This window comes from Streptacidiphilus fuscans, assembly GCF_015690355.1.
GTDB classification, from domain to species: domain Bacteria; phylum Actinomycetota; class Actinomycetes; order Streptomycetales; family Streptomycetaceae; genus Streptacidiphilus; species Streptacidiphilus fuscans.
Map to the genome: position 1 here is coordinate 57672 of NZ_JADPRT010000010.1, position 57671 is coordinate 115342.

The following is a 57671-nucleotide window of genomic DNA, read 5'->3' on the forward strand; positions in this document are numbered from 1 at the left end:
GACGCTGGTCTCGCCGGACAGCATCACCGCGTCGGCGCCGTCGAGCACGGCGTTGGCGACGTCGGACGCCTCGGCGCGGGTGGGCCGGGAGGCGCTGATCATCGACTCGAGCATCTGGGTCGCCACGATGACCGGCTTGGCGTTGCGGCGGCAGAGCTTGATGGCGCGCTTCTGCACCAGCGGGACCTGCTCCAGCGGCATCTCGACGCCGAGGTCGCCGCGGGCGACCATGACGCCGTCGAAGGCGTCGACGATCTCGGCGAGGTTGTCGACCGCCTGCGGCTTCTCGACCTTGGCGATGACCGGGACGAAACGTCCCTCCTCGCTCATGATGCGGTGGACGTCCTTGATGTCGTCCGCGCTGCGGACGAAGGAGAGGGCGACCAGGTCGGCGCCCTGACGGAGACCCCAGCGCAGGTCGGCGACGTCTTTGTCGCTCAGCGCGGGGACGGAGACGGCCACACCGGGAAGGTTGAGGCCCTTGTGGTCGGAGACCATGCCGCCCTCGACGACCGTGCAGTGCACGTTCTGGCCGTCGACGGAGGTGACTTCGAGGGTGACCCGGCCGTCGTCGACGAGGATCCGCTCGCCGGGGGTGACGTCGCCGCAGAGGCCCTTGTAGGTGGTGCCGCAGCGGTTGCGGTCGCCCTCGACGTCGGCGGTGGTGATGGTGAACGCGTCGCCGCGTTCGAGGAGTACCGGTCCTTCGGCGAAGGTTTCGAGGCGGATCTTGGGGCCCTGCAGGTCGACGAGGATGCCGACGCTGCGGCCGGTCTCGTCCGCGGCCTTGCGGACTCGGCGGTAGCGGTCCTCGTGCTCGGCGTGGCTGCCGTGGCTGAGGTTGAAGCGGGCCACATCCATTCCGGCCTGGACCAGGGACTTGATCTGGTCGTAGCTGTCGGTGGCGGGGCCTAGCGTACAAACGATTTTTGCTCGGCGCATGGCACGAGCCTAGGCGCTACCCCGGGGTAGCTTGGTGGCGCCGACGGGGCGTCAGATGGCTTTTCTCCGACCGTGGGTTGAACTTTCCGAAACGTACGCACGCGTGAACTGCAGGGGAACACTTCCTTTCCGGTTCCGGTCCCCCCTTTCGAACGCGCGTCGAGCATCCCTAGCATCGGCCGGGTGGAGCGCGATCGTGGAGAAAGCTGACCGGCGAGGTACGAGGCCAGGTCGTCGGGGCCGGTACCGGACCGGCGTCGCGGTGGTGGCCGCGGCGTTGGCGCTGGCCGGACTGGCGGCGTGGGAGCTGTCCGGGGGCGCGCAGGGTTCGACGCGCGCCGGGGCGGCGAGCGGTACGCCGGTGGACTACCCGACGCTGCCGCACACCGCCGTGCAGATCTCGCCGAGCGCCTGCGGCGCGGGCTGGACGCATCCGGCGGCCGGTCTGCAGGTGTTCGACGTGACGGACACCGGCGTCTCCCCCGCCGACGTGGATCTGGTGGAGCCCGCCACGGGCGCGGTCGTGGCGGAGGTGGAGGGCCTGGCGCCGAACCGCTCGCGGCCGTTGCTGGTCCACCTCGCGCCCGGCACGTACGCGTTCCGCTGCCTGCAGCAGGACGTGGACGCGGTGACCGGCCCGACGGTCACCGTCAAGGGCCCGAAGGGCGCAGGCACGTCAGGCGCAGCGGGCACGTCGTCGGAGGCGGGCAGCGGCACACCCGCGGTGGTCCCGGTGACGGAGCAGGACCTGATCCCGGCCACGCTCGCCTACCAGCACTGGGTCGCCGGTCAACTCCCCACTCTCGTCAGCGATGTGACGGCACTGCAGGCGGCCGTCAGCTCGGGCGACGTGGCGGGCGCGCGGCAGCACTGGCTGACGGCGCACCTCGACTACGAGCGCCTCGGCGCGGCCTACGGCGCGTTCGGCGACGTGGACGAGGAGATCAACGGCCCACGTCAGGACAGCACCGGGTTCCACGCGCTGGAGTACGGCCTGTGGCACGGCGCGTCGGCGTCGAGCCTGGCGCCCGTGGCGGCCAAGCTCCTCACCGACGTGCAGGGGCTGCAGACCTCCTGGGCGACGGTGCAGTTGGACCCGCTGGTACTGGGTGTGCGGGCGCACGAGATCGTCGAGAACGCGATCGAGTTCGAGCTGAGCGGGCGCACCGACTACGGCAGCGACTCCAATCTGGCGACCGTGCAGGCGAATCTGGACGGCACGGCCGAAGTCCTCTCGCTGCTGCGCCCGTTGCTGACCAGCAGGGTCGACGTCCCGGCCGTCGACGCGGCGATGGCTGCCGCCCGTTCGGAGTTGGCCACGCTGAACGGCGCACCGCTCGCGTCGCTCGCGCAGGTGCCACGCGAGCAGCTGAACGCGGTGTTCGGGAACCTGGTGGAGCAACTCGCGCCGGTCGCTGCGGTGCTGGACGTGCGGAGGACGACATGAGCGCGATGTCGGGCGTGGGCCGGCGGTCCGTGCTGGCGGGAGCGCTGGCGGCCGGAGCGGTCGCGGGCACGGTCGCCGCAGTCCGCAACGACGGCACCGCGAGCGCGGCTGCGAGTATCGCTCAAAGCGCCACCGCAACAGACGCGGCGGCTCAGGGCTTCCACGGTGTCCACCAGGCCGGGGTTGTCACGCCCAAGCGTCGCTGCGCCGCCTTCGTCGCCTTCGACGTGATGGCCGCCGACCGGCCCGGCCTGCTCGACCTGTTCGGCACCCTGACCGACCGGCTGCGGTTCCTGACGACCGGCGGCGTCCCGGAGCCGCTCGGCATCTCCGCGCCGCCCTCGGACTCGGGCGTGCTGGGCCCGACCGTCCCGGGCGGGTCGCTGACGGCGCTGCTGGGCGTGGGCGCGTCGCTCTTCGACGACCGTTTCGGGCTGGCCTCGGCCAAGCCGTTGCGGTTGTCGACCATGACCGCCTTCCCCGACGACGACCTCGACCCGGCCCAGTGCGGCGGCGACCTGCTGCTGCAGCTGGAGACGGACGACACCGACGTGCTGGCCAACGCGCTGCGCGACGTGGCCCGGCACACCCGGGGTGCGATGCAGGTGCGCTGGCGGATCGACGGGTTCGCCTCGCCGCCGCGCCCGGTCGGCACGCCGCGCAATCTGATGGGGTTCCGCGACGGCACCGCCAACCCCGACGTCACCGACGGCCGGCTGATGGACCAGCTGATCTGGGTCGGCGCGGGCCAGGGCGAGCCCGCGTGGGCCACCGGCGGTTCCTACCTCGCGGTCCGGCTGATCCGGATGCTGGTCGAGTTCTGGGACCGGGTGGGCCTGAACGAGCAGGAGCGGATGTTCGGGCGCCAGAAGGACTCCGGCGCGCCGCTGGACGGCCGCACCGAGACCGACGTGCCGAACTTCGCCGCCGACCCGACCGGCGACGTGATCCCGATGGACAGCCACATCCGCCTGGCCAACCCGCGCACCGCGCCGACCGCCGACCAGCGGCTGCTGCGCCGCGGCTTCAACTACGACCGCGGCACGGACCCGAACGGCAACCTGGACATGGGCCTGGTGTTCTGCGCGTTCCAGCAGGATCTGGAGCGTCAGTTCGTGACTGTGCAGCGGAGGTTGGCGGGTGAGCCGCTGGTGGACTACATCAGCCCGTTCGGCGGCGGCTACTTCTTCGCGCTGCCGGGTGTGCGGGACGCGAACGACCGGTACGGGCGCGGGCTGCTGTGAGACTCCGCCCTGATCTACGCGCGCAGAAACGAGGCTTTGCCCGGTGTTTACGAGACAGTCACCTCAGCGCCCAAGGCCCGTCCTCCGCAGCGCGAATGATGCGGTCCGCAGCTTGACGAGTGTGACAGACGTTCAGGTCCTCTGGAGGGGAACGGCATGAGCGGTACGGCAGAGAAGACGAGCACCCGGCACCGAGGCAGGCGCTGGGCCGCGCTGGTGGGGGCCGCGGCGCTGACCGTCGCCGCCGGTACCGCTCCCGCCTGGGCGGCTGCGGACCACCACGGCGGCCCGGGCAGCGGGGGCCACGGCACGGTGCACACCACCACGCCGATCAAGCACCTGGTGGTGATCTTCGGAGAGAACGTCTCCTTCGACCACTACTTCGGCACCTACCCCAAGGCCGCGAACACGGACGGCACCCCGTTCACCGCCGCGCCGCACACCCCCAAGGCGAACACGCTGGTCACCTCGGGTCTGCTGAACAGCAACCCGAACCTGTACGCGCCGCAGCGCCTCAGCGGCAAGCAGGCGCTGACCTGCGACCAGAACCACAACTACACGCCGGAGCAGTACGCCGAAGACAGCGGCAAGATGGACAAGTTCGTCCAGTACACCTCCAAGGACACCTGCTCCGGCGGCCTTTACGGCGCGCCCGGACTGGCCATGGACTACTACGACGGCAACACGGTCTCGGCGCTCTGGAACTACGCGCAGCACTACACGCTGAACGACAACTCGTTCGACGACGAGTACGGGCCGTCCACGGTCGGCGCGCTGAACCTGATCTCGGGCCAGACCCACGGCGTCGTCTCGGTCACCGGCAACGGCAGCACCACCGACCCGACGCAGACCACGACGCCGGACCCGTACACGGTCCACTCGCCCAACGCCCAGGGCGTCGGCACGGTCAACGCCGACCCGGACCCGGCGTACGACGACTGCGCCGACAACAACCACACCTCGAACTCCGCGCTGGCGGAGATGCAGGGCACCAACGTGGGTGACCTGCTCAACTCCAGGCACGTGACCTGGGGTTGGTTCCAGGGCGGCTTCGCGCCGACCACGCCGTACAACGGGACCAGCGGCTACGCGGTCTGCGGCGCGACCCACACCAACCTGGGCGGCGCGACGGTGGCGGACTACAGCGCGCACCACGACCCGTTCGAGTACTACAAGTCGACCTCGAACCCGCACCACGTGGCTCCGGCCAGCGAGGCCGAGATCGGCAACAACGGCCAGGCCAACCACCAGTACGACCTGAGCTACTTCGACGAGGCGGTGACGGCGGGCAACCTGCCGGCGGTCAGCTTCCTCAAGGCCGGTGAGTACCAGGACGGGCACGCGGGCTACTCCGACCCGATCGACGAGCAGAACTTCCTCGTCAAGGAGATCAACGCGCTGCAGTCCTCGCCGGAGTGGTCCTCCACCGCGGTGGTCCTGGCCTACGACGACTCCGACGGCTGGTACGACCACGTCTACCACGCGCCCACCAACGGCTCCACGGACACCACGGCGGCCTCGTCCACCACGACGACCGACGACGCGGCCTGCCAGGCCGGTCCGGCGGCCAAGAAGGGCTACGAGGACCGCTGCGGCGTCGGCGCGCGCCAGCCGCTGATGGTGATCTCGCCCTACGCGCGGACCAACCACATCAGCAACACCTTCACCGACCAGTCCTCGATCACCAAGTTCATCGAGGACAACTGGCGGCTCGGCCGGATCGGCGACGGCTCCTTCGACGCCTCCGCCGGTTCGCTCGACTCCGCGTTCAACTTCGGGTGCCCGAACAACGTGCGGGTGCTGCTCAACAGCAACGGCTCGGTGGCCTCGGTGACGCCGATCCGCCACGGTGACGACAGCGACACCCCGATGGCGATCAACGCCTCCCCGACGGCGGCCAGCAGCTCGTCGGACAACGGCGCGACGATGCTGTCGATCAGCCTGGGCGCGGGGGCCGTCGTGGCCCTCGGCACGGGCACGGTGGTCTCCCGCCGCTCGCGCCGCAAGGCGCTGGGCCGCGCGTAAGCGCTGACACACCGACAGAGCCTGAGGGCCGGATCCGCTGCGGCGGGTCCGGCCCTCGGGCGTTCGGTGCGGGAACCGGGGACGGACGCGGCGCGTCCCACCGGCATGCGTTCCTCCCGGGCCCTCGCCCTCGCCGCCGTTCTGCTGTCCGCCGTTGCGGGCTGCGCGACGACCACCACCGTGCAGACCTCCTCGACGGCCGCGCCCACGCGCAGCGCGGCGACCGATCCCGACCCGTTCACCGTGCGCGCCGACAAGCTGGCTGCCGCCTGGGACGGTTCGCCGCTCCAGCAGACGTGGCAGAACGGCTACGTCACCCAGGACGACGGCGTCCGCGTCCCGTCCGGCGCGTTCCGCTCCCAGGCGGACAAGGCGGCCTTCGAGACGGGCAAGGTCCGCTTCGCCGTGCGCGTGCCGACCGGTCCGGCGCAGCAGACGGTCCGCTTCGACCGTGGCACGACGCGTACGCTCCCGGGTCTGCAGCCGCAGGACGCGCTGCGCGTCGCGGGCGGCGGCGGGCCGTGTCCGGCGTCGAGCTGCACGACCACGCTCACCGTGACTGCTGTCCAGCCGACCACACTGCGTCTGCCGACCAGCCAGGGCATGGCGACCGTTCCGGCCTGGGCGTTCCGCATCGCGGGCTACCAGGGGGAGTTCGTCGTGGCGGCGGTGCGGCCGGAGCCGGGGCCGAGCGCGTCGAATCCGCCGCAGCTCAACGGCTACGAGGGCGCCGGCCTGATCGCGGTCTCCTCCGACGGCCGGACGCTGACCCTCGGCGTGGGTGGCGGCTGCGGCCAGGGGAAGCCGACCGGGCTGGTCTACGAGACCAAGGACGTCGTGGTGGTCGGCGCGACCGGCGCTCCCACGCCGATTCCCTCCGGCACCGCCTGCGCCGCGAGCGCGACCGAGCTCCCGGTCCAGGTGCACCTCAGTGATGTGCTGGACGGCCGCACGGTGCTCGACGTTGCCGACGGGATGCCCGAACTGCCCGTTCACTGAACCTGGCTGGGCCCGGCTGAGCCCCGGGAACGAACAACGGCACCGGCCCCCCGAACTGGTCGGGGACAGGGGGCTGGTGCCGCTCAGCGCGATCAGCGCTGTTCGCCGCGTGCGATCCGGCGCCGTTGCAGGCCACGCTGGCTGACCCGGCGGATCGTCGTTACGTCAGTGCGTCATTACACGGTCAACGGACGGTCCGTCGGGCGGATCGGGGCGGGCAGCGTGGAGGCGCGGCCCGAGAGGTAGGCGTCGACCGCCTTGGCCGCGGAGCGGCCCTCGGCGATGGCCCAGACGATGAGCGACTGACCGCGGCCGGCGTCCCCGGCGACGAACACGCCATCGACGTTGGTGGCGAAACGGTCGTCGCGGGCGACGTTACCACGCGCGTCCAGGTCGACGCCGAGCTGCTCCACCAGGCCGTTCTTGACGTCCGTGCCGGTGAATCCCATGGCCAGGGTGACCAGCTGCGCCGGGATGGTCCGCTCGCTGCCGGCGACCGGCTCGAACCGGCCCTCGGTGAAGACGACCTCGACCAGGTGCAGCTGCTGGACGTTGCCGTCCTCGTCGCCGCTGAAGTGGGTGGTGTTGACGGAGTAGATCCGCTCGCCGCCCTCCTGGTGCGCCGAGGTGACCTTGAAGACCATCGGCATGGTCGGCCACGGCTGCCCGGCCGGGCGGTCCTCGCCCGGTCGCGGCATGATCTCCAGCTGGGTCACCGAGGCCGCGCCCTGGCGGTGGGCGGTGCCGACGCAGTCCGCGCCGGTGTCGCCGCCCCCGATGACGACGACGTGCTTGCCCGCGGCGCTGAGCGGCGAGTCGACGTAGTCGCCCTCCTGCACCTTGTTGGCCAGCGGCAGGAACTCCATCGCCTGGTGGATGCCGCGCAGTTCGCGACCGGGCACGTTCAGGTCGCGCGCCGTGGTGGCGCCGGCCGCGACGACGACCGCGTCGAAGCGCTCCCGCAGCTGGCGTCCGGTGATGTCGACACCCACCTCGACGCCGGTGCGGAACCGGGTGCCCTCCGCGCGCATCTGCTCGACGCGGCGGTTGACGTGGCGCTTCTCCATCTTGAACTCGGGGATGCCGTAGCGCAGCAGGCCGCCGATGCGGTCGGCGCGCTCGTACACCACCACGGTGTGCCCGGCCCGGGTCAGCTGCTGGGCGGTGGCCAGGCCCGCAGGGCCGGAGCCGACGACCGCGACGGTCTTGCCGGAGAGCCGGTCAGGGACCTGCGCCGTGACGCCGCCACGGTCCCAGGCCTTGTCGATGATGGTGACCTCGACGTTCTTGATGGTCACCGGGTCCTGGTTGATGCCGAGCACGCAGGCCGACTCGCACGGGGCCGGGCAGAGGCGACCGGTGAACTCCGGGAAGTTGTTGGTCGCGTGCAGGCGCTCGATCGCGCCGTTCCAGTCGTCACGGTAGGCCAGGTCGTTCCACTCGGGGATCAGGTTCCCGAGCGGGCAGCCGTTGTGGCAGAACGGGATGCCGCAGTCCATGCAGCGTCCGGCCTGCTTGCTGATGATGGGCAGCAGCGAACGCTCGACGTAGACCTCGTTCCAGTCCCGGACGCGCTCGGCGACCGGGCGGCTCTCGGCCAGCTGCTTGGGCGTGGTGAGGAAGCCCTTCGGGTCAGCCATTAGCCGCCTCCATCATCTTGCGGGTGGTCTCGGACTCGGAGAGTCCGTCTCGCTCGGCGGCGTCCTTGGCGGCGAGCACGGCCTTGTAGTCGGTGGGCATGATCTTGGAGAAGCGGGAGACGCCGCTGCCCCAGTCGGCGAGGAGCTCGGCCGCCACCGTGGACCCGGTCTCCTCGTAGTGCTGCTGCACGGTCTCGCGCAGCCACTCGCGGTCATCGGCGTCGGGGGCCTCGATGCCCACCATGCCGCCGTTGACGTTGGCCGGACGCAGGTCCAGCACGTAGCCGATGCCGCCGGACATACCGGCCGCCAGGTTGCGTCCGGTCTCGCCGAGCACGATCACGCGACCGCCGGTCATGTACTCCAGGCCGTGGTCGCCCACGCCCTCGACGACCAGCGTGGCGCCGGAGTTGCGGACCGCGAACCGCTCACCGGCCTTGCCGCGCAGGTGGATCCGGCCTCCGGTCGCGCCGTAGCCGATGGTGTTGCCCGCGATGACGTGGTTCTGCGCGTCGGCGCCGATCGCGGAGGCGTCCTTGGCAGGTCGGACCACGACCACGCCGCCGGAGAGGCCCTTGCCGACGTAGTCGTTGGCGTCGCCCTCCAGCCGCAGCGTGACGCCGCGCGGCAGGAACGCGCCGAAGGACTGGCCGGCCGAACCGTTGAGGGTGACGTCGATGGTGCCCTCGGGCAGACCCGCGCCGCGGTAACGCTTGGTCACCTCGTGGCCGAGCATGGTGCCGACGGTGCGGTTGACGTTGCGGACCGGCAGCTCGATCTTCACCGACTCGCCGTGCTCCAGCGCCTCCTGGGCCAGCGCGATCAGCTGGTTGTCCAGGGCCTTGTCCAGCCCGTGGTCCTGCTCGGTGGTGCGGTAGAGCGAGGAGCCGGTGTCCGGGACGTGGAGCAGCGGGGCGATGTCCAGCCCGCTGGCCTTCCAGTGGTCGACGGCGTCGGTCGCGTCGATGAACTCGGCGTGGCCGACGGCCTCCTCGATGGAGCGGAAGCCCAGCTCGGCCAGGATCTCGCGGACCTCCTCGGCGATGAACTCGAAGAAGTTGACCACGAACTCCGGCTTGCCGTTGAAGCGTTCGCGCAGCACCGGGTTCTGCGTGGCGACGCCGACCGGGCAGGTGTCCAGGTGGCAGACGCGCATCATGATGCAGCCGGAGACCACCAGCGGGGCGGTGGCGAAGCCGAACTCCTCCGCGCCGAGCAGCGCGGCGATGACCACGTCGCGGCCGGTCTTGAGCTGACCGTCCGTCTGCACCACGATCCGGTCGCGCAGTCCGTTGAGCAGCAGCGTCTGCTGGGTCTCGGCCAGGCCGAGCTCCCAGGGCCCACCGGCGTGCTTGAGCGAGGTCAGCGGCGAGGCGCCGGTGCCGCCGTCGTGGCCGGAGACCAGCACGACGTCCGCGTGGGCCTTGCTGACGCCCGCCGCGACCGTGCCGACGCCGACCTCGGAGACCAGCTTCACGTGGATGCGGGCGGCCGGGTTGGCGTTCTTGAGGTCGTGGATCAGCTGCGCCAGATCCTCGATGGAGTAGATGTCGTGGTGCGGCGGCGGGGAGATCAGACCGACGCCGGGCGTGCTGTGCCGGGTCTGGGCCACCCACGGGTAGACCTTGTGGCCGGGCAGCTGGCCGCCCTCGCCGGGCTTGGCGCCCTGGGCCATCTTGATCTGGATGTCGTCCGCGTTGACCAGGTACTCGCTGGTGACGCCGAAGCGGCCGGAGGCGACCTGCTTGATCGCGGAGCGGCGGGCCGGGTCGTAGAGACGGTCCGGGTCCTCGCCGCCCTCACCGGTGTTGGACTTGCCGCCCAGCTGGTTCATGGCGATGGCGAGCGTCTCGTGCGCCTCGCGGGAGATGGAGCCGTAGGACATCGCGCCGGTGGAGAACCGCTTGACGATCTCGCTGACCGGCTCGACCTCCTCCAGCGGGATCGGGCCCCGCCCGTCGTTGAACTTGAAGAGGCCGCGCAGCGTCATCAGCCGCTCGGACTGCTCGTTCACCCGCGAGGTGTACTGCTTGAAGATGTCGTACCGCTTGGTGCGCGTGGCGTGCTGCAGCCGGAAGACCGTGTCCGGGTCGAACAGGTGCGGCTCGCCCTCGCGGCGCCACTGGTACTCGCCGCCGATCTCCAGGCGGCGGTGGGCCGGCGCGATGCCCGAGGCCGGGTAGGCCTGGGCGTGGCGGGCGGCGTTCTCCTTGGCGATCTCGTCCAGGCCGATGCCGCCGAGCTTGGTGGTGGTGCCCGCGAAGTAGGCGTCCACCAGGTCCTGGCTGAGGCCGATGGCCTCGAAGACCTGCGCGCCGCGGTAGGAGGCGACGGTGGAGATGCCCATCTTGGACATCACCTTGAGCACGCCCTTGCCGAGCGCCTTGATCAGGTTGCGGATCGCCTTCTCCGACTCGACGCCGGTGATGAAGGTGCCCTGCGCGACCAGGTCCTCGACGGACTCCATGGCCAGGTAGGGGTTGACCGCGCCCGCGCCGTAGCCAATCAGCAGCGCCACGTGGTGCACCTCGCGCACGTCGCCGGCCTCGACGATCAGGCCGACCTTGGTGCGCTGCTTGGTGCGGATCAGGTGGTGGTGCACGGCGGCGGTGAGCAGCAGCGACGGGATCGGCGCGTGCTCGGCGTCGGAGTGGCGGTCGGAGAGCACGATCAGGCGGGCGCCGTCGGCGATCGCCGCGTCGGCCTCGGCCGCTATCTCCGCGAGCCGGGCGGCCAGCGCCTCGCCGCCGCCGGAGACCCGGTAGAGGCCGGAGAGGGTGACGGCCTTGAGGCCGGGCAGGTCGCCGTCCGCGTTGATGTGGACCAGCTTGGCCAGCTCGTCGTTGTCGATGACCGGGAACGGCACCACGACGGAGCGGCAGGAGGCGGCCTCGGCGTGCAGCAGGTTGCCCTCGGGCCCCAGGTTGGAGCCGAGCGAGGTGACCAGCTCCTCGCGGATCGCGTCCAGCGGCGGGTTGGTGACCTGCGCGAACAGCTGGGTGAAGTAGTCGAAGAGCAGGCGCGGCTTGGAGCTGAGCGCGGCGATCGGCGAGTCGGTGCCCATCGAGCCGAGCGCCTCACCGGCCGTCCGCGCCATCGGCGCGACCAGGACCCGCAGCTCCTCCTCGGTGTAGCCGAAGGTCTGCTGACGACGCGTCACCGACGCGTGGGTGTGCACGACGTGCTCGCGCTCGGGCAGCGCGTCCAGCGTGATCGAGCCCGCGTGCAGCCACTCCGCGTACGGGTGCTCCGCGGCAAGCTGGGACTTGATCTCCTCGTCGTCGACGATCCGCCCCTCGGCGGTGTCGACCAGGAACATCTTGCCGGGCTGCAGCCGGCCCTTGCGGACCACCTGGTCCTGCGGGATGTCCAGCACGCCGACCTCGGAGGCCAGCACGACCAGGCCGTCGGTGGTGACCCAGTACCGCGCCGGACGCAGGCCGTTGCGGTCGAGCACGGCGCCCACCTGGGTGCCGTCGGAGAAGGTGACGCAGGCCGGTCCGTCCCAGGGCTCGATCAGGTTCGAGTGGAACTGGTAGAAGGCGCGGCGGGCCGGGTCCATGGTGGCGTGGTTCTGCCACGCCTCCGGGATCATCATCAGCACCGCGTGCGGCAGGGTGCGTCCGCCCAGGTGGAGCAGCTCCAGCACCTCGTCGAAGGAGGCGGTGTCGGAGTGGTCCGGCGTGCAGATCGGGAAGATCCGGTCCAGGCCCTGCCCGTTCCTGTTGGCCGGGATCAGGTCCGTGGCCAGCTGCGACTCGCGGGCGGTCATCCAGTTGCGGTTGCCCTTGACGGTGTTGATCTCACCGTTGTGGGCGACGAACCGGTACGGGTGCGCCAGCGGCCAGCTCGGGAAGGTGTTGGTGGAGAAGCGGCTGTGCACCAGGCAGAGCGCGGAGGCGTAGCTGCGGTCCGAGAGGTCCGGGAAGAACGGCTCCAGCTGCCCGGTGGTCAGCATGCCCTTGTAGACCAGGGTGCGCGCGGAGAGGGAGGGGAAGTAGACCCCGGCCTCGCGCTCGGCGCGCTTGCGCACCACGAACGCCACCCGGTCCAGCTCAAGGCCCGCCTTGGCGCCTTCGGCGTCGGTGACGAAGAGCTGGCGGAAGCGGGGCATGACCGAACGCGCGGTGGCGCCCAGCAGGTCCGGGCTGACCGGGACGTCGCGCCAGCCGAGGACGGTCAGGCCCTCCTCGGACGCGATCGTCTCGATGGCCGAGACGGCGGCCGCGTCGGCGGCGTCGTCGTCCGGCAGGAACGCGATGCCCACGGCGTACTGGCCCTGAGCGGGAAGTTCGAACCCGAGCTCGGCGGCCTTCTCGCGAAGGAACGCGTCCGGAACCTGGGTCAGGATGCCGGCGCCGTCGCCGGAATCCGGTTCGGCGCCGGTGGCGCCGCGGTGTTCGAGGTTGCGCAGGACGGTCAACGCCTGCTCGATGATGCGGTGCTCGGCGACTCCGCTCAATGAGGCGACGAACCCGACGCCACAGGCGTCGTGCTCGTTGCTCGGGTCGTACAGGCCCTGCTTGGCGGGGCGCGCATCCGCCAAGGCCGCGTAGGGGCGTGGGGCGGGGCGCGAAGACGCAGGCAGCATCGGCTCTCCCGTCGTCGTGATCGGCATGATCGGCTCGGCATGGAGTCAATTCACATGCGCATCCGGGACGACGCTGGCCCTTAGCGTGTGCGGGTGGTGCAGGTTACATTGTGCCGGAGATTCCACTCAGTGGATTTTCAAGTCCACGATATGGACTCGCCGGCGGATCAGGCCATGGGTGGGGCCTAAGGGGGAAGGAGTTCCTGACACGTCGCACACCCAGGGTCACGGGGTATTCGGACGTCCTCGCAAGTGTGCCCGATCGCCGTGCTCGCGAAACAGACCCTTCACGTGTTTGTCGCGTGTGAGTAAAACCACGCAGGGTGAGACCAGAAGGGGCGCGGGGCCATAAAGCCGCACCGCGCCCCTGAAGTGTTCCAACTAGCCGACGTGGCCGCCGATGAGCTGTCCCAGCAGGAACGTCACTCCTGCCGCCGCGCCGCCGAGCGCCAGCTGGCGCAGCCCGCTGAACCACCACGTCCGCGCAGTGACCTTGCTGACCACGGCGCCGCAGAGGAACAAGCCGGCGACCGACAGCACCACCGCGGGCAGCAACGAGGTCGCGCCCAGCAAGTAGGGAAGCAGCGGCAGCAGCGCGCCGAGCCCGAAGGAGATGAAGGACGAGACCGCCGCGACCAACGGCGACGGAAGGTCGTCGGGGTCTATGCCCAGCTCCTCGCGGGCATGGACGTCGAGCGCACGCTCGGGATCGGCGGACAGCTGCTGGGCGACCTCGAAGGCGAGGCGCGGTTCGACGCCGCGGTCGACGTACAGCTGTGCCAGCTCGGCGAGCTCCGCCTCCGGGTTGCGCAGCAGTTCCCTGCGCTCGATCTCCAGCTCCGCCTGCACCAGCTCGCGCTGCGAGGCGACGGAGGTGTACTCGCCGGCCGCCATCGAGAAAGCACCGGCGGCGAGACCGGCCAGGCCGGTCAGCACGACCACGTTGTTGCTCGCGTGACCGCCGACGACGCCGGACATGAGCGCGAAGTTCGACACCAGGCCGTCCATCGCACCGAACACCGCCGGGCGCAGCCAGCCACCGTTCACGTCGCGGTGGTCGTGCTTGTAAGCCTCTGCGGTCTCGGCTATGTCCTGGGCGCTCATGGGCATCATCGTTGTCACGTCGATGAACGTAACCTGCTCGCGCGCTCATTTCCAGCAAGGCAGGACTGCCTTACCACCGCTCTGACCTGGGAAGTTAGGCCTTCCTTGCCTTAGTCGACCGCCGCGGGGACGCAGCCTGCGGTGCTCTCGGCCGCCACCTGGGGAGCGCTGACGCGAGCGGGAGGACCGACGGGACGCGACGTCGGACCGAGCCTCTTGATCAGCCGTCGTCCGACGCCGATCATCGGGGTCTCCACCCTCGCGTACAGCAGGTCGGCGATGGCCAGGGAGGCCAGCGCGACCACGGCGGCGAAGAGAGGTGTAGCCCGGGCCACGAGCGCGGCCGGGACGAGGGCGGCCACGACGGTCGTGGCCAGGGCCTGGACCAGGAGAGACCGTAGGAGCGCTCGCCGACCACGACGAAGGGCCGCCGGGACAGCAGCCACCGGCCCGGTCCCGGTGCCAGCAGGCCCGGCAGCAGCAGCGCGACGCCGACCCCGTAGATGAGGATGGGCGTCTGCTCCCCGTGGAACCGGGTGACCAGGGCGGGGATGCTCGCGTGCAGGGCCAGGAAGCCGACGGCGACCGCACCGGCGACCAACGGGTGCGTCAACGGGCTGACCAGCGCGAATCCTCGCGGACTGTGCAGGACCAGTGCGAGCAGCGCGCCGATCAGCAGGACCCCGTAGTGGACGCCCATCCCGGACCAGGTCTGGTTGTAGGGAACGAGGACCAGCACGAAGGCCAGCAGCGCGAGGGGGATCCGCAGCCGGGCGGCCACCGCGCCGACCGCGACCAGCAGCAGCGGCCAGACCAGGTAGAACTTCCACTCGATCCCGATGGTCCAGGTCTGGAGATAGGGGACGCCCGGCGGGATGTGGTACTCGTTCATGAACAGCAGGAAGTGCGGCAGGTGCTGTTTCAGTGCCGCCCACTGCCCGGCCTGGTGGTAGGCGGCGATCGCGGTGAACAGCAGCACCAGGTAGTACAGCGGCATGATCCGGAAGACGCGCCGCAGGTAGAAGTCGCGCAGCGAGATCCGCCCGTTCCGGTCGTGCTCGCGCAGCATCAGCGTGGTGATCAGGAACCCGGACACCACGAAGAAGATGTGCACGCCGATCCAGCCGGACAGGAAGCTGCTCTGCGGTCCGCCGGTGTGGAAGAAGACGACGATCACCGCCGCGACGGCCCGCAGACCGTCGAGCGCGTCGAACCGTCGGAGGGCCAGGAACTCGGCGTGGGTGAGCCTGCGCATCGCGGATCATCGTAGCGAGCCGCCCGGCCTGCACGGGGTCAGGCCTCCCCAGAACAACTCCACACCCGGGTGACGGGGCGGGCCGTTCCCGCTACGCCGCCGCCGGCTGGGCGAGCCGCCCGTCGACCATCTCCAGCACCCGGTCGGCCGCGCCGAGTTGGGCCTTGTCGTGGGTGACCATGACCGTCGCCGTGCCGTGCTCGCGGGTGATCCCGGACAGCAGGGAGACGATCTGCTCGCCGCGCTCGTGGTCCAGCGCGGACGTCGGCTCGTCGACCAGCAGCACCGACGGCTCCGCGAAGAGCGCGCGGGCGATGTTGACGCGCTGGCGCTCGCCGCCGGAGAGCTGGTGCGGGCGGCGGTGCTGCTTGCCGTCGGTGAGGCCGACCGAGGCCAGCAGCTCCTCGGCGCGCGCCGCGACCGCACGCGGCCGCCCGCCGCGCAGGTGGGCCACGGCCTGCAACTGCTCGACGGCAGTGAGCGAGGCGATCAGGTTGGACTGCTGGAACACGATGCCGATCCGGTCCCGGCGCAGCGCGGTGCGCTGCCGCCCGTCCATCGCGGTCGCGTCCTGACCCGCGATCAGAACCCGTCCGCTGTCCGGGGTCTGCAGCGTCGCGGCGACGGCCAGCAGGCTGGACTTGCCGGAGCCGGACGGGCCGACGACGGCGACGAACTCGCCCGCGCCGACCTCCAGCGAGACGCGGTCCAGCGCGGTCAACCGGCGGTCGCCGTCGGGGTAGGTGAGGACGATGTCATGAAGAGCGAGGTTCATCGGTTGGCTCCCAGGGCGGTCAGCGGGTCGACGGAGGTGATGCGGCGCACGGCGAGGGCCGCGCCGGCGAGGCCCAGCAGGACCATGACGACGACGGGCACCGCGACCGTCGCCGCGCCGAGGGTGAACGGCATCCCGGTGCCGCCCAGCAGCGCTCCCCCGCCGAAGCCGATCAGCGCTCCGGTGAGCGCGCCGCCCAGCAGCATCGCCAGCGCCTGCGCCAGGGCGTCGCGGACCAGGTAGGCGCTGGACGCGCCGACGGCCTTGAGCACCGCGATGTCGGCCCGGCGCTGCACCGTCCAGACGGTGAAGAACGCGCCGACCACCAGTGCGCTGACCGCGAAGAGGAAACCCTGGATCAGCTGCAGGCTGCCCTGCTCGGCGGAGAAGCCGTCGATACCGGCGAGCGCGGCGCCGCGGCTGACCATGTCGGTGTTCTGCGCCTTGTCCAGCGCGTTCAGCGTGGCGGCGTCGGCGGTGCCGGGATCGACGGCGAGCGCGTTGGGCTGCTGCGCGCCCGTCACCTGCTGCCAGGTGGCCTGCGGCGTCCAGACGCTGGGCGCGTGGCCGTAGGAGCGGTCGTCGGTGATGCCGGAGACGGTGAGGGTCCGGCCGCCCACGGCGACCTGGTCACCGGTCTTGATCCCGTCCGTCGACGCGACCTTCTGGCTCACGGCGACCTGCCCGTCCTGCGGGGCCGTGCCGGAGGCCAGCGGCGGCAGCAACCCGGCGGGCGCGCCGAGCACGCTCACCGAGGTCGCGCCGAACGAGCCGGTCAGCCGGGACATGGCCACGCCGAGCGGCTGCACCGAGCCGATGCCCGGCGCCGACTCCCAGGCACGCTGCTGCGCGGCGCTGATGGAGCTGTTGCTGAACGACACCTGCGGAGTCGCGCCGCCGGGCGCGCCGAAGACGACGTCGGCGGCGGGCAGTTGCGCGATCGCGGAGGAGGAGTCGGAGGCGAGGCCGCCGGTGAGTCCGTAGAGGAAGACCACCAACGTGGTGATGAGCGTGACGACCGCGCCCATCAGGGCGAAGCGCCCCTTGGCGAAGCGGATGTCACGCAGGGCGACGAACACGGTGAGGACTCCTCGATGGTGCCGACTCGGTTTCCCGGGTGTGGGCTGACGTACTCCACGCTCGCGTTTTCGCCGCCGCTTTCCATCAGGGAGACGGTCGGTTCCGAATCAACCGAAAGGTTGATAGCCGGGCCCGTCGTCCTGTCGGTGCCGGGACGTAGGGTCGACGGCATGAGCAGCACCGACGCGCGTCCCGCGCACCCCGACCAGCACGACCCGGCGCAGATGCCCGCGCTCCGGTTCATGCGGGTGGCGCTGCACGCGATGTTCTACGCACTGCTCGTGGTCGGCTGTGTGGGCGGCGGGGTCGCCGCCTGGTCGTTGGGGGTCGCGCTCGGTGTCGCCTATGCGGTGGGCGGCCGGTTCGCGCGCCAGGGCGGCGGTGGCCCGGACGCGTCGCGGACGCCGATGCTGGCCTGGCTCGGCCTGATCACCCTGCTCTGGCTCGCACTGGCCGCGGTCTCGCCGTCGGCGGGCTACGTCGCCTTCCCGCTGTACTTCCTCTATCTGCACCTGCTGCCGCCCAGGTGGTCACTGCCCGCCGTGGTGCTGGTGACGGGCGTGGTCATCGCCGCCCAGTCCGGTACGTCGGGCGGGCTGACCGCGGCCAAGGTGATAGGCCCCTGCGCCGGCGCGGCCGTCGCGGTGCTGACCGCCTACGGCTATGCGGGGCTGTACCGGGAGAGCCGCAGACGCCAGGCACTGATCGACGATCTCGTCCGCACCCGCGACGAGTTGGCCGCGACCCAGCGCGAGGCCGGGCGGCTGGCCGAACGGCAGCGGCTGGCGCGCGAGATCCACGACACCCTCGCCCAGGGCCTCTCCAGCATCGTGCTGCTGGCCCGCTCGGCGGAGTCCGCGCTGCCGTCCACCGTGGCCGGCGGCCCTGCGGGCGAGCGGGTCCGCGAGATCGGTGCGACGGCGAGCGCCAACCTGGCCGAGGCGCGCCGCTTCGTCGCCGCGCTGACCCCGCCGCCGCTCCAGGACGCGACGTTGGCCGAGGCGCTGCGCCGGGTCACCGCCGGGTTCGGTCCGACGCCCGAGGTCGCGTTCCACCTGGACGGCGAGCCGTACCCGCTGCCGGTCGAGGCGGAGGTCGCCCTGCTGCGGCTGACCCAGGAGGCGCTGGCCAACGTCCGCCGCCACGCGCAGGCGCGACGTGCGGCGGTCACCCTGGCCTATCTGGACGACCAGGTCACGCTCGACGTCTTCGACGACGGCGTCGGGTTCGCCGCCGACGCCGTGCCCGACCCGGGCAGCGTCCCCGACGCGGTGGACGGGCGTCCGCGCTTCGGCCTGCACGGGATGCGGGAGCGGATCGCGGAGTTGGGCGGCAGCCTCACCATCGAGTCCAGCCCGGGCGAGGGCACGGCCGTCGCCGTCGCGCTCCCGCTCACCGCGCTCGACGCGCCCCAGAGCCCCGCTCCTCCCCTACCTGCACCCGCGCCCTGACCGACCGCCCTGCCTCTCCCCTCTCCTCCCCTTCCCGGAGCCCCGCTGTGATCACCGTCCTGCTCGTCGACGACCACCCGGTCGTCCGCCGTGGTCTGCGGGCCCTGCTGGACGAGCTGCCGGAGCTGGAGCCGGTGGGCGAGGCGGCCGACGGAGCCGAGGCGCTGCGGCTGCTGGAGCAGTTCGAGGCCGAGGGCAGGCCGCGCCCCGACGTGGTGCTGATGGACCTTCAGATGGGTTCCGGCATGCACGGCGTGGATGCCACCCGCCGGATCACGGCCCTGCCCGACCCGCCCGCCGTGCTGATCCTCACCACCTACAGCACCGACGCCGACATCCTCTCCGCCGTCGAGGCCGGGGCCACCGGCTATCTGCTCAAGGACGCCCCGCCGGAGGAGCTCGCCGCAGCGCTGCGCGCGGCGGCCAAGGGCGACACGGTGCTCGCCCCGCCCGTCGCGGCCCGGTTGCTCGGCCGCGTCCGGTCCAAACGGCCGACGCTCTCGCCGCGCGAGTCGGAGATCCTGGAGCTGCTCGCCGAGGGGCTGGCCAACCGTCAGATCTCCAAGCGGCTCTTCATCAGCGAGGCCACCGTGAAGACGCACCTGGTCCACATCTACGACAAGCTCGGCGTGGACAGCCGCACCGCCGCGATCGCCGCCGGAATGCAGTCGGGGCTGATCCGGCCCAGATAGGCAGCCGGATCAGCCCCGTCGGCTGACACTACTGATGGTTCGTCAGGAGCCGCTCGGGCTCGGCGCGGCCGCGTTGTTGTGCGCGGTCGGCGAGGCCAGCGCCGCGGCGCTCGGGCCCGAGAGGGTGCCCAGCGGCTTGCCCTTGTTCGCCTCGTCCACCCAGGCGGTGAAGGCGGCGGGCGAGATCTGCTGGTTCTTGTAGCTCGGGTAGGCCGGGGTCCCGTTCAGCAGCACGGTCGGCGTCGAGGTGTAGCCGGACTTGCCGAAGTCGGTCTCCACGGCGGTGACCCAACTGCCGTAGGCGTTGCCGTTGACACACGATTCAAAGCTCGGTGTGTCGAGTCCGGGGACCTGTTTGGCCAGGCTGATCAGGACGGTCTTGTTCGCCCAGGCGTCGACGGTCTCGTCGGGCTGGTTGGCGTAGAGGACGTCGTGGTAGTCGTGGAACCTGCCCACGTTCTGCGCGCAGCCCAGCGCGTTGGCCGCGTTCTTCGACCCGGACCCGTTGTCGTGCGTGTCGATGAACGACACCACGTGGTACTGGATCTGGATCTTGCCCTCGGCCAGCAGCTTGTTCATGGTCTGCTTCATGCCGGACTCGAACTGCTCGCAGGCCGGGCAGCGCGGGTCCTCGTAGACGGTGACCGTCGAGGGCGCGTCGGTCGCGCCGACGGGGATCACCAGCTTGGTGTTGCCGATGGTGCCGCCGGGCGCCTGGGTCGCGGCGTTGTAGCTGCTGGAACGGCCGTTCTGGATCAGGATCCCGATCGCGACCAGCACCACGATGACGGCCAGCACGGCGCCGATGATGCCGTACTGACGCTTCTTCCGGGCCTTGGCCTCCTGTTTGGCGCGTTCTTCCTGCATCTTGGCACGGGCGCTGCGCTTGCCCTCGTCGTTCTTCTGACTCATCAGTTCGTCTGTCATCTGTCTGCTCGGTTCTGCGTCGTGCGCGGGGGACGAGGCTGCCGGCTAGCGCCTCACTGGTCGACCAACCAGGCGTCGAGGGAGAGGCGGCTCTTCGGACGCCAGACCAACCAGGCCACCAGCAGCAGGAATCCGCAGTCGCGGAGGATCTCCTGCCAGTACTCGGTCTGCGAGGCCGCGACCGCACCGCCCCCGCCGAAGCACCCGCAGTCGATCGCGATCCCGCGCGCCCAGACGGACGCGATGGCGGCGATGTAGACCAGCAGCAGTACCCCGGAGATGACCGCGACGATCCGGGTGCCGAGACCGACCACCAGCAGCAACGCCAGGGCCAGCTCCAGGAAGGGCATGCCGTAGCCGATCGGGTTGACGAGCGACTCCGGCAGGATCCGGTAGACCCGGACCGCCTGGGCGGCGGCCTCCGGGTCGGAGACCTTGGCCAGTCCGGCCCAGGCCCAGACCACTGCCAGCCCGAGCCGTACCGCCGTGCTGATCCACGGCACCGCCCCGGCCCACCGCCCGTCCGGACCGGTGGTCCGGCCCGGCGTGTGCGCCGGCTGCTCTGTGATCACCGGTGCTCGCCTCCCTCTGACGCCTCTTAGGCAATACGGACTAATCCTGCCGTATCATCCGTAATCGGCTCGGATCATTGGCCGCGATTCGCTGCGTTCTCGACAAATCGCTGCAGCGCACCCGGATCGTTCAGCAGCTCCGGGTGCGCCCACAGGTCGACCTCGGTGCCGTCGAGCAGCATCGACGGCGTGCCATGGTGCACACCTGACGTGTCGTAGACGTGCTGTGCGGCGTCGACCCAGGGCTTCCAGTAGAGCGTGCGAACCTCGGCGTCGAACGCCGCGCCGCGCAGCCCCGGCACGTGCGAGGCGATGTCGAGCAGCCGCGCAGGGGTGAACCCGTCCACCTCCTCGGCGGGTTGGTTGGCGAAGAGCAACGCGTGGAACAGCGGAAACCCGCCGTGAGCGAGAGCGGCGCGGGCCGCGTCCGAGGCGAGGACCGCGCCGGGACCGGGCAGACGTTCGTCGAGTGACGACTCGATCACGTAGTGGACGAGCAGCTGGTGACGTGCCATCAGCATCCGCAGCGTCGGCCCCTGACGGTTCTCGAACGGGCCCGTGCTGTCGCAGCGGTAGTCCTCGAAGAGGGTGAGCTGGACGGGCGCGTCCGCGTAGCCGACGTCGACGGTTGCGCCGTCGTCGTCGAGGCGCGCCGGCAGCCCGAGCGCGACCGCCCGGTCCGCGAGGTCGTCAACGGCCTGCCCCGGCTGCGGCTTCACCCCCGGCTTGGGGTTGGGCTTGGACTGGGGGTTGGGCTTGGGCTTCGCAGCCGGCCTGCCGTGGGGCGCGGTCGCATGGTGGTGGCCGCGATGGCCGCCGTGATGGGCGCGGTGGTGTGCACGGGCCTGGGCGAGTGCCGAGTCGAGGTCCGCCTCGGCGGCGAGGGCCGCGACCAGCACGACCGCGGCGACAGCGGCACGGACCACCATGGCGCGTTGCGAACCTGCCACAGCGGAACCTCCTTCTGATCACGTCCTGATCGCAGCTGAGTGCTTCTGCACGTCACCTGCCGGATCATGAACGAGAAGAAAGGCGCACCCCGTGCGCGCCACGCTCCACGTCACCGGAACGAGTGAGGGCGCGGCAGCCCGTCACCGAGCTGCCGCGCCCTGCGCGCGTGGTATCGCGTCGTTACCGCTTGCGGACCCCCTGGGCCAGCTCGGCGGCGAGCTCGCGGACCGCCTCGTAGCCTGCGTCCTCCGACGGAGCGTCAAGAATCCGCTGCACGAAGGCCGACCCGACGATCACACCGTCGGCGAAGGCGGCCACCTCGGCGGCCTGCTCCGCGTTGGAGACGCCCAGGCCGACGCAGACCGGCAGGTCCGTCGTCCGGCGGGTGCGCTCGACCAGGTCCTCGGCCATGGCGCCGACCTGGGTACGCGTCCCGGTCACGCCCATGACCGCCGCGGCGTAGACGAAGCCGGTGCCCTTGGCGGTGATCAGCGCCAGGCGCTGGTCCTGGCTGGACGGAGCGACGACGAAGACCGTCGCCAGCCCGTGCTCGGCCGCCGCAGCGAGCCACTCGTCGGCCTCCTCGACCGGCAGGTCCGGCAGGATGCAGCCGACCCCGCCCGCCGCCGCCAGGTCCGCCGCGAAGCGGGCCTGACCGTAGCGGTCCACCGGGTTCCAGTAGGTCATCACCAGGATCGGCACGGTCGGGTTGGCCTCGGTGACCGCGCGGACCGTGGCCAGCACGTCCTTGATCCGGATGCCGTTGCGCAGCGCGATGTCGTCCGCGGTCTGGATGGTCGCGCCGTCCAGGACCGGGTCGCTGTGCGGCAGACCGATCTCGACCACGTCCGCACCGCCGTCGATCACCGCCTGCACGGCCTTGGCCGCGCCGGGGATGGTCGGGAAGCCGGCCGGGAGGTAGCTGATCAGCGCGGCCCGGTTCTCCGCCTTGGCGTTCGCCAGCGTCGTGGTGAGCAGGGCGTTGGTCACTGGGCACCACCGGAGGTCGCGTCAGAGGTCGAGTCGTCGAGCAGGCCGAAGTACTGCGCTGCGGTGTGCATGTCCTTGTCGCCACGACCGGACAGGTTGACCAGGATCACCGCGTCCGGGCCCAGCTCGCGGCCCAACTCCAGGGCCCCGGCGAGGGCGTGGGCGCTCTCGATGGCCGGGATGATGCCCTCCGTGCGCGAGAGCAGCCGCAGCGCGTTCATCGCGTCCGCGTCGGTGCACGGCCGGTACTCGGCGCGGCCGGAGTCCTTGAGGAAGGCGTGCTCCGGGCCGACACCCGGGTAGTCCAGACCGGCGGAGATCGAGTGCGACTCGATGGTCTGGCCGTCCTCGTCCTGCAGCACGTACGTGCGCGAGCCGTGCAGCACGCCCGGGTCGCCCTTGGTCAGGGTGGCCGCGTGCTTGGGCGTCTCCACGCCCTCACCGGCCGCCTCGATCCCGATCAGCCGGACCCCGGCGTCGGGGATGAAGTCGTAGAACGCGCCCATCGCGTTGGACCCGCCGCCCACGCAGGCGACGACGGCGTCGGGCAGCCGCCCGGTCCGCTCCTGCACCTGCTCGCGCGCCTCCTGGCCGATGACCCGGTGGAAGTCCCGGACCATCATCGGGAACGGGTGCGGCCCGGCCACGGTGCCGAAGAGGTAGTGCGTGTTGTCGACGTTGGCGACCCAATCGCGGAACGCCTCGTTGATCGCGTCCTTGAGCGTCCGGCTGCCGGACTTCACCGGCACGACCTCGGCGCCGAGCATCCGCATCCGGGCGACGTTCAGCGCCTGGCGCTGGGTGTCGACCTCGCCCATGTAGATGGTGCAGTCCATGCCGAAGAGCGCGGCGGCGGTGGCGGTGGCCACCCCGTGCTGACCTGCGCCGGTCTCGGCGATCAGGCGGGTCTTGCCCATCCGCCTGGTCAGCAGGGCCTGGCCGAGCACGTTGTTGATCTTGTGCGAGCCGGTGTGGTTCAGGTCCTCGCGCTTGAGCAGGATGCGGGCGCCGCCCGCCTCCGCGGAGAAGCGGTGCACGTCGGTGAGCGGGCTCGGGCGGCCGGTGTAGTCCTTGAGCAGGGTCGACAGCTCGGCGGCGAAGGCGGGATCGGCCTTGGCCTTCTCGTACTCGTCGGCCACCTGCTCCACGGCGGCGACGAGCGCCTCCGGGATGAAACGTCCGCCGTACGCGCCGAAGTAGCCGCGCGCGTCGGGGACGGATGTCACGTCGGACATGGGTGTTCCCTTGTGAAGGTATGCGTGAAGAGAAGATGGGGGTCAACTGGGACGGCTGGCGTGGCGCGTACGCTGCCATCGCCGCCCAGGAACCTGACCGGGCTCCGCACCGATCACATACCGAACCCGTCGCCCCAACACACGCCTTGCCGGCGCACGACACCCACGCGGCTTGCAGCCACGCTGCAGGCCGGCGTACCCGGGCTGGTGGGGGGAACGGGGGGTCACGGGACGATCATATCCGGTTGCTGCCGCAGATCGTTGCACTATCCAGGGGCGCGGGGACTCTGCACGTGGCCTGCCGGGCAACGCCCAGGGGCGCGGGGAACTGCGCGACAAGCCACCCACGAATGTGGAACCCCGAACGTTCAGGGCCATCCGCTCATCAGTGGTTCGTCGCGCAGTTCCCCGCGCCCCCAGAGGTAGTGCAACGTCCCCAGAGCCGAGACTTACCGCCCGTGCCGCAGCGCGGGGTGCGCGCCTGCCGCGACGAGGTCCGCGACCGCGGACTTGGGGTCCTTGCCCGTGACGAGGGACTCGCCGACGAGGACCGCGTCCGCGCCCTCGTTCGCGTAGGCGATCAGGTCGTGGGGGCCGCGGACGCCGGACTCGGCGACCTTGAGGACGTTCGACGGGATCGCGTGCGCCACCTGCGCAAAGGTGTTGCGGTCGACCTCGAGGGTCTTCAGGTTCCGCGCGTTGACGCCGATGATCCGCGCGCCGGCGTCGACCGCGCGAGCGATCTCCTCCTCGTCGTGGACCTCGACCAGCGGGGTCAGGCCGATCGACTCGGCGCGCTCGATCAGCGAGACGAGGGCCGGCTGCTCCAGCGCGGCGACGATCAGCAGGGCCAGGTCGGCCCCGTACGCACGGGCCTCCCACAGCTGGTAGGCGGTGACGATGAAGTCCTTGCGCAGGACCGCCGTGTCCACCGCTGCGCGGACCGCCTTGAGGTCGGCGAGGGAGCCGCCGAAGCGCCGCTGCTCGGTCAGCACGGAGATCGCGGCGGCGCCGCCCGCCGCGTAGTCCGCGGCCAGCGCGGCCGGGTCGGCAATCGCGGCCAGCGCGCCCTTGGAGGGGCTGGAGCGCTTGACCTCGCAGATGACGGCGACGCCCTCGCCGCCCAGCGCGGCCACGCCGTCCTTCGCCTCGGGGGCCTTGGCGGCCAGCTCCTTGAGCTCGTCCAGCGACACCTGCGACTGACGCTCGGCGAGGTCCTCACGGACACCGGCGATGATCTCGTCGAGCACGCTCACTCGGGCGCCCCCTTCAGTGGGAAATTCCTCGGATCGGACGTCACCGGTTCAGCTCGGCTTCCGACAACTGTCGGATTCCGGTGTTCGATGAACTGGCTCGATGGTATCCGTCCTGCCTGTTCAACCCCGCATCGAGCACATCCGGGTCTCGCCAGCCGGACACGATCGACAGGCCCGTGACCTGCTCAGACCCGCTCAGGGAGCAAGAAACGCGCCGGTGGGAAGGTTGCGCAGGACGGTGAACGCGAGGACGACGGCGAGCAGCGCGAGCGTCCCCGTACGGCCCAACCGGGGCTGCGGGCGCGGCAGTCCGCGCACCTCATGGGAGGCCCAGAGGACCAGGCCGCCGAGCAGCGCGGCGCAGAAGGCGACGCCGAGCGCGTTGTCGTGGAGCGCGCCCGCCAGATCGCCGCGGGTCAGCGCGTGCACGGCGCGCAGGCCGCCGCAGCCGGGGCACCACCAGCCGGTGATCCGCAGGAAGGGGCAGACCGGGTAGTGGCCGGGCTGGTTGGGGTCCACCACGGCCACATAGCCGGTGGCCGCGGCCGTGCCGCCGATCATCGCCAGGGGCACGGCAAGCCTCCGGCCCAGTGACGGCAGTGGCGGTGCTGACTGCGACACGGGCACGGAGGCCGAAGAAGTCATACGGCGATTCTCACGCGGCGCGGGCGCCGGTCCCGGTAGGGACCCGCCGCGCCCGTGGAATCGAGGAGCTGCTCAGACGGAAGCTCTCAGACGGAAGCTCTCGGACGGAACGGGTCAGACGGAGACGCCGTTGTTGACCGGCTCCCGCTTCACCATCGGGTCGACGATGCTCGCGTGCGTGCTCGGCTTCTTGCCGAAGCCCGCGGCGGACATCATCTTGCCGACCACCGCGCCCGCGGCGGCGACGACCAGGCCGACGGCGACCAGGATCGGCGACGGCATGACCATCCCGACAGCCGCGACGAAGAAACCCACAAATGAGACGCCGACTGCGGTCCAGGCGGCCGTGGTGGATCCGTGGGAGTTTGCCGACATTACTGCTCCTCGTTCATAGGACTCTCCCGCCCGGGAGAGTTCTCCAGGTCCATTGTCCCGTATCGCCCGGGTCAGCCTGCAGTGGGGTCCTCACCCCGGTCCAGAGCCTTCCAGAGATCGGCCGGGGAGCCGGACGGTTCCGCCGCGGCCGAGCGCTTCGGGCGGGCCTGCTTGGCGCCCGCCGGGGCGTCGTAGCGTGCGGACATGCCCGGCCAGGCGGCGCCCTTGGCGATCGTCAGCACACCGGCCAGCACCAGCAGCACCCCGCCGAGCACGGCGACCCACGGCCAGGCCGAGTCGGAGATCCCGGTGGCGCTGACGTTCGCCAGCCCTATCGCGCGGGCGGCCTTGGCGTCCAGCGCCGAGCTGCCCGAGTTCGCCATCGCCGCGACCGCCGTGTACGCCGCGCCCGCGCCCGCCAGCGCGACGAGCCCGCCGAGCAAAGCCCGCGCCTTGCCGCGCACCGCGAAGACCGCGACCACCGAGGCCAGCCCGACCAGCGCCATCGCACCGGGCAGGCCGCTGACCTCGCCGCCGTCGGCGGTCACCGTCCGCGTCACGCCCTGGGCCTGGACCTGGCCGGAGACCCAGCCCTGCCCGGCCGCGACCAGCAGCAGCGCCGCCCCGAGGACCGAGAGCAGCAGCGTCACCGCGAGAGTGCGACGGCTGCCGGACCGGGACGGGGCGGGAGTTGCGGGGTCGGCGGCTGCGGAGTCCGGTGGGGTGGGCGCTTCGGGGTTCACCGCTCCAGTGTGCCCTGCGCCTCCGACGCGACCGGACGCAGGGTGGCCGCCGAGGCGACCGCACGCAGGACCGCCGCCGCCTTGTTGCGGCACTCCGCGTCCTCGTTCTCGGGCACCGAGTCGGCCACGACCCCGGCCCCCGCCTGGACGTAGGCCTTGCCGTCGCGGATCAGGGCGGTCCGGATGGCGATGGCGGTGTCCGCGTCCCCGGCGAAGTCGAAGTAGCCGACGCAGCCGCCGTACAGGCCGCGACGGGTCGGCTCCAGCTCCTCGATGATCTGCATGGCGCGCGGCTTGGGCGCCCCCGAGAGCGTCCCGGCCGGGAAGCACGCGGTCAGCACGTCGAAGGCGCTCTTCTCCGGGGCGACCTTGCCGGTGACGGTCGAGACGATGTGCATGACGTGGCTGTAGCGCTCGATCGTCATGAAGTCGACGACCTCGACGCTTCCGGGCGCACAGACCCGGCCGAGGTCGTTGCGGCCGAGGTCGACCAGCATCAGGTGCTCGGCCCGCTCCTTCGGGTCGGCCATCAGCTCGGCGGCGAGTTCCGCGTCGTGCTCGGGCGAGGTGCCGCGCGGGCGGGTCCCGGCGATCGGGTGCACCATCGCCTCTCCGGCCTCGACCTTCACCAGCGCCTCCGGGCTGGAGCCGACCACGTCGAACGGCAGGCCACCCGGCTCGGCCGCGGCGAAGCGGAAGAGGTACATGTACGGGCTGGGGTTGGTGGTCCGCAGCACCCGGTAGACGTCGAGCGCGCTGGCCGGGCAGTCCACCTCGAACCGCTGCGAGGGCACCACCTGGAACGCCTCGCCCGCGCGGATCCGCTCCTTCACCGTCTCCACCGCCGCCCGGTACGGCGCGCCGCCGAACGGCGAGACCGCCTCGACGGAGGTGACCGGCGTCAGCGTCGCGGCCCCGATGTCGGCGGGGCGGCCGAAGTCGGCGGTCATCGCGTCGAGTCGGGCGACCGCGTCGGCGTAGGCCGCGTCGACGCCGGTCGGCTGGTCGTCGCGGTTGACCGCGTTGGCGATCAGCAGGACGGAGCCGTCCTTGTGGTCCAGCACGGCGAGGTCGTCCGCGAAGAGCATGGTCAGCTCGGGCAGCCCGAGGTCGTCGGGCGTGAGGTCGGGCAGCTTCTCCAACCGGCGGACGATGTCGTAGCCGAGGTAGCCGACCATGCCGCCGGTGAACGGCGGCAACTCGCCACCCTGGTGCAGGTCGCGCGGCCCGCGCAGGGCCTCGATGGTCGCCCGCAGTACGGCCAGCGGATCACCCTCGGTCGGCACCCCGACGGGCGGCGTCCCGAGCCAGCGCGCGTTGCCGTCGGCCCCGACGGTCAGGGACGCGCTGCAGCGCACGCCGACGAACGAGTACCGCGACCAGTGGCGCCCCTGCTCCGCGCTCTCCAGCAGGAAGGTGTTCGGCCGCTCCCCCGCGAGCTTGCGGTAGACGCCGACGGGCGTGTCCCCGTCGGCGAGCAACCGCCGCGTCACCGGGATCACCCGGCGATCCACGGCGAGCTTGCGGAAGGTGTCGAGATCGGGGGAGACGCTACCGCTGGTCATGCGTCGGAGCGTACCGGCTCACCGGCTCACGCCGGGGCCACCGCTCACGCCGTGGTGACCGGCAGCTGCCCGGCGTCGAAGCAGGTCCGGTCCCCGGTGTGGCAGGCGGCGCCGTGCTGGTCGACCTTGACCAGAAGGGTGTCGCCGTCGCAGTCGACGGCAACGGACTTGACCACCTGCACGTGGCCGGAGGTGTCGCCCTTGACCCAGTACTCGGACCGGCTGCGGCTCCAGTAGGTGCAGCGTCCGGTGGTGAGGGTGCGATGCAGCGCCTCGTCGTCCATCCAGCCCATCATCAGCACTTCGCCCGTGTCGTACTGCTGGGCGATGGCGGGGACCAGCCCGTTCGCATCCCGCTTGAGCCGTACGGCGACGGCGGGATCGAGATCGGTGGTGTGGGGGACGGCAGGTGAGGCGGACATGCGTTCATTATCCGCGACGAGCCAGTTGCACTACTCAGGGGCGCGGGGAACTGCGCGAACAACCACCCTGTGCGGATGGCCCTGCGCATTCGGTGCTCCACCTGAGTGGGTGGCTCGTCGCGCAGTTCCCCGCGCCCCTGGAGGTGCCACTGGACGCCCTCTGTCCAGCACAGGTCGCACCCTGCATCCTGTTCCCCATGACGCTCCTCGGGGGAACGCGCAGTGCACGGATCAGGCTGGCCGCAGGCCTTCTCGCTGTGCTGGTCGTGGTCGGGATCGCGGTCACGCTCGCCCTCCAGGCCAAGCCGCCGAAAGCCCTCGCCCAGCCGAAGCCCACACCGTCGCCCTCCCCCACGAAGGCGACGCCCACCCCCACACCAAGCCCCACCCCCTCCCTCCCGAACACCTTCGCCTACATCTCGCTCCAGCCGGGCGACTGCTTCGACTCCCCCGCCTTCACCCGCACGCTCCCCCTCCTCGCGAAGCGCCCCTGCACCGCTCCCCATGACGCGGAGGTCACCCAGCTGGCCACGCTCCCCTCCGGCCTGACCTCCTATCCGGCGATCCTCAGCCGCGCGCTGGCGCTCTGCGAGCCGATCGACGCCGCCGCCTACCGCAGGCAGACGGACCAGACCGCCCTGCAGTACTACGAGCTCTATCCGACCCTCGCCGACTACGACGGCGGTCGACATACCGTCACCTGTGCTCTGTCCGGAGGGAGTTACCAGGGCGCGCGGAAACTCACCGCTCCCCTCCGGAACTGATCCCTGCCCCCCGCCGTACCCTTGGGCCATGTCGAATCTGGGACGCCGTGAGCGCCTGCTGCTGGCTGATCTGCTGGAGAGCGTCGGCCCCGACGCCCCGACGCTGTGCGAGGGGTGGAACACTGCCGACCTCGCCGCGCACGTGGTCGTCCGGGAGCGACGGCCGGACGCCGCGGGCGGGATTCTGCTGAAGCCCCTGGCCGCGCGGTTGGAGCGGGTGCGCACCGAGTACGTGGCCAAGCCGTACGCCGAGCTGGTCGAGGCGATCCGGGTGGGGCCGCCCGTCTACTCGCCGTTCCGGCTGCCGGGCGCGGAGGACGCCGGCAACACCATGGAGTTCTTCGTCCACAGCGAGGACGTGCGCCGTGCCCAACCCGACTGGTCGGCACGGGTGTTGGACGAGGAGCTGAGCGAGGCGCTGTGGAAGCGGACCAGCGGGATGGCGCGGCTGAACGGGCGCCGCTCCCCGGTCGGCCTGGTGCTTCGCCGTCCGGACGGGCAGACCGCGGTGGCGAAGAAGGGCGCGCCGGTGGTGACCGTGACCGGTGAGCCGGGCGAGCTGGTGATGTTCATCATGGGCCGTCAGGCCCAGGCGCACGTCGAGTTCGACGGCGACGAGGAGGCCGTGGCCACGGTCATGGCGGCGAAGTTCGGGATCTAGACGTTCGGGATCCAGGTGTTTGGGATCTCAGCGCGATCTCCAGCTCGAACCGGGAGTCGGGATCGGCGAGCGCCGGGCCGAACAGGCGCTGGACCTGGTGCAGGCGTTGCCGCGCGGTCTGCGGGTGGATCCCCAGCCGCGCGGCGACCTCGGGTGCACTGCCGCGGTTGGTCTGGAGCCATGCCAGCAGCGTCTCGGCCAGGCGCTGACGCTGCTTGGGCGTCAGCCCTTCGAGCGGCTGGAGCCGCCGGGCCGCGATCAGCCGGACCAGCGGCCCGTCGGCGAGCAGCAGCAGGTCGGACAGGTGCGCGTCGCAGACGACCGGTGTCGGAACCGTGTCCGCGACGGCGGCCGACCGCAGCGCCCGCGCCCAGCGGAGCGAGTCCGCGGCCTGCTCGGGCGGGACAGTGGGGCCGATGACCGCGCCGCGGGCGGCCAGCAGCGCCTGAACCTCGGGGTCGCGCAGTTGGAGTGACGGCTCCGGCACGACCAGGAAAGGTGCCGGTCCGTCGAGTTCGGCCAGGACCACCTCCGGCAGTGCGTGCCTTCGCGGTCCGCCGGGTCTGCTGGTCGCGGCCCCTTGGGGTGGGTCCGGCGCGAGGGCCACCGCGCAGAGATTCCACGGCAGCGGCCAGTCGGCGAGCTCCGCCGCGGCCTCCAGGTCCTTCAGGTGCCCGCCGTCCGCACCGCCCGCGCCGTCCGCGGCCCCGCCACCGCGCGCCAGCAGGGCGAGCAACTGGGAACGGGCGCGGCCGAGTTCGCCCGCCTCGTCGGCCTGGGCACGGGCGTAGCCGCGGACCGAGGCGGCGGCGAGCTCGTCGATGTGCGCGAAGATCGCCTCGGCCAGCAGCACCAGCAGTTCGGTGCCGAGCCCGGCCCGCCGGGCGATCCGGGCGTAGCGGCGCCAGGCGACGCGTGCGCCCAGCCGGTAGGCGGCCTGCAACGCGTCCAGACTGCGGCCCTCGGCGAGCTCGCCACGACCCAGCGCGCGGTAGACGCGCATGCGTTCGGGATTGTCGTGCCGAGCGCCCTCGATCAGGTCGGTGAATTCAGCGAGCGCGGTCTCGACGCCGTGCTGGATTCCCGCGCCGAATTTCCCGGAAAGCGGCCGGGAGAATTCGGGCACTTGTTGCCTGATCTCCCTGATGATTTCCGCAGCGATGGTCCGCTGTTCCTTGCGCAGTTCGGCGGCCAGCGATCTGGGCAACGCTCTCCACGGCTCGCTCAAGCCTGCTCCCTCCTACGCTACTCGCCAGTATGCGGCGAGGTTACCGGCGGGTCAATAGGGATGCACCTGCTGGTTCCGCTCTGTTACGTGAGCGTTTCCTGGCAGGCGGGGACGCGTTCCCGGCAGTTCCGCTCATCATTCGCTTTCACACCGTCATTCTTCTTGACCGCCCCTCCCTGATTTCCTAGCATCCTCGCCGAAATCCACCCGAAATTCTCGGACGAACGAGTCGAGGACGGAGACTCCCATGCGCAGAAGAACACTCGCGGTGGTCGTCGCGGCGGCCGGAATCACGGCTTTCGCAGCACAACCGGCGTCCGCCGCCTGGTATCCGGTGGACTACCACTTCAACATCGGATTCACGGCCGGCTTCTTCGCCCCCGGCAGCGCCCCGGCCGGAGCGAACGACTGGAGCTGCAAGCCCAGCGCCGCCCACCCGGACCCGGTGGTCCTGGTGCACGGGACGCTGGAGAACATGAACGACAACTGGGGCGGCGCCTCGCCGCTGCTGGTCGACAACGGCTACTGCGTCTTCGCCTTCAACTACGGCGGACCCAGCGCCTCCTCGCCGATCCAGGGCACCGGCACGATCGAGGGCGGGGCCGCCCAGCTGTCGTCCTTCGTGGACCAGGTGCTGGCCGCCACCGGCGCAGCCCAGGTCGACCTGGTCGGCCACTCCCAGGGCGGCATGATGCCGCGTTACTACATCAAGAACCTCGGCGGCGCGGCCAAGGTCGCCAAGCTGGTGGCGCTCTCGCCCTCCAACAACGGCACCACGCTCGACGGCATCACCCAGCTCGCACAGCAGCTGAACATCCTGGAACCCGCCAACGGCCTGCTGAGCGCGGCGTGCGCGGCGTGCGTCGAACAGGAGGTCGGCTCGCCGTTCCTGACCGCGCTGAACGCGGGCGGTGAGACCGTGCCGGGGATCGACTACACCGTCATCGGCACCAAGGACGACGAGGTGGTCACCCCCTACACCAACGCGTTCCTGCCCGCCGCGCCGAACGTCACGAACATCACCGTCCAGGGCCAGTGCTCGCTGGACCAGTCCGACCACCTGGAGATCGGCTACGACCCGGTGGCGCTGACCGACATGCTCAACGCCCTCGACCCGGCCCACCCGCAGCCGGTCCCGTGCGAGGTCGTGCTCCCGGTCACCGGGCCCCTGATCGGCTAGGGTCCAGCGGCCGGCGGCTAGGAGTCCTTCGGGGGCTGTGCGGTCGCCTGGTGGAGTGCCGCCTCACCCTCGGTGTCGAGGTGCGGCAGCAGCCGGTCCAACCACCGGGGTACCCACCAGGCGTGCCGTCCGAGCAGCGTCATCACGGCCGGGACCAGCAGCAGCCGGACCACGGTGGCGTCCACCAGGACGCTGACGGCGAGGCCCAGGCCGAGCATCTTGACCACGATGTTGTCGCTCAGGATGAAGGCCGCGAAAACGCTGAACATGATCAGCGCCGCACAGGTGATCACCCGTGCGGTGATCTCCAAGCCGTAGGCGACGCTGTCCTCGGCCCGTTGGGTCCGGATCCACGCCTCGTGGACGCGGGAGAGCAGGAAGATCTCGTAGTCCATGCTCAGGCCGAAGATGATGGCGAACATCATCATCGGCACGTAGCTCTCGATCGGCACCTTCCCGGCGACGCCCAGCGCCGAGCCGCCCCATCCCCACTGGAAGACCGCGACCACCACACCGTAGGAGGCGCCGATCGAGAAGAGGTTCAGCACGGCCGCCTTGAGCGCGACCAGGATGCCTCGGAAGACCGCGAGGATGATCAGGAACGCCAGCGCGACCACGACCACGATGATCAGCAGCAGCCTGGAACTGATGATCTCGGTGAAGTCCTGCTGCGCGGCGGTCACCCCGGTCACGTAGGTCGTGGCCGGCGTCCCGCTGGCGCCCTGCGGCAGCGAGACGTCCTTCAGGTGGTTGAACAGCTGGGTGGTGACCGCGTCCTGCGGCCGCCCGGTGGAGATCGCCGTGCCGGTCAGCACATTGCCGTTGCTGGTGGGCTGGAGCGGGCTGACACTGGCCGCGTCCGGGACGCCGGTCAGCGCCTTCTGCATGTTGGCGGCGAGCGTGGACCGCTGGCTCGACGGCACCGAGGTCTGGTCGATCACCAGGGTGAACGGCCCGTTGGCGCCCGGACCGAAGCCCTGGCTGATCAGGTCGAAGGCGCGGCGGTCGGTGAAGGAGGTCGGGTCCGCGCCGTCGTCGATATGGTCGAGCCGGATCGAGAAGAGCGGGATCGCCAGAACCCCGAGCACCACCACGCCCGCCGCAAGGAACCACAACGGGCGGCGCTCGACGCGCTTGGCGTAGCGGTGCCAGAAGCCGTGCTGCTCCTCCTCGGCCTTCTCGGCCTTCGCCCCGGCGGCCTCTCCGGCCACCGGGCCGCCCTCGGCCACGGGGGTCTTCAGGCAGAACCGGTCGATCCGACGCCCGATCAACCCGGCCAGCGCCGGGACCAGGGTGAGTGCGCCGACCACGGCGGTGATCACCGTGATCGCGGCCGCGATGCCGAGACGGCCGATGAAGCTGAGACCCGACACGTACAGGCCGGCCAAGGCCACGATGACGGTGCAGCCCGAGACCAGGACCGCGCGCCCGCTCGTGGTGACGGCGATACCCGCCGCGACGTGGGGTTCCACCCGGTCCATGATCAGCTGTCGGAAGCGGGTGATCAGGAACAGCGCGTAGTCGATGCCCACGCCGAGGCCGATCATGGTGGCCAGGGTCGGCGAGACGCTGGCGAAGTCGATGGCGGCCGCGAGCAGACTGAGGCAGCTGAGCCCCACGATCACGCTGATCAGGGCCGTCACCAGCGGCAGACCGGCCGCGATCAGGCTGCCGAAGCCGACGACCAGGACCACGATCGCCACCGCGAAGCCGATCGCCTCGCTGGTCAGGTCCTTCGTGTGCGGCCTGGCCGCCTCCCCCAGCGGTCCGCCGTACTCGACCTCCACACCGGCCGAGCGCAGCGGCGCGACGGCCGCGTCAACCCCGTTCAGGTAGTCCGTCCCCAGCGCGGTGGGGTTCTTGTCGAAGCGGACGGTGATGTAGCCGATCGTGCCGTTCTTGGACAGTGCGCCGGTCTGGGTCGTGGTACCGGAGGAGCTCGTCTGCGGCAGCGGGTTCTGCACCGACAGCACGTGGTCCAGCTTCTGCAACGAGGCGACCGCCTGGTTCACCTGGGTGGTGAAGTCCGTCAGCGGCTTGGCGTCGTACATCACGACCGTCCCGCTGGTGCCGCCGATGCTCGGGGCGTTCGCCTGGAGGACGTTCGCACCCTTCTGCGACTGGCTGTCAGGGAGGTTGAAGTCGTCGGAGTACGTGCCCCCGAAGCTGTTCTGCAGGCCGTGGAGCACGCCCAGGACCACCAGCCACATGACGATCACGACGATCGCGTGACGAGCGCACCATTCACCGAGGCGTTGCAGGATACCTTTCCGCACACGCTCAGTATCAGAGCGTCACCAGCAGGGCCGGCAACCCGAGCGCGTCCGTTCGGATGCCGCGTCAGAGCCGAACGGGGTGCCCGTCCTCCTGAAGGGACTGCTTGACCTCAGCGATCGTCAGATCGCCGAAGTGGAAGACACTGGCCGCCAGCACCGCGTCCGCGCCCGCCGTGACCGCCGGGGCGAAGTCCGCGAGCTTGCCCGCGCCGCCGCTGGCGATGACCGGGACGGAGACGGCCTTGCGCACCGCCGTGATCATCTCCAGGTCGTAGCCGTCCTTGGTGCCGTCGGCGTCCATCGAGTTCAGCAGGATCTCGCCCGCGCCCAGCTCGGCCGCCCGGGTCGCCCACTCGACCGCGTCGAGGCCGGTGCCGGTGCGACCGCCGTGCGTGGTGACCTCGAAGCCGCTCGCCGTCTCGGTGCCCGCAGGCGTCCGCCGGGCGTCGACGGAGAGCACCAGCACCTGGCGGCCGAAGCGCTGCGCGATCTCGCGGATCAGCTCCGGCCGGGCGATGGCGGCGGTGTTGACGCCGACCTTGTCCGCGCCCGCGCGCAGCAGCTTGTCGACGTCGTCGACGGTGCGGACGCCGCCGCCGACGGTCAGCGGGATGAAGACCTGCTCCGCCGTGCGGCGCACGATGTCGTAGGTGGTCTCCCGGTCGCCCGAGGAGGCGGTGATGTCCAGGAACGTCAACTCGTCGGCGCCCTGGGCGTCGTAGAGCTTGGCCAGCTCGACCGGGTCGCCCGCGTCGCGCAGGTTCTGGAAGTTGACGCCCTTGACCACCCGACCGGCGTCGACGTCCAGGCAGGGGATCACGCGGACCGCGAGGGTCATCAGGGAAGCTCCATGTTCTTCTTGTACGCGTCGACCTCGACCTCGACGCTCATGCGCGAGTCGAGCAGGGCGCTGACGACGACGATCGTGCAGGCCGGCCGGACGTCCGCCAGGATGTCCCGGTGGGCCCGGCCGACCTCGTCGGTGTCACGGGCGTGGGTGACGTAGAGACGGGTGCGGACCACGTCCGCCTTGCCGAGGCCGAAGCGGGAGATCGCGTCCAGGGCGACCCCGAAGGCGGCCACGGTCTGGTCGTAGGGGGAGCCCTCGAACCGGACCGAGCCGTCGTCCCAGGCGGTGCAGCCCGAGACGAAGACGAAGTCCCCTATGGCGACGGCGCGTGTGAAACCGTACTGGTCCTCCCAGGGGGAGTAGCCCCCCACGTGCCGCCGATCCTGCGTCATCCCGCGCCCTCCATCGGTGTCAGGACACTGCTGCCAGCGCCTCTTCGAGCGTGAACGCCTGCGCGTAGAGGGCCTTGCCCACGATGGCCCCCTCCACACCTTCGGGCACCAGCGTCGCGATGTCACGCAGGTCCTGCAGCGAGGACACGCCGCCCGAGGCGACGACGGCCCGGTCGGTGGCGGCGCAGACGTTGCGCAGCAGCTGGAGGTTGGGACCGGTCAGCGTGCCGTCCTTGTCGACGTCGGTGACGACGTAGCGGGCACAGCCCTCGGCGTCCAGGCGGGCCAGCGCCTCGTAGAGGTCGCCGCCCTCGCTGGTCCAGCCGCGACCGCGCAGCGTGGTGCCGACCACGTCGAGGCCGACGGCGATCTTGTCGCCGTACTCGGCGATGACCTTCGCCACCCACTCCGGGGACTCCAGCGCGGCGGTGCCGAGGTTGACCCGGGCGCAGCCGGTCGACAGCGCGGCGCGCAGCGAGTCGTCGTCCCGGATGCCGCCGGAGAGCTCGACCTTGACGTCGAGTCGGCCGGTGACCTCGGCCAGCATCGCCCGGTTGTCGCCGGTGCCGAAGGCAGCGTCCAGGTCGACCAGGTGGATCCACTCGGCGCCGGCCTGCTGCCACGCGAGCGCGGCGGCGAGCGGCTCCCCGTAGGAGGTCTCCGAGCCGGACGCGCCCTTGACCAGGCGGACCGCCTGGCCGTCACGGACGTCGACGGCGGGGAGGAGGACGAGCTTGTTCGTGGCGGGGGTGGTCACAGCGTGTCGATCCAGTTCTTGAGCAGGGCGGCGCCGGCGTCGCCGGACTTCTCGGGGTGGAACTGCGTGGCGGAGAGCGGGCCGTTCTCCACGGCGGCGACGAACGGCTCTCCGTGCTCGGCCCAGGTGACCAGCGGCGGGCGCAGCTGCTCGATCGGCGACAGCTCCCAGTTGCGCACACCGTAGGAGTGCACGAAGTAGTAGCGGGCGTCACCCGGCAGACCGGCGAAGAGCCGGGTGCCCTCGGCCGGGTCGACGGTGTTCCAGCCCATGTGCGGCACGACGGGCGCGCGCAGCGGCTCGACCGTGCCGGGCCACTCGTCGCAGCCCTCGGTCTCGATGCCGTGCTCGACGCCGCGGGCGAAGAGGATCTGCATCCCCACGCAGATCCCGAGCACCGGGCGGCCACCGGCCAGGCGGCGGCCGATGATCCTGTCTCCCTTGACGGCCTTGAGGCCGTCCATGCAGGCGGCGAAGGCGCCCACACCGGGGACCAGCAGGCCGTCGGCGGAAAGCGCCTCGTCGAAGTCGGAGGTGATCACGGCCTCCGCGCCGACGCGCGCAAGGGCGCGCTGGGCGGAGCGGACGTTGCCGGAGCCGTAGTCGAGGACGACCACGCTCTTGGCGGTCATGGCAGGGGTCCCTTCCGGGTCGAACGGGTCAGATGCGCAGGATGCCTGCGGCCAGGCTCATGGCACCGCAGAGGGCGAGCAGCACGATGACGCCCTTGGGCAGCTTCTGCTTCCAGAAGGAGTACGCGCCGCCACAGAGGAACAGGCCGAGGAAGATCAGAACATAGGTGGTGCCGCTCACAGTGCGCCCTTGGTCGACGGGATGATGCCCGCCGCGCGGGGGTCCAGTTCGGAGGCGTAGCGCAGTGCGCGCGCCAGCGCCTTGAACTGTGCCTCGACGATGTGGTGGGCGTTACGCCCATACGGTACGTGGACGTGGAGCGCGACCTGCGCCTGGGCCACGAAGGACTCCAGGATGTGCCGGGTCATGGTGGTGTCGTAGGAGCCGATCATGGGCGCCATGCCCTCGGGCTCGCGGTGCACCAGGTACGGACGGCCGGACAGGTCGACGGTGACCTGCGCCAGGGACTCGTCCAGCGGCACGGACGCGTCGGCGAAGCGGCGGATGCCGACCTTGTCGCCGAGCGCCTGGCGGAACGCGGCACCCAGGGCCAGCGAGGTGTCCTCGATGGTGTGGTGGGTGTCGATGTGCAGGTCGCCGTCGGTCTTCACGGTGAGGTCGAAGAAGCCGTGGCGGCCGAGCTGGTCGAGCATGTGGTCGTAGAAGCCGACGCCGGTGGAGATGTCGGTCCGACCGGTTCCGTCCAGGTCTATCTCGACCTTGACGGAGGTCTCCTTGGTGGTGCGCTCGACGCGGCCGACGCGGTGCTGGTCGCTGTGGGACATGGTTAGCGGTTCTCCAGAGAGGAGGCGCGCGCGAAGCGCGACGTTGAAAGGGTGGCGGCGGGCGACGGGAGGGCAAAGCGGACGGCGTCGAGGAAGGCGTCGTTCTCGGCCGGGGTGCCTGCCGTGACCCGGAGCCGTCCGGGCACGCCGTTGTCGCGCACCAGCACGCCCTGATCCAGGATCGCCTGCCAGACCGCGTGGGTGTCCTCGAAGCGGCCGAACTGGACGAAGTTGGCGTCGGAGTCGGTGACCTCCAGACCCAGCGCGCGCAGTTCGGTGACGATGCGGTCCCGCTCGGCCTTGAGCCGGTCGACGTAGCCGAGCAGGACGTCGGTGAACTCCAGCGCGGCCAGCGCCGTCGCCTGGGTCACCGCGGAGAGGTGGTACGGGAGCCGGACCAGCTGGACCGCGTCGACGACGGCGGGCGCGGCGGCGAGGTAGCCCAGGCGCAGCCCGGCCGCGCCGAAGGCCTTGGACATGGTCCGGGTGACCACCAGCAGCGGGCGGCCTTCGAGCAGCGGCAGCAGCGAGGGCTGGTGCGAGAACTCGACGTAGGCCTCGTCGACGATGACCAGCGTCGGCTTGACGGCCTGGGCGGCGTCGTAGAGGCGCTCCACCGTCTCGCGGGCGACGGCGGTGCCGGTCGGGTTGTTGGGCGAGCAGACGAAGAGCACGTCCGGACGGTCGGCGGCGAGCACCGCCTCGGCGGAGACGACGTCGATGGTGAAGTCCGGGTTGCGCGGGCCTTCGATCCAGCCGGTGCCGGTGCCGCGCGAGATCAGGTCGTGCATCTGGTACGTCGGCGCGAAGCCGAGCGCGGTGCGCCCCGGGCCGCCGAAGGTCTGCAGCAGCTGCTGGATGATCTCGTTCGAGCCGTTGGCGGCCCACACCTGCTCGGTGCTGACGGCGTGTCCGGTGGAGGCGGACAGGTAGCCGGCCAGCGCGGTGCGCAGCTCGATCGCGTCGCGGTCCGGGTAGCGGTTGAGGTCGCGGGCGGCCTCGGCGACGCGCTCCGCGATCCGGGCGACCAGCGCGTCCGGGAGGGAGTACGGGTTCTCGTTGGTGTTGAGCAGCACGGGCACGTGCAACTGCGGTGCGCCGTACGGGGACTTGCCCTTGAGCTCGTCGCGGATGGGCAGGTCGTCGATGTTCCTGATGTCACTCACTGATTGGGTACCGTCCAGTCGAAGCGGGCACGGATGGCGTCACCGTGGCCCGGCAGGTCCTCTGCGTTGGCGAGCGTGACCACGTGCCCGGCTACCTCGGCCAGCGCGTCGCGGTCGTAACTCACCACATGGATGCCACGCAGGAAGGACTGGACGGAGAGTCCCGAGGAGTGGCAGGCACATCCGCCGGTCGGCAGGACGTGGTTGGAACCGGCCGCGTAGTCGCCCAGCGAGACGGGCGCGTACGGGCCGACGAAGACCGCGCCCGCGTTGACCACGCGTGCGGCGACCGCCTCGGCGTCGGCGGTCTGGATCTCCAGGTGCTCGGCGCCGTAGGCGTTGACCACCTCGAGGCCCTGTTCCAGGTCGCGGACCAGCACGATGCCGGACTGCGGGCCACCGAGCGCGGTGGCGATGCGCTCGCTGTGCTTGGTCGCCTCGACCTGCCCGGGCAGCTCGCGCTCGACGGCCTCGGCCAGCTGGACCGAGTCGGTGACCAGGATCGAGGCGGCCATCGGGTCGTGCTCGGCCTGGCTGATCAGGTCGGCGGCCACGTGGCGGGCGTCGGCGGTCGCGTCGGCGAGGACCATGATCTCGGTCGGTCCGGCCTCGGCGTCGATGCCGATCCGGCCCTTGAGCAGGCGCTTGGCGGCGGCGACCCAGATGTTGCCCGGGCCGGTGACCAGGTTGACCGGACGGCACTCCCCCGCGCCGTAGGCGAACATGGCGATCGCCTGGGCGCCGCCGACGGCGTAGACCTCGTCGACGCCGAGCAGCGCGCACGCCGCCAGGATGGTCGGGTGCGGCAGGCCGCCGAACTCCTTCTGCGGCGGCGAGGTGACGGCCAGCGAGGGGACGCCGGCCTCCTGCGCCGGGACGACGTTCATGACGACGGACGACGGGTAGACGGCCAGACCGCCCGGCACGTAGAGGCCGACGCGCTCGACCGGGACCCAGCGCTCGGTGACCGAGCCACCGGGGACGACCTGGGTGGTGTGATCGGTGCGGCGCTGTTCGCGGTGGACCAGGCGGGCGCGGCGGATCGACTCCTCCAACGCGGCCCGGACGGCGGGGTCGAGCGTCTCCAAAGCGGCGGTGATGGCCGCCTTCGGGACGCGGATGTCGGTCAGTCGAACCCCGTCGAAACGCTCCGTGATCTCGATCAGCGCCTCGACGCCACGATGGTGGACGTCCTCGCAGATCGGCCGCACCTTCGCCAGGGCGGCCTCGACGTCGAGCTCGGCGCGCGGCAGCAGCCCGCGCGGGTCTTCGGTGGAGCCTCGGAGGTCGATTCGCGAAATCACGTTGTCAAGTCTAGAGAACGGAAGAAACGGACGTGGTCCCGTATCACTCTCTGATACCTGCGGTGAGACGGGCGGTGACCTTGCCCCAGCTGCGCAGCTACCCGTTCGGCCGCCCCGGACTCGCTGCGGAGCCCCGGGCGCGTCAGCGTGGGAGAGGCTCCCGGGCCCACGGAGGGCGGCACAACCGACCGTGGGCCGGGGCCCTGCGAGCGCCCGTACCGGAGAGCTGCCCCGAGCGCGACCCGGTACGGGCACCGCGAGGACGGCGTCCGCGGCGGACCCACAGCGCCGCAGACCCTAGCGCCGCAGCCCCATACGCACAGATGTGCTCATAAGTCTGCTCATCCACGTGCGCAGCGATGCGCAGAGCTGCACGCCGACTCGGGAGTAGCCCGTAATCTTGCGCACGTGACGGAACGGCTGCCCCTCTTCCCGCTGGGTTCGGTGCTCTACCCAGGTCTGGTGCTCCCCCTGCATGTCTTCGAGGAGCGCTACCGGCGGCTGATGGCCGATCTGACGGCCGGGCCGGAACCGCACCGCTTCGGCGTGGTGGCGATCCGGGACGGACGCGAGGTCGCCCCGACCGGCGCGGACGCCGAGTCACCGGCCCTGGCGGGCCTCGGTCCGGACCCGCACCGCGCCCTGTTCGAGATGGGCTGCGTCGCAGAGATCGCGCAGCTGCAGTCGCACGCCGACGGTCGGTTCGAGCTGCTGGCGACGGGGACCACCCGCTTCCGCATCCTCTCCATCGACGCGACCGGCCCGTACCTGACGGCCGAGGTCGAGACGGTCGAGGAGCAGACCGGCCCGGAGGCCAAGGTGCTCGCGGCCGGCGTCGAGCGGATCTTCCGCGCCTACCAGAAGCGTCTGGCGGGTGCGCGCGAGAGCAGCGTCTCCGGCACGCAGGAGCTGCCGGACGACCCGAACATCCTCTCCTACCTGGTCGCGGCGGCGTCGGTGCTGGACACCCACGACAAGCAGCGACTGCTGGCCGCCGAGACCGCGAGCGACCGGCTCCGCGCCGAGCTGCGCCTGCTGCGCCGCGAGGCGGCGGTCCTGGCCAAGCTCCCCTCCCTCCCGGCGGTGGAGCTGACCCGGCAGGCCTTCAACCCGAACTGACGCGCAATCAGGAAGAGCTCAGGAAGCGCATGGCGAAGAAGGCGAAGGGCGGACAGGGCACCCCGGCGACGGTGGCCCTGGACCGGGCCGAAGTGGCGTACTCGGTCCACGCCTACGCGCACGACCCCTCCGCCGAGTCCTACGGCGGTGAGGCCGCCGAGGCGTTGGGCGTGGCGCCCGACCGGGTCTTCAAGACCCTGGTCGCGGAGGTCGACGGCGCGCTGGTGGTGGGCGTGGTCCCGGTGGCCGGGCAGCTGGACCTGAAGGCGCTCGCCTCCGCCGTCGGCGGCAAGCGGGCGTCGATGGCCGACCCGGCCGCGGCCGAGCGCAGCAGCGGCTATGTGCGCGGCGGCATCTCGCCGCTCGGGCAGCGCAAGCCGCTGCGTACGGTCGTGGACTCCACGGCGCTGGACCACCCGACGGTCTTCGTCTCGGCCGGCCGCCGCGGCCTGGAGGTCGAGCTCCCCGCGCAGGCCCTCGCCGACCTCACCGGCGCGCTGTTCGCGCCGATCGGACGCGGCTGAGAAGTGCTCCGGGCCTCGTCGACGTTCAGTGCCTGCGGCGCGGACGACGGCGGCGGGCGGTGACCACGGCCCCGACACCCGCTCCCACCGCGACGAGGCCGAGCATGGCCGCCGCGAGCGGACTGCGCGAGGCGCCGGTGTCCGCCAGGTCGTCCCCGCCCTCCCTGGTCGGCGAGGGGCCGGGCTCGCCGGTCCAGCTCGGCTCGCTGGTCCAGCTCGGCTCGTCGGTCCGGTCGGAGGTGGAGGGGTCGGGACTGGGACTGGGATGCGGGCTGTGCGTGGGGCGCTCCGTCGTCCCCGTCTCCGTCTCCGTCACGGTCGGGGTGGGCGGAGGCGGCGGTGGGGTCGGCTCGTTCTCGCCCGTCGGCGACGGGCTGAGGGAGAAGAACGAGGCGGACGACGTGGGCGTCGGCGTCGGTGACTGCACCTGGCAGTCGGCGTGCACCTCACCGAGCCGCACCGCGCTGATCGGCCCGTCGTAGACCTGCGCACCCGCGGTGTCGTTGAGGACGCCGGAGACGGTGATGTCGAGCCATGCCTCGGCCGTGTACTGCCGCACGGCCGATCCGGAGTTCGGGTCCTGGTGCGGCGTGACGGTCACCGTCAGCGTGCTGGGCCCGATGTCGGTACGGCCCAGGTCGGCGCCCGTGATCGGGACCTGGGTGGTGCCGACCCCGACGTGGTGGCCGAGGACACTGATCCGCGCCGAGTTCGAGCGGTTGTAGGCGAGTGCCCACGGGCCCACGGGCGGCGGCACGCACTCCGCGTAGGAGTCGAACGAACCGACCGAGGCGACCACCCTGATCAGGTTCTTCGAGCGGTAGTACACGTCCAGCGCGGTCAGCTGGGCCTGCGCGGAGTGCTTCGAGGAGGACGCCGCGGTCCGGGCGACCTGGGTCGCGACGCTGATGCGTCCGAGCATCCCGTCCGGGTCGCTGAAGTCACCGGGGTCGTCCTGGCCCTCGGCGGCGCTGACCGCCGTGCCGTAGGCACCCGTGTAGGCCGTCAACCCGAGCGCGTCGACCTGACTGTCCGTCAGCCTCACCAGCGTCGCCCGCGCCGGATCGCCCGTCACGGCGACGGCGGACAGACGCGAGACCGGGAGGGCAAGCAGGGCCGCGGCCGCGGCGAGGGTGGCCGTTCCGGCCAGGGCGAGCGTGGGAACCGAGCGGTTCTGCAGGATCACGCGGAAGAGATACCAGGGCGATTCAGGACAATCCGACGATCGAGCGCACGCCACGCGCATCGTCCCCGATTTGCCGCAACCGGGCCGGGCGTCCCGGGTTCAGGACACCGTGACCTGGACCGGCGACGTCGTCACCGGCATCGACCAGTACCTGCCCTGGTAGACCCAGGCATAGGTGCCGGTCCCGGTGACCTTGACCGACGCGGACATGTAGCCCTGGCTGTCCGTTGTGGTCTTTTTCACGGTCTGCCACGTCGAGCCGCCCTGCGGCTTGAAGCAGAGCAGCACCGGCTGGCCGGTGTTCGGCACCCAGAGCTGCGTCTGCCAGTCGGGCTGCTGCAACTGGCCCTCGACCTCGATCGGCTGGCCCGTGCTGGCGGTCGGCGGGACGCCGGTGATGACGGCCGAGGCGGACTTCTTGATGAAGAAGTCGCCCGCCGTGTCCGACTCGAAGTGGTCGCCGTCGTTGGCGTTGGCCGTGGCCTCCACGTGCCACTGACCTGCCATGTCGTCGAAGAGCTGCTCTTTGGCGATGTCGACGGAGACGGTCCCGGTGCAGACCGAGACCTCCTTGTTCTTGGCCACGCAGGTGGTCGACGAGGGGCGCAGCACGCCGTAGTTGCCGCCCCAGATCCCGATCTTGTCGACCGACTTGATCCCGGACTTGTCCTTCGCCGTGACCGCGAAGGTGAAGCTGGTGCGGTCCGTCGGCCCGAGCACCACCGGCTTCCCGCCGTTGACCTCGACGGAGACGATCCGGGTGTCCCCGCTGGTCTGCTTCTGCCCGATGGAGGGCAGCACTATCCCGCCCACCGCGAGCACTCCGGACACCACCAGGAGCACGGACCTTCTGCGCATCTTCCTCTTCCAAACGGCTCGACCCGGCCCCATTGTCCCCGACCGGCCCCCATTGTCGCCGAACGCGGGAAGGAACCGTCCACCCCTGCCGACATCACCGGCCGCCTCCGGCGTAGGCTTTCCGACGGCCCGCAGCACCAACCACGCACAGCGCCGGCGAACCGCAGCGCCGCCCGCAGCACAGCGAGACCCCACACAGAGATCCCGGGCCGGTGAGGGAGCACGTGAACACGGTGGCAACACCGCAGCCGACGCCGCTCGGCACGGCCACACCCTGCTGCTCGGTGCGGGACCTGGTGAAGACGTACCGGGTCGGCCGGGGCGCGAACGCCACCGAGGTACGCGCCAACGCCGGGATCTCGCTGGAGATCCGCCGCGGCGAGGTCTTCGGCCTGCTGGGCCCCAACGGTGCGGGCAAGTCGACGCTGGTCCGTCAGCTCACCGGTCTGCTGCGTCCGGACTCCGGCAGCGTCGAGATCCTCGGCCACGACATCGTGCGCCACCCCGACCGTGCCGCGCGGCTGCTCGCCTACCTCGGCCAGGAGTCGACCGCGCTCGACGAGCTGACCGTGCACCTGGCCGTCGAGACCACCGCCCGGCTGCGCGGCCTCGGTACCGCCGACGCCCGGCAGGCCACCGCCGACGTGATCGACGAGCTGGCCCTCGGCCCGATCGCCTCCCGCCCGCTGGCCAAGCTCTCCGGCGGCCAGCGCCGCCTCGCCTGCTTCGGCGCGGCGCTCGTCGGCGCGCGCCCGCTGCTGGTGCTGGACGAGCCGACCACCGGCATGGACCCGATCGCCCGCCGCGCCGTCTGGTCCGCGGTCGACCGGCGACGCGCCGCCGACGGCACCACGGTGCTGCTGGTCACCCACAACGTGATCGAGGCGGAGACGGTGCTGGACCGCGTCGCCGTGGTCGACGAGGGCCGGATCATCGCGTGCGACACCCCCGGCGGCCTCAAGGCGATGGTCGACGGCGACGTCCGGCTCGACCTGGTCTGGCGCGAGGAGGCCCCCACCGACCTGCCCGTGGTCGCCGAGCTGTCCCGTCGGGCCGCCGTCAACGGTCGCCGCTGGACCGTCCGCACCGACCCGGACGACGCCCGCGAGCTGGTCGCCCAGGTGACCGGCGGTCCGGCCTTCGCGGCGCTGGACGACTTCTCGCTCAGCACACCCAGTCTTGAGGACGTCTACCTGCTGCTCGGCGGCCGACACGAGGGGTTCGAGAAGTGAGCGCGACCACCGCCACCACCGCCACGGCCGCCACCGCCACCACGGCCGCCACGTCGAATCCGGTCGACAGGAGCGACGCCGTGGCCCCGACCGTCACCGGCACCCCCGAAGCAGCCTTCCCGCTCGCGCCGCGCGCCTCCGTGCTGCCCGCGCTGAACGCGGTCTACCGGGCCCAGCTCTCCCGGGCCAAGGTGGCCCGGATCCCGCTGATGTTCGTGGCGACCTTCCAGTCGCTGGGCATCCTGATCATGATGCGCGGCGTCGTCGGCGCGCACGACACCGAGGCGGCGCAGGACGTCGTGGCCGGCTCCGCGGTGCTGGTGGTCGCCTTCGTGGCGCTCAACCTGCTGTCGCAGTACTTCGGCAAGCTGCGCGCGACCGGCGGCCTCGACCACTACGCGACGCTGCCGGTCCCCGCCGCGTCGGTGGTGCTGGGGACGGCCGCGGCGTACGCGTCCTTCACCGTGCCCGGGACGGTCGTGACCGCGGCCGTCGGCTGCGCGATGTTCCAACTCCCCTGGGTGCACGTGTGGATCGTGCTGGCGGTGATCCCGCTGGCGGGCGCGGCGCTGGCCGGGGTCGGCGCGGCGTGCGGGCTGCTCGCTCCGAAGCAGGAGATCGCCACGCTGCTGGGCCAGCTCGGCATGTCCGCCGCGCTGCTGCTCGGTGTGCTGCCCGCGAGCCACATGCCGGAGGCGATCCAGTGGCTGCGCGACCTGCTCCCCTCCACGTACGGCGTCGAGGCCTTCGCCCGGAGCTTCGCGGCACGCCCGGACTGGACGGCGGTCGTCGTCGACCTGGTCGTCTGCGGCCTGGTCGGGGTGCTCTCGCTGGCCGTCTCCACCTGGGCCTACCGCAAGGCCGCGACCCGGGCGTGAGTCGGGCGTAGGTCGGCCGCGAGCCGGGCGTGAGTCGGACGTAAGAGCTAGCGTGAGTCATGGGCCCTGTCCCACGGTCCCGTTCGGGCGACAGGCGAGCGGACGTGCGACCATGTCCCGGTGACCGCACCCAACGCCCCTGAGACACCCCAGGGTCCCCACCCGCAGTCGGCCGGTCCGGTCGAGCCGCCCACGCAGTGGACCCTGCCCGCCGAGCCGGCCAAGCCGCCGCGCGAGATCAAGCGGGAGATCCTGACCGGCGCCGCCCTCGTCCTGGGCTCGGCCCTGGTCGGGCTGCTCTTCGGGCTGTTGTGGCACACCTTCGCCCCCAAGGTCCCGCTCTACTCCGACGGCAGCGCCGTCTACCTGCGCGACCCCGAGGGCGAGCAGCAGATCGCCGCGGACGGCACCTTCGCGATCATCGGGGCCTGCTTCGGCATCGTGGCCGGAGTGATCGCGTACCTGATCACCAAGAAGCGCCACGGCGGGATCAGCGTCCCGATCGGGCTGACGCTCGGGGGGCTGGCGGCGAGTTGGATCGCCTGGCAACTGGGTATCCATCTCGACAGCAAGTCGATCATCGCTCTGGCCCAGTCCACCAAGGTCGGCCAGAACTTCCCGCGCCCGCTGGCGCTGGGGGCGAAGTCCACCCTGGTGGTCTGGCCGATGGCGGCACTGCTGACCCTGGTGGCCGCCACCTCCCTCTTCACGCCCCGCGACGGGCACCCCGAGGCGGAAGCGGCCGGCAGCGCCCCCGCCCGCTCCCAGCCGGAGGAGTAACCGAAACGGACCGGTTTCCCACCCTCGACGAAATCGGCAAGACAGCGCGCGACCTGGCGACCCGGCACCCGGACCGTGCCCGTCTCCTCACCGTTGGACAGTCCCGCGCCGGTCAGCCGCTCGAACTCCTGACGGTGGACGACGCGCCCCGGCGCGCCCTCGTCGTCGCCGGCGCGCACTCCAACGAGTGCGTCGGCGGTGCCACCGTTCTGGAGCTGGCCCGACGCGTCCTCGCCGAACCCGCGGAAGAGCACGGGATCGGCTGGGACTTCCTGCTCTGCCTGGACCCGGACGGCGCGCGCCTGGTCGAGTGCGCGGGTGAGCAGCCGGAGGACCTGCTCGCGCACCTCCGGGGCTTGTTCCGCCCGGCGGGCGAGGAGCAGCCGGAGTGGGCGCCGTCCGTCGGCGCCGCCCCGCCGGAGAGCGAGGCGCTGCTCCGCGTCATCGAGGAGCGGCGGCCGTTCCTGCAGTGCTCCCTGCACGGCACCGACGTGGGCGGCACCTTCGTGCAGACCACCCGTCATCTCCCGGGCCTGGAACGGACGCTGACGGCGAGCGCGACGGAGCTCGGCATCCCCGTCGAGGACGGGCCGTACGACGCGTTCTACTGGCCCTCCCCCGCGCCCGGCATCTTCGTGATGCCGCCTTCCCCACCGGACGAACGGCGCACCCACACCCACGCCAGCTCACGCGAGCTGGGCACCACGACCTGGCACGCGCCGACCCACTACGGCGGCGAGACCGTCATCGCCGAGGTCCCGCAGTGGACCAGCTGGTCTCTAGCCGACCCCACGCCCTGCCCTGACCCCGGCCCGGCGCTCACGGCCGCGGCCGACCGCCTGCGCTCCCGCGCGCACCTGCTCTCCGGCCTCCTCGCCCGGCTGCGCGACCACGGCCCGCTGACCCGAGGCGCCCGCTCGGCGCTGAGCGCGTGCGCGCCGCTGGCGGACGAGTGGGACCCGCGCGTCTCCCTCCCGGGCGGCCCGCAGTTGCCGCCGGTCCTCAGCGGGGGACGCGTGGCGTCACTCGAACTCTGGTCCCACCGCATCCCGCTGCGCGCGGCGGCGATGCTCCGCCGCTGCGCGGACGCACCCTCGGACGCGGAACTCCACAACCGCCTCGACGGCCTCCTCCGCGCGTGGTGCGCGGAGTACGCGGCGCGGTTCACCCCGCAGTGGCTCCCGATCGACCGTCAGGTGGAACACCAGATCCGGCTGGTACGGGCGGCAGCGAGCCTGGCGACCGCCAACCTCCGTCACTGACCTTCAGTTGCACTACCTCAGGGGCGCGGGGAACTGCGCGATCAACCACCCGGTGCGGATGGCCCTGCATGTTGAGGACCAACTGTCGTGGGTGGCTTGTCGCGCAGAGCCTCGCGCCCCTGGCGGCTAGCGGCTACACCGCCGCCCAGGCGCCCGCGCCCAGCATTCCCTTGATGTCGCTGGCGAAGCCGTTGTCCGGGTCCACCAGGAAGCCCAGTTCGAAGAGCACGTTGCGGGTGTGACCCTCCATCAATAGCCGGACCGGGACGTCCCCGGGGTGCGCCTGCATCGCGCGCTTCAGCTCGGCGACCAGCTGGGCGTTGATCTTCCGCTCGTGGATGGTGAGTTGGACCGGCGGCTTGCCGCCGTGCTCCGCCGCGGAGATGTCGAGCGGCTGCATCTCCGAGCCGAAGATGCTCAGCGCACCGTCCCGCTCGTTGAGGCGGCCCTTGACCGCGACGACGTTGTCCTCCACCAGCATCTCGCTGAGCAGCATGTACGTCTTCGGGAAGAACAGCACCTCGACCGAGCCGTCACGGTCGGCCAGGGTGATCAGCGCCCACGCGTTGCCCGCCTTGTTGATCCGGCGGTCCACCGACGTGATCAGCCCGGAGAGCTTGACCTCGCCCTCGGTCCGCCCGGACCCCAGCAGCTCCGCGATCGACGTGTCGCGGTTGCGCGCGAGAATGTGCTCCGCGCCGTCCAGCGGGTGGCTCGAGACGTACAGGCCGAGCATCTCCCGCTCGGTGGAGAGCAGGTGCTTGCGCGGCCACTCCTTCTCGTCGAGGACGAAGTCCAGCCCGATGGTCGGGGTGTCGTTGCCGTCGTCGATCGCGCCGAACAGGTCGTCCTGGCCGATCGCGGCCTGCTTCTTGACGCCGATGACCGCGTCGATCGCGTTCTCCGCGACGGCGACCAGGCCGCGTCGCGTGTGGCTCAGCGAGTCGAACGCACCGGCCTTGATCAGGGAGTCGACGGCGCGCTTGTTGCAGACCGGGAGCTCGACCTTGTCCAGGAAGTCCGCGAAGGTGACGTACTTACCCTTCGTCTTCCGGGTCTCCACCAGCGAGTCGATGACGTTCTCACCGACGTTGCGGATGGCCTTGAGCCCGAACCGGACGTCCTCGCCGACGGCGGTGAAGTCGGTGACGGACTCGTTGATGTCCGGCGAGAGCACGCGGATGCCCTGGGCACGCGCGTCGGCCAGGTAGATGGCCATCTTGTCCTTGTCGTCGCCGACGGACGTGAGCAGCGCGGCCATGTACTCAGCCGGGAAGTTGGCCTTGAGGTAGGCGGTCCAGTAGGAGACCAGCCCGTACGCGGCGGAGTGCGACTTGTTGAAGGCGTAGCCGGCGAACGGGACCAGCACGTCCCACACCGCCTGGATGGCCTCGTCCGAGTAGCCGCGCTCCTTGCAGCCCGCGTGGAAGGGGACGAACTCCTTCTCCAGGACCTCCTTCTTCTTCTTGCCCATCGCTCGGCGGAGCAGGTCAGCCTGTCCGAGGCTGTACCCGGCCAGCACCTGCGCGGCTCGCTGCACCTGCTCCTGATAGACGATCAGACCGTAGGTGGGGCCGAGGACGTCCTTGAGCGGCTCCTCCAGCTCCGGGTGGATCGGCGTGATCTCCTGCTGGGCGTTCTTGCGCAGGGCGTAGTTGGTGTGCGAGTTCATGCCCATCGGGCCCGGACGGTACAGCGCGGAGACGGCGGAGATGTCGGCGAACTCGGTGGGCTTCATCAGCCGCAGCAGCGCGCGCATGGGACCACCATCGAGCTGGAACACGCCCAGGGTGTCGCCGCGCTGGAGCAGTTGGAAGGTGACCGGGTCGTCCAGCGGGATCTCGTCGCAGTCGACGTCGACGCCACGGTTGGCCTTGATGATCTTGATGCAGTGATCGATGATGCCCAGGTTGCGCAGACCCAGGAAGTCCATCTTGATCAGGCCCATGGCTTCGCACGACGGGTAGTCGAAGCCGGTGATGATGGTGCCGTCCTTGTCCCGCATGTGCAGCGGGATCAGGTCCAGCAGCGGGGCCGAGGAGAGGATGACGGCCGCGGCGTGCACGCCGGTGCCGCGGATCAGGCCCTCGATGCCCATGCCCGTGTCGATGATCTTCTTGACGTCGGGCTCGTTGTCGTAGAGGGCGCGGATCTCGGTGCCCTCGTTGTAGCGCGCGTGCTCGGAGTCGAAGAGGTCCTTGAGCGGGACGCCCTTGCCCATCACGTCCGGCGGCATCGCCTTGGTGATCTTGTCGCCCATGGCGAAGGGGTAGCCGAGGATGCGCGAGGAGTCCTTGACGGCGGCCTTGGCCTTGATGGTGCCGAAGGTGTTCACCTGGGCCGTGTACGCGGCGCCGTACTTCTCGCTGACGTAGCGGACCATCTGGTCGCGCTGGCGGTCGTCGAAGTCGATGTCGACGTCCGGGGGGTTGATGCGCTCGGGGTTGAGGAACCGCTCGAACAGCAGATCGTGCTCGATCGGGTCGAGCTGGGTGATGCCGGTCAGATAGGCGACCATCGAGCCTGCGGCGGAACCACGGCCGGGGCCGACGGGGATGCCGTTGTCGCGGGCGTGCTGGCAGATGTCCGCGACCACGAGGAAGTAGGAGGAGAAGCCCATCGGGTCGATGACGGACATCTCCAGCTCGATCCGGTCGAGCACGTCCTGACCGGGGTTGTCGCCGAAGCGCCGCTTGAGGCCCTCGCCGATCTTCTGACGCAGGTAGCTGACCTGGGTCTCGCCCTCCGGCACGTCGAACTGCGGCATCCGGTCGACGAAGTCGAAGACCTCGTCGTACGGCTCGATCATCGACTCGACGAGGAGCGTGTTGTCGCACGCCTCCGGCAGCTCGGAGAAGAGGGCGCGCATCTCCTCGGCGGTCTTGAGGTAGTAGCCGGAGCCGTTGAACTTGAAGCGGTTCGGGTCGTCCTTGTTCTTGCCGACGCCGATGCAGAGCAGGTTGTCGTGCGCGTCCGCCTGGTCGGCGGTGACGTAGTGCGAGTCGTTGGTGGCCAGCAGCGGGATGTTCAGGTCCTTGGCGAGGCGCAGCAGGTCCATCCGGACGTCGCGCTCGATGTCGAGCCCGTGGTCCATCAGCTCAAGGAAGTAGTTCTCCCTGCCGAAGATGTCCTGGTACGCCGAGGCCGCCGCGACGGCCTCCTCGTACTGCCCGAGCCGCAGCCGGGTCTGCACCTCGCCCGAGGGGCAGCCGGTGGTGGCGATGATGCCCTCGGCGTGCTGGGAGATGATCTCCCGGTCCATCCGGGGCTTCATGTAGTAGCCCTCGATGGAGGCCAGCGAGGAGAGCCGGAACAGGTTCCGCAGGCCGCCCACGTTCTTGGCCCACATCGTCATGTGGGTGTAACGGCCACCGCCGGAGACGTCCTTGCCGCCCTCACCACTGGCGTCACCACCGGCCATCCGGCCGCCCTGCTGACCCCAGAAGGTCTGCTTCTTGTGGGTGCGGCTGCCGGGCGCGACGTAGGCCTCGATGCCGATGATCGGCTTGACCGGGTGCTTCTTGGCGATCTGGAAGAACTCGTACGCGCCGAACATGTTCCCGTGGTCGGACATCGCGATCGCGGGCATACCCTGTCGCTCGACCTCGGCGAACATCTTGCCGTTCTTCGCGGCCCCGTCCAGCATCGAGAACTCTGTGTGAACGTGCAGGTGAACGAAGCTGTCAGCCACGTTGCGGGGCCCCCTCTAGGCGCACAGGTTTACACGGGAACCATGGCAACCTTATGGAGATCCAAGATCGACTTCAAGCTGGACAGGCCCGTTCGACAGCCGTGGCAAAATGATCGAAATGTCCCAGATCCCGTCATGACCGAGGAGCCATGAGCTGGAACGTGATCGGGCAGCTGATCGCCGTCGCCCTGACCATCGGCCTCACCCTGCTCATCGGCTGGCTGGTCGACAAGGCGCTCCAGCGGATCGCCGCCAGGCACCCGGAGACGACCGTCTGGCCGTCCCTACGGCGCATCAGGATCCCGCTGCAGTTCGTCGTCTGCCTGTCGCTGCTGCTGGCGAACGCGCCGCTCGCCCAGCTCTTCGACAGCCATGCGGGCGACGTCCGGCACGGCCTGCTGCTCGCGCTGATGGCCTCCGTCGGCTGGCTGGTCAACCGGGTGCTGTCGGCGGTCCTGTCCGCCTTCTTCGCCCGCTACCGGGAGTTCGCCGACGACGCGGCGCGGGTGCAGCGGGTCCGCACCCAGATCAGCATCCTGCGGCGGACCGCCAGCGCGCTGGTGATCCTGGTCACCGTCGCCGCGATGCTGCTCACCTTCCAGGGCATGCGCACCCTCGGCGCTTCACTGCTCGCCTCGGCTGGGCTGATCGGCATCGTCGCCGGTATCGCGGCGCAGAGCACGCTGGGGAACTTCTTCTCCGGGCTGGTGATCGCCTTCGGCGACATGGTCCGAATCGGCGACACCGTGGTGGTCGAGCAACAGCAGGGCACGGTCGAGGAGATCACCCTCTCCTACCTGGTCGTCAGGCTCTGGGACCAGCGCCGGCTGGTCGTCCCGGTCTCGTACTTCGTCAGCCGCCCGTTCGAGAACTGGACCCGCGCCGACCCGCACACCACCGGCTCGGTCCTGCTCCACCTCGACCACACCACCCCGGTCCCGGAACTCCGCGAGGAGTTCCGCAAGCTGTTGGTCGGCAGCAAGGAGTGGGACGGCCGCGACTGGGGGCTGGTCGTCTTCGACACCACGCCCTCGACCATGGTGGTCCGCGCGACGATGACAGCGCGCAACCCGGACGACGCCTTCACCCTCAAGTGCCGCGCCCGCGAGGAGCTCCTCGCCTGGCTCCGCGACAAGCACCCCGGCGCGCTCCCGCGCGTGCGCACCGGCGAGTAGCGCACACTTTCGGGTGAGACCTCCAGCGATCACCGCGATCTGTCAGTGCCCCGCGCTAGCTTCCTCACTGTAGGAACCAGCACACATGGGCCGACCGATCGGGGGCGCGGATGGCCGCCACTGAACACTCCACTCAGGACTCGTCGCATCGAGACCTTGTCGACGCCGTGCTCAACCTGTCGGTTTCCGAAGGCTTCCGCACCGAACTGACCGAGGGGAAGATCATTGTGTCCCCACCGTCGGATGGCGCCCACGGAACCCTCATCAGCAACGTGGCAAGACAGCTCCATCGCCACGCGGAGCTTGATGTCGATTTCCTGCCGAACAAGGGCCTTGTCGTCCCCGGGTGTTTGTTCGTTCCGGGCGGCACGGTGGTCGCGGCGGGTAGGTTCCGGGACGCAGAGCCGTGGGCCGATCCGCTGGGGGTCCTCCTGGTCCTGGAGGTGTCTTCGACACGCCCTGACATGGACCGAGAGGCAAAGCGACTCGCTTACGCCAAGGCAGATATCCCCTGCTACCTGCTGGTCGACCGCGCCGCGGGCAAGGTCACCCTGTTCACGAACCCCGAGCAGGGCGACTACCAGACGGACATCCGCGTGAGCTTCGGCAAACCCATCGACCTGCCCGAGCCCTTCAGCTTCAGACTCGACACGACGCCCTTCACCTGACACTCCGTCGGTTCGCGAGCATCACGCCCGCCGCCACGAACGCCGTCCCGGCCAACACGGGGAGGGTCAGTGACTCGCCCAGCAGGGGGACGGCGGCGGCCGCCGTCAGGACGGGGCTGAGGCTGCCGACGGTGGTGCAGCGTTCGGGGCCGAGGCGGCGGATCGCGGTGGCGTAGAAGAGGCCGGAGCAGATGCCGGTGCCGACGCCCTGGACGAGCAGGAAGACGAGCACGTCGCGCGGGGCGGCGTGGGAGGCCTGGGTGAGGAGCGTGCTCGGCAGCACGCCCGCGAGGGACAGCAGGGCAATGACGACGACGGTCGGGACGCAGAGCAGGCCCATCGACGCGACGGGGTCGAGCGAGATCTCGCGCAGTCCGACGGTGTAGACGGCCCAGAGGCCGCTGGCGAGCAGCAACAGGCCGACCCCGCCCAGGGTGTGGCCACCGCCGCCCACCAGGTCGGGCCCGACGAGAGCGAGCGCGCCCAGGCCGATGAGCCCGAGGCCCACGCCCTGGAGCCCACGCGGGACGCGCCCGCCGCGGGCGGCCAGGGCCGCGACGAAGAGCGGGACCATGCCCGGCACCAGCGCGCCGACGAACGCCGCCGAGGTGAGCGCGCCGCCGTAGGTCACCGCCAGGTAGAACGGCACGCCGCCACCGAGGACGATCTTCGCGACGGGCGCCCAGCGCAGGCCCGCCGCCCGCGTGAACTGGGCCCGGCGACGCCACAACGCGGGCGCGAAGGCGAGCGCCGGGAGACCGAAACGGATCAGCGCCGCATCCGCCGGGCGCAGCGTGGACGAGGCCAACGCGCGGTCACTGAGCGCGAACGCGCTCCACAGGCAGACCGTCGCCACCAACGCGGTGACACCGAGCGGATCGGCCACCCGCCGTCCGGCCGGGCGCGGGGCCGAGGCTTCGACAGTAGGGACGGCCGCGGTGGTGCTGAGGGACATGACGGCACAACTCCACTGGATGCCAAAGCTGGGGGAACATCGGCAATGCTATGGCGACAGGCGAGGCATGCGATTGCTAAAAATGTCTCCAGAGACCTGCCAAGAGGCAGAATCTGCCACAGATACGGCCCCAAGGAGGCATGGCGCACATGGACACCGTCGACCGCGCGATCATCCGCGAGCTGCAGCAGGACGGCCGCCTTACCAACCAGGAGCTCGCCGACCGCGTCCGGCTCTCCCCCTCCCCCTGCCTGCGCCGGGTGCGTCGGCTCGAGGAGTCCGGAGTGATCGAGGGCTACACGGCCCTGGTCGACCAGTCCGTCTTCGGCCTGCCGGTCACCGCCTTCGTCCGGATCCGGCTGGAACGGCACACCGCGGCGAGCGTCGAGGCCTTCGAGGAGCACGTCCAGCAGATCGACCACATCCAGGACTGCTACCTGATGGCGGGCAGCACCGACTACCTGCTCCGCATCGTCGTCGAGGACCTCCAAGCCTACGAACGCCTGGTCCGCACCCGCCTCCACGCGATCCCGGGGATCGCGTCCATCGAGTCCGAGTTCGCCTTCGGCAGCGTCAAGCACACCCGCGTCTTCCCCCAGCCGGTCCCCTCCCGGACCAGGACCACCGAAGGAGCAAACTGACGTGCCGCGCGTGGCCGAAAGAATCACCGACCCGCACCAAGGCGAACCGGTTCGCGCAGAACTACCTGATTCCTGAAGCCAGTTCACGCATCATGGAGCGGTGTCGACCAACGACTTCTCCGGCTCCGCGGTCAACGCCGTGCAGGCCGATACGGTCCACAATCTGACGTTCATCGGAGCACCGGCCAACGAGCCGCTGCCAGTACCTCGACAGATTCCACGCCCCATCTCGGATTTTCGGGACCGCGTGACCTTCCAGGTGGAGCTCGACGCTCTGCTCGGCGGGGCCGATGGTCGACCGTCCACGGGGGTAGTGATCGTCTCAGGCATGGGCGGAGTCGGGAAGACCTCCCTCGCGGTGCACTGGATGCACCGCGTCGCGGAAAGCTTCCCTCACGGTCACCTTTACGCCAACCTGCGCGGCTTCTCCAAGGGGCGTCCTGCTACCGCGCACGAGGTGCTCGATCAGTTCCTCCGTGCCCTGGACGTTCCCGAGTCCAAGATCCCTGCGGACGAGGAGAGTCGGGCCGCGCTCTTCCGCACCTGGACCAGCGACCGGTCTTTCCTGGTCCTGCTCGACAACGCCTCGTCGGCCGAACAAGTGCGAGCGCTGATTCCGTCCTCGCCCCGTGCTCTCACCCTTATCACCAGTCGCAACCAACTGTCCGGCCTGGCCGCAGAGTCAGGAGCACGCAGAATCCGCCTGAGGCCGTTCGACAACGAGGACGCTGTCGCCCTGCTCACCGCTGGGACCGACGCGGCCGGGCCGTCGGAAGTCGCCCTGGCGGCGCGCCTCGCACAGAGCTGCGGCCATCTGCCGCTCACGCTGAGAATCGTCCAGAGCCGGATCGGTGCCAGAGCCGACCTGCCCTTCAGTACAGCCGCCGAGGAGATTGCCGAAGAACTGCTCGGGCCTCGGCCGTCTCTCCACGCCTTCTCGCCCTTTGACGGAGACTCATCCACGGAGGTTCACATGGTTTTCGCGGCCTCGTACGACGATCTGCCGGCTGATCTTGCGCGCACCTTTCGGCTGCTCGGTCTTCACCCGGGTGAGGACTTCGGCGTCAGCGACGCAGCAGCCCTGTCGGCGCTCGAACAGCGGGAGGCCGCACGTCAGTTGAACCGCCTGGTACAACTCAGCCTTCTTGAGGAATCGGACCGGGCGCGCTTCCGCTTCCATGATCTGCTCCGGTCGTTCGCAGCGGAACACGTCGAGCAGGACGAGGTCGGCCCCGCGACGGAACGGCTCCTCAACTTCTATCTCGCGCACACTGATGCCGCCGACCGAGCTCTGGCCCCTGGTCGCCGTCATGTCCTTGACGACCCCGAGGTCAGCGCGACGTTCGCCTCCTACGAGGATGCTCTCGCCTGGTGCGAGCTGGAACGTTCGAACCTCTTGGCCGGCATCCGCCTGGCAGACGAGCGCGGAGAAGACGCGCTCTGCTGGCGCACAGCGATGGCACTGATCACCTTCCTGCACCTGCGAGGCTATGACGACCAGTGGATCGACATGTGCGAGGTAGCTTTGCGCGCCGCCCGTCGGCTGGGCGACCGTTGGGGAGAGGCTTGGTGCCTGATGAGCCTGGGCGGCGCCTACAGGGAGGCCGGCCGTCTGGACTCCGCCGCCGAGCTCGACCGGCTGGCCGCGGACCTGTGGCGGGAGTTGGGGGACGCCGAAGGGGAAGGCAAGAGTCTGAACAACCTCGGCTCTGTCCTGCTGGATCAGGGCCGCATCGACGAAGCCAGCCCTGTCATCGCGGAAGCCCTGCGCATCCGGCGG

General features: G+C 70.7%; 52 protein-coding genes (2 of these 52 cut by a window edge). 19 read left to right on the forward strand and 33 right to left on the reverse strand.

Annotated features, from left to right (window positions below):
* Positions 1-942 carry the 5' portion of a pyruvate kinase gene (pyk, locus tag I2501_RS23125; protein WP_196196094.1) on the reverse strand. The gene continues 507 nt to the left of window position 1, outside the view, so only the first 942 of its 1449 coding nucleotides appear in the window; its start codon is at positions 940-942; its stop codon lies off the left edge, out of view.
* Between the two features lie 196 nt (positions 943-1138).
* On the opposite strand from pyk, the gene I2501_RS23130 reads away from it, so the two are divergent.
* From I2501_RS23130 to I2501_RS23145, 4 genes are all read left to right on the forward strand, one after another.
* Positions 1139-2389, forward strand: a complete 1251-nt coding sequence (locus tag I2501_RS23130; RefSeq protein ID WP_196196095.1) for an EfeM/EfeO family lipoprotein — start codon at positions 1139-1141, stop codon at positions 2387-2389.
* Positions 2386-3633 carry an iron uptake transporter deferrochelatase/peroxidase subunit gene (gene efeB, locus I2501_RS23135; RefSeq protein ID WP_196196096.1) on the forward strand — a complete coding sequence of 416 codons (1248 nt, stop codon included), beginning with the start codon at positions 2386-2388 and terminating at the stop codon, positions 3631-3633. Before I2501_RS23130 ends, efeB begins: the two co-directional genes overlap by 4 nt.
* A 156-nt stretch (positions 3634-3789) precedes the next feature.
* Positions 3790-5658 (forward strand): phospholipase C, encoded by a 1869-nt coding sequence (locus I2501_RS23140; RefSeq protein WP_196196097.1) that lies wholly within the window; start codon positions 3790-3792, stop codon positions 5656-5658.
* Between the two features lie 105 nt (positions 5659-5763).
* Positions 5764-6657 carry a hypothetical protein gene (locus I2501_RS23145; RefSeq protein ID WP_196196098.1) on the forward strand — a complete coding sequence of 298 codons (894 nt, stop codon included), beginning with the start codon at positions 5764-5766 and terminating at the stop codon, positions 6655-6657.
* 176 nt (positions 6658-6833) lie between these two features.
* On the opposite strand, the gene I2501_RS23150 is transcribed toward I2501_RS23145, so the two are convergent.
* The 6 genes from I2501_RS23150 to I2501_RS23175 form a co-directional block, all read right to left on the reverse strand.
* Positions 6834-8297 carry a glutamate synthase subunit beta gene (locus I2501_RS23150; RefSeq protein WP_196196099.1) on the reverse strand — a complete coding sequence of 488 codons (1464 nt, stop codon included), beginning with the start codon at positions 8295-8297 and terminating at the stop codon, positions 6834-6836.
* Positions 8290-12813, reverse strand: a complete 4524-nt coding sequence (gltB, locus tag I2501_RS23155; RefSeq protein ID WP_196196312.1) for a glutamate synthase large subunit — start codon at positions 12811-12813, stop codon at positions 8290-8292. Before gltB ends, I2501_RS23150 begins: the two co-directional genes overlap by 8 nt.
* Before the next feature lie 456 nt (positions 12814-13269).
* On the reverse strand, positions 13270-13992 hold the full coding sequence (locus I2501_RS23160; RefSeq protein ID WP_236047034.1) for a VIT1/CCC1 transporter family protein: 723 nt from the start codon (positions 13990-13992) through the stop codon (positions 13270-13272).
* Between the two features lie 241 nt (positions 13993-14233).
* Complete coding sequence (locus tag I2501_RS23165; RefSeq protein WP_196196100.1) at positions 14234-15247, reverse strand: acyltransferase family protein; 1014 nt, start codon at positions 15245-15247, stop codon at positions 14234-14236.
* Positions 15248-15338: 91 nt separating this feature from the next.
* Complete coding sequence (locus I2501_RS23170; RefSeq protein WP_196196101.1) at positions 15339-16022, reverse strand: ABC transporter ATP-binding protein; 684 nt, start codon at positions 16020-16022, stop codon at positions 15339-15341.
* Positions 16019-17101, reverse strand: coding sequence for an ABC transporter permease (locus I2501_RS23175; protein ID WP_196196102.1), 1083 nt, complete (start codon positions 17099-17101; stop codon positions 16019-16021). The genes I2501_RS23170 and I2501_RS23175 overlap by 4 nt, the downstream gene beginning before the upstream one ends.
* Positions 17102-17272: 171 nt before the next feature.
* Between I2501_RS23175 and I2501_RS23180 the strand changes: the two genes are divergently transcribed.
* Entirely contained in the window at positions 17273-18553 is a 1281-nt protein-coding gene (locus I2501_RS23180; RefSeq protein ID WP_236047036.1) for a sensor histidine kinase, read from the forward strand.
* 47 nt (positions 18554-18600) lie between these two features.
* Complete coding sequence (locus tag I2501_RS23185) at positions 18601-19245, forward strand: response regulator (RefSeq protein ID WP_196196103.1); 645 nt, start codon at positions 18601-18603, stop codon at positions 19243-19245.
* Between the two features lie 42 nt (positions 19246-19287).
* Here the strand turns inward: I2501_RS23185 and I2501_RS23190 are convergent, their stop codons facing one another.
* From I2501_RS23190 to hisI, 12 genes are all read right to left on the reverse strand, one after another.
* Positions 19288-20157, reverse strand: coding sequence for a DsbA family protein (locus tag I2501_RS23190; RefSeq protein WP_196196104.1), 870 nt, complete (start codon positions 20155-20157; stop codon positions 19288-19290).
* Positions 20158-20225: 68 nt separating this feature from the next.
* Positions 20226-20744, reverse strand: coding sequence for a MauE/DoxX family redox-associated membrane protein (locus I2501_RS23195; RefSeq protein WP_328806554.1), 519 nt, complete (start codon positions 20742-20744; stop codon positions 20226-20228).
* Positions 20745-20818: 74 nt separating this feature from the next.
* Positions 20819-21694, reverse strand: a complete 876-nt coding sequence (locus tag I2501_RS23200) for a DsbA family protein (protein WP_196196105.1) — start codon at positions 21692-21694, stop codon at positions 20819-20821.
* Between the two features lie 181 nt (positions 21695-21875).
* Positions 21876-22685 carry a tryptophan synthase subunit alpha gene (gene trpA / locus I2501_RS23205; protein ID WP_196196106.1) on the reverse strand — a complete coding sequence of 270 codons (810 nt, stop codon included), beginning with the start codon at positions 22683-22685 and terminating at the stop codon, positions 21876-21878.
* Positions 22682-23920, reverse strand: a complete 1239-nt coding sequence (trpB, locus tag I2501_RS23210; RefSeq protein WP_196196107.1) for a tryptophan synthase subunit beta — start codon at positions 23918-23920, stop codon at positions 22682-22684. Before trpB ends, trpA begins: the two co-directional genes overlap by 4 nt.
* Positions 23921-23962: 42 nt before the next feature.
* Positions 23963-24298: a tryptophan biosynthesis modulator TrpM gene (trpM, locus tag I2501_RS40955; protein ID WP_408022770.1), complete on the reverse strand. Its 336-nt coding sequence runs from the start codon at positions 24296-24298 to the stop codon at positions 23963-23965.
* Positions 24299-24369: 71 nt separating this feature from the next.
* Positions 24370-25176 carry an indole-3-glycerol phosphate synthase TrpC gene (gene trpC / locus I2501_RS23215; protein ID WP_196196108.1) on the reverse strand — a complete coding sequence of 269 codons (807 nt, stop codon included), beginning with the start codon at positions 25174-25176 and terminating at the stop codon, positions 24370-24372.
* A gap of 195 nt (positions 25177-25371) precedes the next feature.
* Positions 25372-25749, reverse strand: coding sequence for a DUF2752 domain-containing protein (locus I2501_RS23220; protein ID WP_328806555.1), 378 nt, complete (start codon positions 25747-25749; stop codon positions 25372-25374).
* Positions 25750-25935: 186 nt separating this feature from the next.
* Positions 25936-26196, reverse strand: coding sequence for an HGxxPAAW family protein (locus I2501_RS23225; protein WP_196196110.1), 261 nt, complete (start codon positions 26194-26196; stop codon positions 25936-25938).
* Between the two features lie 71 nt (positions 26197-26267).
* Complete coding sequence (locus I2501_RS23230) at positions 26268-26939, reverse strand: TIGR02234 family membrane protein (protein WP_196196111.1); 672 nt, start codon at positions 26937-26939, stop codon at positions 26268-26270.
* The gene (locus tag I2501_RS23235) at positions 26936-28504 is read right to left on the reverse strand and encodes an anthranilate synthase component I (protein ID WP_196196112.1); all 1569 of its coding nucleotides are present in this window, start codon (positions 28502-28504) and stop codon (positions 26936-26938) included. Before I2501_RS23235 ends, I2501_RS23230 begins: the two co-directional genes overlap by 4 nt.
* A 44-nt stretch (positions 28505-28548) precedes the next feature.
* The gene (hisI, locus tag I2501_RS23240) at positions 28549-28926 is read right to left on the reverse strand and encodes a phosphoribosyl-AMP cyclohydrolase (protein ID WP_196196113.1); all 378 of its coding nucleotides are present in this window, start codon (positions 28924-28926) and stop codon (positions 28549-28551) included.
* Between the two features lie 197 nt (positions 28927-29123).
* On the opposite strand from hisI, the gene I2501_RS23245 reads away from it, so the two are divergent.
* Positions 29124-29690 (forward strand): hypothetical protein, encoded by a 567-nt coding sequence (locus I2501_RS23245; protein ID WP_196196114.1) that lies wholly within the window; start codon positions 29124-29126, stop codon positions 29688-29690.
* Positions 29691-29718: 28 nt separating this feature from the next.
* Positions 29719-30351 carry a TIGR03085 family metal-binding protein gene (locus tag I2501_RS23250; RefSeq protein WP_196196115.1) on the forward strand — a complete coding sequence of 211 codons (633 nt, stop codon included), beginning with the start codon at positions 29719-29721 and terminating at the stop codon, positions 30349-30351.
* Here the strand turns inward: I2501_RS23250 and I2501_RS23255 are convergent.
* A complete protein-coding gene (locus I2501_RS23255) occupies positions 30326-31477 on the reverse strand; it encodes a helix-turn-helix domain-containing protein (protein WP_328806556.1) in 1152 nt (383 codons plus the stop codon). The two genes, I2501_RS23250 and I2501_RS23255, sit on opposite strands and share 26 nt — an antisense overlap.
* A 349-nt stretch (positions 31478-31826) precedes the next feature.
* Here I2501_RS23255 and I2501_RS23260 point away from each other — a divergent pair, with 349 nt between their 5' ends.
* The gene (locus I2501_RS23260; protein ID WP_196196117.1) at positions 31827-32759 is read left to right on the forward strand and encodes an esterase/lipase family protein; all 933 of its coding nucleotides are present in this window, start codon (positions 31827-31829) and stop codon (positions 32757-32759) included.
* 17 nt (positions 32760-32776) lie between these two features.
* On the opposite strand, the gene I2501_RS23265 is transcribed toward I2501_RS23260, so the two are convergent.
* The 9 genes from I2501_RS23265 to hisD all read right to left on the reverse strand — a co-directional run bounded on the left by I2501_RS23265 (position 32777) and on the right by hisD (position 40922).
* Positions 32777-35035 carry an MMPL family transporter gene (locus I2501_RS23265; protein ID WP_328806557.1) on the reverse strand — a complete coding sequence of 753 codons (2259 nt, stop codon included), beginning with the start codon at positions 35033-35035 and terminating at the stop codon, positions 32777-32779.
* 64 nt (positions 35036-35099) lie between these two features.
* Positions 35100-35873: an imidazole glycerol phosphate synthase subunit HisF gene (hisF, locus tag I2501_RS23270; protein ID WP_196196118.1), complete on the reverse strand. Its 774-nt coding sequence runs from the start codon at positions 35871-35873 to the stop codon at positions 35100-35102.
* On the reverse strand, positions 35873-36277 hold the full coding sequence (locus I2501_RS23275) for a RidA family protein (RefSeq protein WP_196196119.1): 405 nt from the start codon (positions 36275-36277) through the stop codon (positions 35873-35875). Before I2501_RS23275 ends, hisF begins: the two co-directional genes overlap by 1 nt.
* Positions 36278-36296: 19 nt before the next feature.
* Entirely contained in the window at positions 36297-37034 is a 738-nt protein-coding gene (priA, locus tag I2501_RS23280; RefSeq protein ID WP_196196120.1) for a bifunctional 1-(5-phosphoribosyl)-5-((5-phosphoribosylamino)methylideneamino)imidazole-4-carboxamide isomerase/phosphoribosylanthranilate isomerase PriA, read from the reverse strand.
* Positions 37031-37666 carry an imidazole glycerol phosphate synthase subunit HisH gene (gene hisH / locus I2501_RS23285; protein WP_196196121.1) on the reverse strand — a complete coding sequence of 212 codons (636 nt, stop codon included), beginning with the start codon at positions 37664-37666 and terminating at the stop codon, positions 37031-37033. The genes priA and hisH overlap by 4 nt, the downstream gene beginning before the upstream one ends.
* Positions 37667-37694: 28 nt before the next feature.
* On the reverse strand, positions 37695-37847 hold the full coding sequence (locus I2501_RS23290) for a hypothetical protein (RefSeq protein WP_165845522.1): 153 nt from the start codon (positions 37845-37847) through the stop codon (positions 37695-37697).
* Positions 37844-38452, reverse strand: coding sequence for an imidazoleglycerol-phosphate dehydratase HisB (gene hisB / locus I2501_RS23295; RefSeq protein WP_196196122.1), 609 nt, complete (start codon positions 38450-38452; stop codon positions 37844-37846). Before hisB ends, I2501_RS23290 begins: the two co-directional genes overlap by 4 nt.
* 2 nt (positions 38453-38454) lie before the next feature.
* Positions 38455-39609 carry a histidinol-phosphate transaminase gene (locus tag I2501_RS23300; RefSeq protein WP_196196317.1) on the reverse strand — a complete coding sequence of 385 codons (1155 nt, stop codon included), beginning with the start codon at positions 39607-39609 and terminating at the stop codon, positions 38455-38457.
* Between the two features lie 5 nt (positions 39610-39614).
* The gene (gene hisD / locus I2501_RS23305; protein WP_196196123.1) at positions 39615-40922 is read right to left on the reverse strand and encodes a histidinol dehydrogenase; all 1308 of its coding nucleotides are present in this window, start codon (positions 40920-40922) and stop codon (positions 39615-39617) included.
* A 408-nt stretch (positions 40923-41330) separates the two neighbouring features.
* Here hisD and I2501_RS23310 point away from each other — a divergent pair, with 408 nt between their 5' ends.
* Together I2501_RS23310 and ybaK are read left to right on the forward strand one after the other, a co-directional pair.
* Positions 41331-42041 carry an LON peptidase substrate-binding domain-containing protein gene (locus I2501_RS23310; protein WP_196196124.1) on the forward strand — a complete coding sequence of 237 codons (711 nt, stop codon included), beginning with the start codon at positions 41331-41333 and terminating at the stop codon, positions 42039-42041.
* 29 nt (positions 42042-42070) lie between these two features.
* A complete protein-coding gene (gene ybaK / locus I2501_RS23315) occupies positions 42071-42565 on the forward strand; it encodes a Cys-tRNA(Pro) deacylase (RefSeq protein ID WP_196196125.1) in 495 nt (164 codons plus the stop codon).
* 25 nt (positions 42566-42590) lie between these two features.
* On the opposite strand, the gene I2501_RS23320 is transcribed toward ybaK, so the two are convergent.
* Both I2501_RS23320 and I2501_RS23325 read right to left on the reverse strand, forming a co-directional pair.
* Positions 42591-43751, reverse strand: coding sequence for a hypothetical protein (locus tag I2501_RS23320; RefSeq protein ID WP_196196126.1), 1161 nt, complete (start codon positions 43749-43751; stop codon positions 42591-42593).
* Between the two features lie 99 nt (positions 43752-43850).
* Positions 43851-44609, reverse strand: a complete 759-nt coding sequence (locus tag I2501_RS23325) for a hypothetical protein (protein WP_196196127.1) — start codon at positions 44607-44609, stop codon at positions 43851-43853.
* A 233-nt stretch (positions 44610-44842) separates the two neighbouring features.
* Between I2501_RS23325 and I2501_RS23330 the strand changes: the two genes are divergently transcribed.
* The 4 genes from I2501_RS23330 (at position 44843) to I2501_RS23340 (ending at position 48761) form a co-directional block, all read left to right on the forward strand.
* Positions 44843-45841, forward strand: a complete 999-nt coding sequence (locus I2501_RS23330; RefSeq protein ID WP_196196128.1) for an ABC transporter ATP-binding protein — start codon at positions 44843-44845, stop codon at positions 45839-45841.
* A gap of 80 nt (positions 45842-45921) precedes the next feature.
* Positions 45922-46719 (forward strand): ABC transporter permease, encoded by a 798-nt coding sequence (locus I2501_RS23335; protein ID WP_196196318.1) that lies wholly within the window; start codon positions 45922-45924, stop codon positions 46717-46719.
* A 120-nt stretch (positions 46720-46839) separates the two neighbouring features.
* Positions 46840-47499, forward strand: a complete 660-nt coding sequence (locus I2501_RS40690; RefSeq protein ID WP_328806558.1) for a hypothetical protein — start codon at positions 46840-46842, stop codon at positions 47497-47499.
* Between the two features lie 53 nt (positions 47500-47552).
* Positions 47553-48761: a M14 family zinc carboxypeptidase gene (locus tag I2501_RS23340; protein ID WP_328806586.1), complete on the forward strand. Its 1209-nt coding sequence runs from the start codon at positions 47553-47555 to the stop codon at positions 48759-48761.
* Positions 48762-48894: 133 nt separating this feature from the next.
* On the opposite strand, the gene dnaE is transcribed toward I2501_RS23340, so the two are convergent.
* Positions 48895-52452, reverse strand: coding sequence for a DNA polymerase III subunit alpha (gene dnaE, locus I2501_RS23345; RefSeq protein ID WP_196196130.1), 3558 nt, complete (start codon positions 52450-52452; stop codon positions 48895-48897).
* A 149-nt stretch (positions 52453-52601) separates the two neighbouring features.
* Here dnaE and I2501_RS23350 point away from each other — a divergent pair, with 149 nt between their 5' ends.
* Entirely contained in the window at positions 52602-53627 is a 1026-nt protein-coding gene (locus I2501_RS23350; protein WP_196196131.1) for a mechanosensitive ion channel family protein, read from the forward strand.
* A gap of 110 nt (positions 53628-53737) precedes the next feature.
* Positions 53738-54295 (forward strand): Uma2 family endonuclease, encoded by a 558-nt coding sequence (locus I2501_RS23355; RefSeq protein ID WP_196196132.1) that lies wholly within the window; start codon positions 53738-53740, stop codon positions 54293-54295.
* Here I2501_RS23355 and I2501_RS23360 read toward each other — a convergent pair.
* Positions 54288-55250: a DMT family transporter gene (locus I2501_RS23360; RefSeq protein WP_196196133.1), complete on the reverse strand. Its 963-nt coding sequence runs from the start codon at positions 55248-55250 to the stop codon at positions 54288-54290. The two genes, I2501_RS23355 and I2501_RS23360, sit on opposite strands and share 8 nt — an antisense overlap.
* Positions 55251-55399: 149 nt before the next feature.
* Between I2501_RS23360 and I2501_RS23365 the strand changes: the two genes are divergently transcribed.
* Together I2501_RS23365 and I2501_RS23370 are read left to right on the forward strand one after the other, a co-directional pair.
* The gene (locus I2501_RS23365; RefSeq protein WP_196196134.1) at positions 55400-55891 is read left to right on the forward strand and encodes an Lrp/AsnC family transcriptional regulator; all 492 of its coding nucleotides are present in this window, start codon (positions 55400-55402) and stop codon (positions 55889-55891) included.
* Positions 55892-55991: 100 nt separating this feature from the next.
* Positions 55992-57671: the 5' portion of an ATP-binding protein gene (locus I2501_RS23370; RefSeq protein WP_196196135.1), read on the forward strand. Its footprint extends 420 nt past the window's final position; only the first 1680 of its 2100 coding nucleotides appear in the window; it begins with the start codon at positions 55992-55994; its stop codon lies off the right edge, out of view.

Coding starts and splice junctions, on each gene's coding strand:
- efeB (WP_196196096.1), top strand. CDS start 2,386: ATGAGCGCGATGTCGGGCGTGGGCCGGCGGTCCGTGCTGGCGGGAGCG.
- I2501_RS23140 (WP_196196097.1), top strand. CDS start 3,790: ATGAGCGGTACGGCAGAGAAGACGAGCACCCGGCACCGAGGCAGGCGC.
- I2501_RS23145 (WP_196196098.1), top strand. CDS start 5,764: ATGCGTTCCTCCCGGGCCCTCGCCCTCGCCGCCGTTCTGCTGTCCGCC.
- I2501_RS23150 (WP_196196099.1), bottom strand. CDS start 8,297: ATGGCTGACCCGAAGGGCTTCCTCACCACGCCCAAGCAGCTGGCCGAG.
- I2501_RS23160 (WP_236047034.1), bottom strand. CDS start 13,992: ATGAGCGCCCAGGACATAGCCGAGACCGCAGAGGCTTACAAGCACGAC.
- I2501_RS23165 (WP_196196100.1), bottom strand. CDS start 15,247: ATGCGCAGGCTCACCCACGCCGAGTTCCTGGCCCTCCGACGGTTCGAC.
- I2501_RS23170 (WP_196196101.1), bottom strand. CDS start 16,022: ATGAACCTCGCTCTTCATGACATCGTCCTCACCTACCCCGACGGCGAC.
- I2501_RS23180 (WP_236047036.1), top strand. CDS start 17,273: ATGAGCAGCACCGACGCGCGTCCCGCGCACCCCGACCAGCACGACCCG.
- I2501_RS23190 (WP_196196104.1), bottom strand. CDS start 20,157: ATGAGTCAGAAGAACGACGAGGGCAAGCGCAGCGCCCGTGCCAAGATG.
- trpB (WP_196196107.1), bottom strand. CDS start 23,920: ATGTCCGACGTGACATCCGTCCCCGACGCGCGCGGCTACTTCGGCGCG.
- trpM (WP_408022770.1), bottom strand. CDS start 24,298: ATGGCCCTGAACGTTCGGGGTTCCACATTCGTGGGTGGCTTGTCGCGC.
- I2501_RS23225 (WP_196196110.1), bottom strand. CDS start 26,196: ATGTCGGCAAACTCCCACGGATCCACCACGGCCGCCTGGACCGCAGTC.
- I2501_RS23235 (WP_196196112.1), bottom strand. CDS start 28,504: ATGACCAGCGGTAGCGTCTCCCCCGATCTCGACACCTTCCGCAAGCTC.
- hisI (WP_196196113.1), bottom strand. CDS start 28,926: ATGTCCGCCTCACCTGCCGTCCCCCACACCACCGATCTCGATCCCGCC.
- I2501_RS23245 (WP_196196114.1), top strand. CDS start 29,124: ATGACGCTCCTCGGGGGAACGCGCAGTGCACGGATCAGGCTGGCCGCA.
- I2501_RS23250 (WP_196196115.1), top strand. CDS start 29,719: ATGTCGAATCTGGGACGCCGTGAGCGCCTGCTGCTGGCTGATCTGCTG.
- I2501_RS23260 (WP_196196117.1), top strand. CDS start 31,827: ATGCGCAGAAGAACACTCGCGGTGGTCGTCGCGGCGGCCGGAATCACG.
- hisF (WP_196196118.1), bottom strand. CDS start 35,873: ATGACCCTCGCGGTCCGCGTGATCCCCTGCCTGGACGTCGACGCCGGT.
- I2501_RS23275 (WP_196196119.1), bottom strand. CDS start 36,277: ATGACGCAGGATCGGCGGCACGTGGGGGGCTACTCCCCCTGGGAGGAC.
- hisH (WP_196196121.1), bottom strand. CDS start 37,666: ATGACCGCCAAGAGCGTGGTCGTCCTCGACTACGGCTCCGGCAACGTC.
- hisB (WP_196196122.1), bottom strand. CDS start 38,452: ATGTCCCACAGCGACCAGCACCGCGTCGGCCGCGTCGAGCGCACCACC.
- ybaK (WP_196196125.1), top strand. CDS start 42,071: ATGGCGAAGAAGGCGAAGGGCGGACAGGGCACCCCGGCGACGGTGGCC.
- I2501_RS23325 (WP_196196127.1), bottom strand. CDS start 44,609: ATGCGCAGAAGGTCCGTGCTCCTGGTGGTGTCCGGAGTGCTCGCGGTG.
- I2501_RS23350 (WP_196196131.1), top strand. CDS start 52,602: ATGAGCTGGAACGTGATCGGGCAGCTGATCGCCGTCGCCCTGACCATC.
- I2501_RS23355 (WP_196196132.1), top strand. CDS start 53,738: ATGGCCGCCACTGAACACTCCACTCAGGACTCGTCGCATCGAGACCTT.
- I2501_RS23360 (WP_196196133.1), bottom strand. CDS start 55,250: ATGTCCCTCAGCACCACCGCGGCCGTCCCTACTGTCGAAGCCTCGGCC.
- I2501_RS23365 (WP_196196134.1), top strand. CDS start 55,400: ATGGACACCGTCGACCGCGCGATCATCCGCGAGCTGCAGCAGGACGGC.